General features: G+C 65.4%; 59 protein-coding genes and 1 rRNA gene. 34 read left to right on the plus strand and 26 right to left on the minus strand.

The features are described 5' to 3' along the window. Positions 1-173 precede the first annotated feature (173 nt). From KQ297_RS01295 to KQ297_RS12780, 3 genes are all read right to left on the minus strand, one after another. Positions 174-1,187 carry an acetylserotonin O-methyltransferase gene (locus KQ297_RS01295; RefSeq protein ID WP_259737831.1) on the minus strand — a complete coding sequence of 338 codons (1,014 nt, stop codon included), beginning with the start codon at positions 1,185-1,187 and terminating at the stop codon, positions 174-176. Between the two features lie 131 nt (positions 1,188-1,318). Continuing rightward, positions 1,319-2,161, minus strand: coding sequence for a class I SAM-dependent methyltransferase (locus KQ297_RS01300; RefSeq protein WP_259737832.1), 843 nt, complete (start codon positions 2,159-2,161; stop codon positions 1,319-1,321). Then, positions 2,109-2,354, minus strand: a complete 246-nt coding sequence (locus tag KQ297_RS12780; protein WP_399250969.1) for a type II toxin-antitoxin system PemK/MazF family toxin — start codon at positions 2,352-2,354, stop codon at positions 2,109-2,111. Before KQ297_RS12780 ends, KQ297_RS01300 begins: the two co-directional genes overlap by 53 nt. An 86-nt stretch (positions 2,355-2,440) precedes the next feature. On the opposite strand from KQ297_RS12780, the gene KQ297_RS01305 reads away from it, so the two are divergent. Continuing rightward, a complete protein-coding gene (locus tag KQ297_RS01305; protein ID WP_259737833.1) occupies positions 2,441-3,154 on the plus strand; it encodes a trans-aconitate 2-methyltransferase in 714 nt (237 codons plus the stop codon). Between the two features lie 6 nt (positions 3,155-3,160). Here KQ297_RS01305 and KQ297_RS01310 read toward each other — a convergent pair whose 3' ends face one another. The 7 genes from KQ297_RS01310 to KQ297_RS01340 form a co-directional block, all read right to left on the minus strand. Beyond that, on the minus strand, positions 3,161-3,487 hold the full coding sequence (locus tag KQ297_RS01310; protein WP_259737834.1) for a hypothetical protein: 327 nt from the start codon (positions 3,485-3,487) through the stop codon (positions 3,161-3,163). Positions 3,488-3,634: 147 nt separating this feature from the next. Next, entirely contained in the window at positions 3,635-4,030 is a 396-nt protein-coding gene (locus tag KQ297_RS01315; protein WP_185466761.1) for a L,D-transpeptidase, read from the minus strand. A 15-nt stretch (positions 4,031-4,045) separates the two neighbouring features. After that, entirely contained in the window at positions 4,046-5,377 is a 1,332-nt protein-coding gene (locus KQ297_RS01320) for a SufS family cysteine desulfurase (RefSeq protein WP_259737835.1), read from the minus strand. A gap of 5 nt (positions 5,378-5,382) precedes the next feature. Continuing rightward, on the minus strand, positions 5,383-6,642 hold the full coding sequence (locus KQ297_RS01325; RefSeq protein ID WP_259737836.1) for a SufD family Fe-S cluster assembly protein: 1,260 nt from the start codon (positions 6,640-6,642) through the stop codon (positions 5,383-5,385). Further along, positions 6,642-7,430: a Fe-S cluster assembly ATPase SufC gene (gene sufC / locus KQ297_RS01330; protein WP_185466759.1), complete on the minus strand. Its 789-nt coding sequence runs from the start codon at positions 7,428-7,430 to the stop codon at positions 6,642-6,644. The genes KQ297_RS01325 and sufC overlap by 1 nt, the downstream gene beginning before the upstream one ends. An 81-nt stretch (positions 7,431-7,511) precedes the next feature. Next, complete coding sequence (gene sufB, locus KQ297_RS01335; protein WP_259737837.1) at positions 7,512-8,954, minus strand: Fe-S cluster assembly protein SufB; 1,443 nt, start codon at positions 8,952-8,954, stop codon at positions 7,512-7,514. A 5-nt stretch (positions 8,955-8,959) separates the two neighbouring features. Further along, on the minus strand, positions 8,960-9,331 hold the full coding sequence (locus KQ297_RS01340) for a ferredoxin-thioredoxin reductase catalytic domain-containing protein (protein ID WP_259737838.1): 372 nt from the start codon (positions 9,329-9,331) through the stop codon (positions 8,960-8,962). Between the two features lie 303 nt (positions 9,332-9,634). On the opposite strand from KQ297_RS01340, the gene sufR reads away from it, so the two are divergent. Then, positions 9,635-10,303 (plus strand): iron-sulfur cluster biosynthesis transcriptional regulator SufR, encoded by a 669-nt coding sequence (gene sufR / locus KQ297_RS01345; protein ID WP_259737839.1) that lies wholly within the window; start codon positions 9,635-9,637, stop codon positions 10,301-10,303. Then, positions 10,296-10,685, plus strand: coding sequence for a hypothetical protein (locus KQ297_RS01350; protein WP_259737840.1), 390 nt, complete (start codon positions 10,296-10,298; stop codon positions 10,683-10,685). The genes sufR and KQ297_RS01350 overlap by 8 nt, the downstream gene beginning before the upstream one ends. Here the strand turns inward: KQ297_RS01350 and KQ297_RS01355 are convergent. Further along, the gene (locus KQ297_RS01355) at positions 10,651-11,550 is read right to left on the minus strand and encodes a DMT family transporter (RefSeq protein ID WP_259737841.1); all 900 of its coding nucleotides are present in this window, start codon (positions 11,548-11,550) and stop codon (positions 10,651-10,653) included. The genes KQ297_RS01350 and KQ297_RS01355 overlap by 35 nt on opposite strands. A gap of 55 nt (positions 11,551-11,605) precedes the next feature. Here KQ297_RS01355 and KQ297_RS01360 point away from each other — a divergent pair, with 55 nt between their 5' ends. From KQ297_RS01360 to KQ297_RS01390, 7 genes are all read left to right on the plus strand, one after another. Further along, on the plus strand, positions 11,606-12,205 hold the full coding sequence (locus tag KQ297_RS01360; RefSeq protein WP_259737842.1) for a phycobiliprotein lyase: 600 nt from the start codon (positions 11,606-11,608) through the stop codon (positions 12,203-12,205). A 116-nt stretch (positions 12,206-12,321) separates the two neighbouring features. After that, complete coding sequence (locus KQ297_RS01365) at positions 12,322-13,083, plus strand: phycobilisome rod-core linker polypeptide (RefSeq protein ID WP_259737843.1); 762 nt, start codon at positions 12,322-12,324, stop codon at positions 13,081-13,083. A gap of 202 nt (positions 13,084-13,285) precedes the next feature. Next, positions 13,286-14,392 carry a DUF4912 domain-containing protein gene (locus tag KQ297_RS01370; protein ID WP_259737844.1) on the plus strand — a complete coding sequence of 369 codons (1,107 nt, stop codon included), beginning with the start codon at positions 13,286-13,288 and terminating at the stop codon, positions 14,390-14,392. Further along, positions 14,392-14,565, plus strand: coding sequence for a hypothetical protein (locus KQ297_RS01375; protein ID WP_185466752.1), 174 nt, complete (start codon positions 14,392-14,394; stop codon positions 14,563-14,565). The genes KQ297_RS01370 and KQ297_RS01375 overlap by 1 nt, the downstream gene beginning before the upstream one ends. 128 nt (positions 14,566-14,693) lie before the next feature. Next, positions 14,694-16,121, plus strand: a complete 1,428-nt coding sequence (locus KQ297_RS01380) for a phospholipase D-like domain-containing protein (RefSeq protein WP_259737845.1) — start codon at positions 14,694-14,696, stop codon at positions 16,119-16,121. Continuing rightward, the gene (locus tag KQ297_RS01385; RefSeq protein ID WP_259737846.1) at positions 16,118-17,329 is read left to right on the plus strand and encodes an FAD-dependent oxidoreductase; all 1,212 of its coding nucleotides are present in this window, start codon (positions 16,118-16,120) and stop codon (positions 17,327-17,329) included. Before KQ297_RS01380 ends, KQ297_RS01385 begins: the two co-directional genes overlap by 4 nt. 39 nt (positions 17,330-17,368) lie before the next feature. Then, complete coding sequence (locus KQ297_RS01390) at positions 17,369-17,848, plus strand: hypothetical protein (RefSeq protein ID WP_259737847.1); 480 nt, start codon at positions 17,369-17,371, stop codon at positions 17,846-17,848. A gap of 40 nt (positions 17,849-17,888) precedes the next feature. Here KQ297_RS01390 and KQ297_RS01395 read toward each other — a convergent pair whose 3' ends face one another. Further along, the gene (locus tag KQ297_RS01395; protein WP_259737848.1) at positions 17,889-18,263 is read right to left on the minus strand and encodes a hypothetical protein; all 375 of its coding nucleotides are present in this window, start codon (positions 18,261-18,263) and stop codon (positions 17,889-17,891) included. 144 nt (positions 18,264-18,407) lie between these two features. On the opposite strand from KQ297_RS01395, the gene KQ297_RS01400 reads away from it, so the two are divergent. Continuing rightward, the gene (locus tag KQ297_RS01400) at positions 18,408-20,072 is read left to right on the plus strand and encodes an alpha-D-glucose phosphate-specific phosphoglucomutase (RefSeq protein WP_259737877.1); all 1,665 of its coding nucleotides are present in this window, start codon (positions 18,408-18,410) and stop codon (positions 20,070-20,072) included. 35 nt (positions 20,073-20,107) lie between these two features. Here KQ297_RS01400 and KQ297_RS01405 read toward each other — a convergent pair whose 3' ends face one another. Genes KQ297_RS01405 through KQ297_RS01415 form a run of 3 tightly spaced genes read right to left on the minus strand, consistent with a single transcriptional unit; the run spans position 20,108 to position 24,913 of the window. Then, positions 20,108-20,395: a hypothetical protein gene (locus KQ297_RS01405; RefSeq protein WP_259737849.1), complete on the minus strand. Its 288-nt coding sequence runs from the start codon at positions 20,393-20,395 to the stop codon at positions 20,108-20,110. Next, complete coding sequence (locus tag KQ297_RS01410) at positions 20,395-23,808, minus strand: efflux RND transporter permease subunit (RefSeq protein ID WP_259737850.1); 3,414 nt, start codon at positions 23,806-23,808, stop codon at positions 20,395-20,397. The genes KQ297_RS01405 and KQ297_RS01410 overlap by 1 nt, the downstream gene beginning before the upstream one ends. Before the next feature lie 13 nt (positions 23,809-23,821). Next, the gene (locus KQ297_RS01415; RefSeq protein ID WP_259737851.1) at positions 23,822-24,913 is read right to left on the minus strand and encodes an efflux RND transporter periplasmic adaptor subunit; all 1,092 of its coding nucleotides are present in this window, start codon (positions 24,911-24,913) and stop codon (positions 23,822-23,824) included. A gap of 98 nt (positions 24,914-25,011) precedes the next feature. Here KQ297_RS01415 and KQ297_RS01420 point away from each other — a divergent pair, with 98 nt between their 5' ends. Further along, positions 25,012-27,294, plus strand: coding sequence for an AAA family ATPase (locus tag KQ297_RS01420; RefSeq protein WP_259737852.1), 2,283 nt, complete (start codon positions 25,012-25,014; stop codon positions 27,292-27,294). Between the two features lie 67 nt (positions 27,295-27,361). Here the strand turns inward: KQ297_RS01420 and KQ297_RS01425 are convergent, their stop codons facing one another. Both KQ297_RS01425 and KQ297_RS01430 read right to left on the minus strand, forming a co-directional pair. Then, positions 27,362-28,033: an alpha/beta hydrolase gene (locus KQ297_RS01425; RefSeq protein ID WP_259737853.1), complete on the minus strand. Its 672-nt coding sequence runs from the start codon at positions 28,031-28,033 to the stop codon at positions 27,362-27,364. Positions 28,034-28,143: 110 nt separating this feature from the next. After that, a complete protein-coding gene (locus KQ297_RS01430) occupies positions 28,144-28,650 on the minus strand; it encodes a hypothetical protein (protein WP_259737854.1) in 507 nt (168 codons plus the stop codon). Positions 28,651-28,714: 64 nt separating this feature from the next. Here KQ297_RS01430 and bcp point away from each other — a divergent pair, with 64 nt between their 5' ends. Continuing rightward, positions 28,715-29,182, plus strand: a complete 468-nt coding sequence (gene bcp, locus KQ297_RS01435) for a thioredoxin-dependent thiol peroxidase (RefSeq protein ID WP_259737855.1) — start codon at positions 28,715-28,717, stop codon at positions 29,180-29,182. On the opposite strand, the gene KQ297_RS01440 is transcribed toward bcp, so the two are convergent. Next, positions 29,160-29,930 (minus strand): type III pantothenate kinase, encoded by a 771-nt coding sequence (locus KQ297_RS01440; protein ID WP_259737856.1) that lies wholly within the window; start codon positions 29,928-29,930, stop codon positions 29,160-29,162. The two genes, bcp and KQ297_RS01440, sit on opposite strands and share 23 nt — an antisense overlap. 3 nt (positions 29,931-29,933) lie before the next feature. Continuing rightward, positions 29,934-30,683: a phosphoadenylyl-sulfate reductase gene (locus tag KQ297_RS01445; RefSeq protein WP_259737857.1), complete on the minus strand. Its 750-nt coding sequence runs from the start codon at positions 30,681-30,683 to the stop codon at positions 29,934-29,936. A gap of 75 nt (positions 30,684-30,758) precedes the next feature. Between KQ297_RS01445 and KQ297_RS01450 the strand changes: the two genes are divergently transcribed. The 7 genes from KQ297_RS01450 to KQ297_RS01480 all read left to right on the plus strand — a co-directional run bounded on the left by KQ297_RS01450 (position 30,759) and on the right by KQ297_RS01480 (position 38,802). After that, on the plus strand, positions 30,759-31,976 hold the full coding sequence (locus KQ297_RS01450; protein WP_259737858.1) for an NAD(P)/FAD-dependent oxidoreductase: 1,218 nt from the start codon (positions 30,759-30,761) through the stop codon (positions 31,974-31,976). Continuing rightward, positions 31,964-32,635 (plus strand): HAD-IA family hydrolase, encoded by a 672-nt coding sequence (locus tag KQ297_RS01455; protein ID WP_259737859.1) that lies wholly within the window; start codon positions 31,964-31,966, stop codon positions 32,633-32,635. Before KQ297_RS01450 ends, KQ297_RS01455 begins: the two co-directional genes overlap by 13 nt. Next, complete coding sequence (gene hflX, locus KQ297_RS01460; protein ID WP_259737860.1) at positions 32,632-34,278, plus strand: GTPase HflX; 1,647 nt, start codon at positions 32,632-32,634, stop codon at positions 34,276-34,278. Before KQ297_RS01455 ends, hflX begins: the two co-directional genes overlap by 4 nt. Before the next feature lie 11 nt (positions 34,279-34,289). Then, positions 34,290-36,101 carry an SLC13 family permease gene (locus tag KQ297_RS01465; protein WP_259737861.1) on the plus strand — a complete coding sequence of 604 codons (1,812 nt, stop codon included), beginning with the start codon at positions 34,290-34,292 and terminating at the stop codon, positions 36,099-36,101. A 102-nt stretch (positions 36,102-36,203) separates the two neighbouring features. Beyond that, complete coding sequence (locus tag KQ297_RS01470) at positions 36,204-36,839, plus strand: peroxiredoxin (RefSeq protein WP_185466737.1); 636 nt, start codon at positions 36,204-36,206, stop codon at positions 36,837-36,839. 89 nt (positions 36,840-36,928) lie between these two features. Further along, entirely contained in the window at positions 36,929-37,633 is a 705-nt protein-coding gene (locus tag KQ297_RS01475; RefSeq protein ID WP_185466736.1) for a TrkA family potassium uptake protein, read from the plus strand. Beyond that, positions 37,633-38,802 (plus strand): anhydro-N-acetylmuramic acid kinase, encoded by a 1,170-nt coding sequence (locus KQ297_RS01480; protein ID WP_259737862.1) that lies wholly within the window; start codon positions 37,633-37,635, stop codon positions 38,800-38,802. The genes KQ297_RS01475 and KQ297_RS01480 overlap by 1 nt, the downstream gene beginning before the upstream one ends. A gap of 16 nt (positions 38,803-38,818) precedes the next feature. Here KQ297_RS01480 and KQ297_RS01485 read toward each other — a convergent pair whose 3' ends face one another. Next, on the minus strand, positions 38,819-39,148 hold the full coding sequence (locus tag KQ297_RS01485) for a ribbon-helix-helix domain-containing protein (protein ID WP_259737863.1): 330 nt from the start codon (positions 39,146-39,148) through the stop codon (positions 38,819-38,821). Positions 39,149-39,240: 92 nt separating this feature from the next. Between KQ297_RS01485 and KQ297_RS01490 the strand changes: the two genes are divergently transcribed. The 3 genes from KQ297_RS01490 (at position 39,241) to KQ297_RS01500 (ending at position 41,380) form a co-directional block, all read left to right on the plus strand. Next, positions 39,241-39,570, plus strand: a complete 330-nt coding sequence (locus KQ297_RS01490; protein WP_259737864.1) for a hypothetical protein — start codon at positions 39,241-39,243, stop codon at positions 39,568-39,570. A gap of 58 nt (positions 39,571-39,628) precedes the next feature. Then, entirely contained in the window at positions 39,629-41,011 is a 1,383-nt protein-coding gene (locus KQ297_RS01495; RefSeq protein ID WP_259737865.1) for a glycosyltransferase family 2 protein, read from the plus strand. Between the two features lie 111 nt (positions 41,012-41,122). Beyond that, entirely contained in the window at positions 41,123-41,380 is a 258-nt protein-coding gene (locus KQ297_RS01500) for a hypothetical protein (RefSeq protein ID WP_259737866.1), read from the plus strand. A 39-nt stretch (positions 41,381-41,419) separates the two neighbouring features. Here KQ297_RS01500 and KQ297_RS01505 read toward each other — a convergent pair whose 3' ends face one another. Then, complete coding sequence (locus tag KQ297_RS01505) at positions 41,420-41,596, minus strand: hypothetical protein (protein WP_185466730.1); 177 nt, start codon at positions 41,594-41,596, stop codon at positions 41,420-41,422. 85 nt (positions 41,597-41,681) lie between these two features. Here KQ297_RS01505 and KQ297_RS01510 point away from each other — a divergent pair, with 85 nt between their 5' ends. The 3 genes from KQ297_RS01510 (at position 41,682) to KQ297_RS01520 (ending at position 44,231) form a co-directional block, all read left to right on the plus strand. After that, positions 41,682-43,451 (plus strand): ABC-F family ATP-binding cassette domain-containing protein, encoded by a 1,770-nt coding sequence (locus tag KQ297_RS01510; RefSeq protein WP_259737878.1) that lies wholly within the window; start codon positions 41,682-41,684, stop codon positions 43,449-43,451. Positions 43,452-43,603: 152 nt separating this feature from the next. Further along, positions 43,604-43,819: a hypothetical protein gene (locus KQ297_RS01515; RefSeq protein WP_185466804.1), complete on the plus strand. Its 216-nt coding sequence runs from the start codon at positions 43,604-43,606 to the stop codon at positions 43,817-43,819. A gap of 130 nt (positions 43,820-43,949) precedes the next feature. After that, positions 43,950-44,231, plus strand: a complete 282-nt coding sequence (locus KQ297_RS01520; RefSeq protein ID WP_259737867.1) for a hypothetical protein — start codon at positions 43,950-43,952, stop codon at positions 44,229-44,231. A gap of 83 nt (positions 44,232-44,314) precedes the next feature. On the opposite strand, the gene KQ297_RS01525 is transcribed toward KQ297_RS01520, so the two are convergent. Next, a complete protein-coding gene (locus tag KQ297_RS01525; protein WP_399250983.1) occupies positions 44,315-45,454 on the minus strand; it encodes a trypsin-like peptidase domain-containing protein in 1,140 nt (379 codons plus the stop codon). Positions 45,455-45,751: 297 nt separating this feature from the next. On the opposite strand from KQ297_RS01525, the gene KQ297_RS01530 reads away from it, so the two are divergent. The 8 genes from KQ297_RS01530 (at position 45,752) to KQ297_RS01565 (ending at position 51,912) form a co-directional block, all read left to right on the plus strand. After that, positions 45,752-46,066: a DUF2973 domain-containing protein gene (locus KQ297_RS01530; protein WP_259737868.1), complete on the plus strand. Its 315-nt coding sequence runs from the start codon at positions 45,752-45,754 to the stop codon at positions 46,064-46,066. Between the two features lie 80 nt (positions 46,067-46,146). Then, positions 46,147-46,530: a hypothetical protein gene (locus KQ297_RS01535; RefSeq protein ID WP_037979909.1), complete on the plus strand. Its 384-nt coding sequence runs from the start codon at positions 46,147-46,149 to the stop codon at positions 46,528-46,530. A 285-nt stretch (positions 46,531-46,815) separates the two neighbouring features. After that, a complete protein-coding gene (gene hrpB / locus KQ297_RS01540) occupies positions 46,816-49,404 on the plus strand; it encodes an ATP-dependent helicase HrpB (protein ID WP_259737869.1) in 2,589 nt (862 codons plus the stop codon). A 146-nt stretch (positions 49,405-49,550) separates the two neighbouring features. Further along, on the plus strand, positions 49,551-49,697 hold the full coding sequence (locus tag KQ297_RS01545) for a chlorophyll a/b-binding protein (protein WP_006172180.1): 147 nt from the start codon (positions 49,551-49,553) through the stop codon (positions 49,695-49,697). 124 nt (positions 49,698-49,821) lie between these two features. Then, on the plus strand, positions 49,822-49,998 hold the full coding sequence (locus tag KQ297_RS01550; protein ID WP_259737870.1) for a hypothetical protein: 177 nt from the start codon (positions 49,822-49,824) through the stop codon (positions 49,996-49,998). A gap of 5 nt (positions 49,999-50,003) precedes the next feature. Continuing rightward, on the plus strand, positions 50,004-51,197 hold the full coding sequence (gene xseA, locus KQ297_RS01555; protein ID WP_259737871.1) for an exodeoxyribonuclease VII large subunit: 1,194 nt from the start codon (positions 50,004-50,006) through the stop codon (positions 51,195-51,197). Beyond that, positions 51,194-51,496 (plus strand): exodeoxyribonuclease VII small subunit, encoded by a 303-nt coding sequence (gene xseB, locus KQ297_RS01560; RefSeq protein ID WP_259737872.1) that lies wholly within the window; start codon positions 51,194-51,196, stop codon positions 51,494-51,496. Before xseA ends, xseB begins: the two co-directional genes overlap by 4 nt. Next, positions 51,493-51,912: a DUF2834 domain-containing protein gene (locus KQ297_RS01565; protein WP_259737873.1), complete on the plus strand. Its 420-nt coding sequence runs from the start codon at positions 51,493-51,495 to the stop codon at positions 51,910-51,912. Before xseB ends, KQ297_RS01565 begins: the two co-directional genes overlap by 4 nt. A gap of 51 nt (positions 51,913-51,963) precedes the next feature. Here KQ297_RS01565 and KQ297_RS01570 read toward each other — a convergent pair whose 3' ends face one another. From KQ297_RS01570 to rrf, 4 genes are all read right to left on the minus strand, one after another. Next, positions 51,964-52,359, minus strand: coding sequence for a hypothetical protein (locus KQ297_RS01570; RefSeq protein ID WP_259737874.1), 396 nt, complete (start codon positions 52,357-52,359; stop codon positions 51,964-51,966). 44 nt (positions 52,360-52,403) lie between these two features. After that, the gene (locus tag KQ297_RS01575; protein WP_259737875.1) at positions 52,404-52,646 is read right to left on the minus strand and encodes a glypican; all 243 of its coding nucleotides are present in this window, start codon (positions 52,644-52,646) and stop codon (positions 52,404-52,406) included. Positions 52,647-52,728: 82 nt separating this feature from the next. Continuing rightward, a complete protein-coding gene (locus tag KQ297_RS01580) occupies positions 52,729-53,763 on the minus strand; it encodes a YihY/virulence factor BrkB family protein (RefSeq protein WP_259737876.1) in 1,035 nt (344 codons plus the stop codon). 167 nt (positions 53,764-53,930) lie between these two features. Beyond that, positions 53,931-54,040: ribosomal RNA gene (rrf, locus tag KQ297_RS01585) — 5S ribosomal RNA — on the minus strand; the annotation flags it as partial.

Consider the following 54,040-nt stretch of genomic DNA (forward strand, 5'->3'; position numbering starts at 1 on the left):
ATGAACCTGCTGCGGCGCGGCGGCTACCGCTCGATCCGACGGGGGCTCCGGGAACTGGCTTACGACATCAGAGGGATGCTGGCGTTGGGCGGGGTTCAGCTCGCGGGAGCGAGGTTGGAGTGACTTTCAGGCAACCCTGGCTCAGAACAGAAGGCGAGTGGATCAACGCTTGGCTACTTGATGCCAACCACCATCGAGTCAGGACCGACCAGTGGCTCGACCCAGGTTGAAGAAAACCCAGCTTCGCGCATCCATCCAATGCAGTCAGCCCCTGTGTAGTCGAAGCCACCTGACGTCTCGATCAGCATGTTCAGACTCATCATCAAGCCAAACGCATTTTCTGAGCGGTCATCATCAATAATTGCCTCATACACGACAAGGGAGCCACCAGCAGGCAGGGCGTCGAATGCTTTTCTGATCAGCATCTTCTTGGTTGGCAGATCCCAGTCATGAAGGATGTGTCCCATCAGGATCACCTCAGCCGGAGGAATGTCGTGGGTGAAGAAGCTGCCCGACACGAAAGTCAGGCGGTCTTTGACCCCGAGGACCTCGATGTACTCCTCCAAGATCGGCGCCACTTCGGGCAGGTCGAAGCCCTCTCCCCGAAGATGAGGATTCGCCAGCACGATCTGCACCGCAAGATCACCCTGCGCAGTGCCCACATCAACAAATGTATGGTAATTCTTCCAGGGAAAAGTCTTTGCGATCTTCATGTTCGCGCCGTGACTGATCCCTGACATTGCGGCGAGGAATTCTTTGAGACGCGACGGATCTGCATACAGGATTTCGAAGAGTCCGGGACCGCCAAACTTGGATTCATTCTGCGGTTGCCCGGTTCGAAGCGCTTCCGTGAGATTGCTCCAGAACGGATAGAGGCGGTGGTTGGCCATCTCGAGGATTCCCCCCAGATACGAGGGCTTGTTTCGGTCGAGGAAGAGGTCCGTTTCAGGGGTGTTGGAGTACCCGTCGTCTGTGCGGGTCAAGAAGCCCAACGCCACCAGTGCATCGAGGAAGTCACGGGCTGAGCGTGGATGCAGGCCAAGGCGGCCGACCAGTCTGTCGAGGCTCTCTGGGCCGCGGGAGAGTTCGCTGAACAGACCGATTTCAACGGCGCTCAACAACGTTTTTGATGCCCAGAACGCGAGGCCAGTCTGGAGGATTTTATCTGGAGTCAACTGCTCATTCATGCTTGGCACCCGCCTGTCAGATCCAATGAGATCCAAGTCTGCCAGAAACAGCTAGCCGCATCGCCATCAGCCATGGGCTCGGGCGCGTCGGCGGCAAAGGAGGGTCATGCGGCACCGGATTCCTACATGCATCATGGCCTTGTGGCGGAGGCGAGCACCACGGGCATGGGCACTTCGTAGAGTCTTTCCCGCTTGTACTCGCCTAGTCTTTCGGAAATCGTCGCGCGTATCCTGGGTAGTAGTTCGGACGCCTGCGCTTTGAGCGTCGCTGCCGCACGCACCGACCCTTGCAGAACGGCCTCAATCGCGTCGTCGGGAGAAGTAAGCCGCCAAATCTGAGGTTGGACAATGATCTTGATGGACCCGAATCCAGCGGCAGCGAGTCTATTGGTGGACTCGACGGGATCACTGAAAAGAAAGAAATTAGGACCTTGCGGGAGCCCGACGTTCATTGTTCCATGTTCCTTCACCGCCTGATACACCGCTCCGAAGCCCACGGACCGCTCGGGGGCGTCATAGACAGTGAAAGCGAACTTTCCTCCTTTTCTCAAAACCCGAAATGCTTCGCCGATCGCCGCATCGGGATCGGAGAAGTGAGGCATCCCAATGCTGTTGATCACGCTGTCGAAAGTTTCGCCCGGAAAAGGGAGAGACGTTCCATCTCCTTCCTGGAAAGTCGCTGCTGGATAATGCGCTCGCGCCAATTCAACTTGAGCTGCGGAAAAATCAATGCCGGTGGCTAACGCTCCGCGTTCTGCAGCCAACCCGGCGCCATAACCGGCACCGGTGCAGACGTCCAGAATCCGAGTGCCTTTGCTTACAGCGGCAGCATCCAGCAACGCTTCGATCGATTGCCGCGTAACGGCCCCGAAGTGGTGATCGTATGTTTCGCAGATGCTTTGGTTGCTCCAACCGGCGTACTCAAAGTCGCGAAAAGTTGGTGTTGGGATTGGTGTTGGTGATGGTGTTTTCATGGCGATGGCTCCCCGTAACCCAATAAGCTCTCAGCGCCCGTTCACGATCAACCGCGCGCAGATGCTCAGAGACGATAGGACCATCCTTCCCTTGAAACATACAAGCGACGCGAAATTGATCGGGATGTCCTCCAGTTGTCAGTGGAGCAACGATGAACGTTCCCCAATGGGCCTTGAGCTCATCTGGGGACACGGCCAGCCAGCCTGGGGTTCCCCAGCCAAGCGGCCTACGCTCACCGCAGGATCAGCGGCAGACCGCACCTGAGGCCTGAGTCCGGCATGGACCTCTTCGAACACCAATGGAGCACCTACCGCCGGGTAGTGGATGCCGATCTGATGGAGCACCAGGCGCTCTCAGCGGCAACCTCGACGGCCATCGAGGGCTGGCTGGCTGAGCGACCGGAAGGTCAGCCACCACCACGCATGGTCGATCTCGGCTGTGGCGATCTCGCCCTGCTGGCGTCTCTGCTGCGCCGTTTACCCCTGGGCTCCTACCTGGGGCTTGATTGTTGCGCGCCCGTGCTGCCCCGCGCCGCTGCCCGGTTGAAGGACGTGCCCTACCCCTGCAGCTGGCGCGCGCAGGACCTGCTCTCCTGGGCGCTCGAGCCAGGCGCCAACGAGAGCGGCCCGGTGGATCTGCTCCACAGCTCCTTTGCCGTGCATCACCTCAGCGACGAGCAGAAAGGCCAGTTTCTCTCGGGGGCGCACTCTCAGCTGGCCCCCGGCGGGATGCTGCTCTGGGCCGACGTGTTCCGGGAATCCGGCGAAAGTCGCGACAGCTATCTGCAGCGCTATGTGAAACGCATCCGCCGGGGCTGGCATGCCCTCCCCGCCGAAGAAAGTCAGCAGGTGATCGATCACCTCAGCAGCTTCGATCACCCCGCCGATGCGGCAGCCATCCAGCGCACGGCAGAGGCCTGCGGCTGGGACTGGCAGTGGCTCTGGCGCGGACAGCACCGGGCCGAAGCCCTCGCCAGGCTCACACCCCGCTGAATCAACTCAGGCCTGATCAGATTCCAGGATGATGATCGCCAACACTCCCACCACCATTCCCACATACTGCTGCTTGCTGATATTCTCGCCGTAGATCAGCCTTGTCGCCAGAATCAGCGTGATCACATTGAAAACCACACAGATGATTGATGCTGTAGCGATATTTCTATAGCGAAAGGTATGGGCAAGGACGGCCATGCCCACCGCATAGATCATCATGCCCAGCCAGAAAGCCGGTCGATTCTCCTTGATAATCCAGGTCTTGATGGCGAGATCACCGAGAGTGAGAATTACTCCTCCAATCAGGAGCATCACTGTTGGATGAAAACCCATGCGCCTTAATTCAGTGACCGAAGACTGCCAAGGCAATGATCATGCTGCGCACAAAATCCAAGCCGCACTCCATTGAACCAGTCACCGTCGAGAGACTGAGGCTCTCAAGCTTGATGCCAACATTCCGCAAACTCGGTGCGTTGGCCCTCAGGGGCGAATCTCGACCGGCGTGCCCACAGCCGTGCGCGAAAACAGCCAGCGGGCCGTGGCGCTCGTGGTGCGGATGCAACCGTGGCTGCGGGCCACGCCGAAGCACTGACCGGCCCTCTCCTGCCAGGGGGCTGGATGCAGGCAGAGGCGATCCGGAACCAGGCCGCCGCCACTGAGACACATCACGTTCGGCACGGCGGGGATGCGGTAGTCGGGCCCCACCAGCGGCGTTTCGCTGTACTTGCTGCCGATCTGAAACCGCCCCGTGGGGGTTGGCGTTACAGGGCTGCCCGTGGAGACCAGGGCGGCGTAGAGCAACCGTTGCTGGTCGTCGTAGGCATAGAGCTTCTGCTCGGAGAGATCGATCAGCAGCGCCGCCACGAGCTCCAGCATCAAAGGGGCTGCCGCTCAGCTGTGCTCCCGCAGGAAGGCCACGCTGCTCTCCAGCTCCTCAGCAAAGCGGTCGATCTCTGCGAATGTTGTGGTGAAGCTGAGGCTGGCGCGCGCCGAACCGCTGATTCCGTAGTGGCGATGGAGAGGCTGGGTGCAGTGATGGCCACTGCGGATGCAGATGCCGCTGGCATCCAGCAAGGCGGCGAGATCGTTGGCATGGAGACCTTCCACCACGAAGGCGGCCAGGGCGCCACGGTCGGGCTGTTGCTGGGGAGTGGGGCCCAGCACTCTGAGCCCGTCGATCGCCTGCAGCCGCTGGAACAGATGGGCGGTGAGCCGCTGTTCCCAGGCATGGATGCGATCAAGACCAAGTGCACTCAGATAGTCGAGCGCCGCACCCATGCCCACGGCTTCACCGATGGCCGGGGTTCCCGCTTCGAACTTGTGGGGCAGCTCCGCCCAGGTGCTGTGGTCGAGGTACACATCCTGGATCATTTCGCCACCACCCAGGAACGGCGGCATCGCCTCGAGCAGCGCCTCACGCGCCCAGAGGAAGCCCATGCCCGTGGGGCCACAGAGCTTGTGGGAGGAGCCCACCAGGAAATCAGCCCTGAGGTTCTGAACGTTCACCGGCAGGTGCGGCAAGCTCTGGCAGGCATCCACCAGCAAAAGGGCGCCGGCGGCGTGGGTGAGCTCGGCAATCGCGCTGATCGGGTTGTGGCAGCCCAGGGTGTTGCTGATCTGCACCACGCTCACCAGCCGGGTGCGCTCGCTGATCTGACTGCGCAGATCCTCGAGATCCAGTTCACCGCTGGCGGTGAGGCCGGCATGGCGCAACCGGGCACCCGTGCGCTCAGCCAGCTGCTGCCAGGGCACCAGGTTGCTGTGGTGCTCCATCACCGTGAGCAGGATCTCATCGCCAGGGCGCAGAAAGGCGTCACCCCAGCTGCGGGCCACCAGGTTGATCGCCTCGCTGGCATTGCGGGTGAACACGATCTCCCGGGGTGTGGCAGCACCAACGAAGCGGGCGGTCTTGTCGCGGGCGCCTTCGAAGGCATCGGTGGCCCGGGCGCTGAGCTGGTGGGCCCCCCTGTGCACGTTGGCGTTGTCGTGGGTGTAGTAGCGCTGCAGGGCATCGAGCACCGCGCGGGGTTTCTGGCTGGTGGCGGCGTGATCGAGATAGATCAGGGGCTGCCCCAGGCAGGCCTGATCCGCCAGCAGCGGAAAATCAGCGCGGGTGAGGGCCGCCAGATCATCAGGGCCGGCCTGGGCAGAAACAGAAGAATGGTCAGCGGCCTTGATCAGGTCGGCGGGCTTGGAGAGGGGGGCGGAGGCGATGTACGGCATTGTGATCAGCCCTCCCCCAGCAGACGCTGCAACGGGCTCCAGGCGGCGGCCGCACCAGGCAGCGCGCCCAGCACTTCCTCGCAGAAGCCACGCTTGAGCAGCCCGGCGGCCACGGCTGCCGAGAGCCCCCGGCTCTGCAGGTAGAAGAGCTCATCGGTCTGGAGCCGGCTCACCGTGGCGCCATGGGCGCAGCGCACGTCGTCAGCCACGATTTCGAGCTCCGGCTTGGTGTCGATGCGGGCCTGGCTGGAGAGCAGCAGGTTGCGGCTGAGCTGGGCAGCCTTGGTGCGCTGGGCGGCCCGGGGCACCTTCACGGCCCCGTTGAACACGCTGTGGCCTCGGTCGTCGGCGATCGCCTTGTGCAGCTGATCAAGCTGCCCCTCCGGACCGCGGAATTCCACACGGCTGTGAGTATCCACCAGCTGCTGGCCTTCGGCCAGTTGCAGGGCCTTGAGGTTGGTGGTGGCCTCGCCGTCCACCTGAACCACCCGCGGCTCGAAGCGAGAGAGCGCCCAGCCGTGGCTGGCCCAAACCGACTCCAGCCGGCTGCGGGGCTCCTGCTCCACCGCCAGGTGAGCCAGGAAGCAGGCCGGGCCCTCACCCAGGGCCAGCAGACCATGGCGCAGCTGTGATTCCCGGCCCAGATGGGCTTCCAGCACAAGGCTCGAGAGGCTGGCACCGGCTCCGAGCTGCACCTGAAGCACATCGAGGCTGGCTTTCTCCTCCAGCAGCAGCAGCACTCTCACGGGGCGCAGCACTCCATCGCCGGTGGCCTCGCTCACCAGCTCGAGGGTGGTGGCCACCGCACCACTCACCCGCAGGGCCAGCACCCAGGTGGCCGTGGCCTGGTTGAGCTCCACCGGCCAGTGTTGCTCGCAATTGCAGGTGGCAAGGGTGTGGCCCAGAGCCTGCTGCACCTCCTCACTGCTCAGAAGCGAGATACCGGCAGGCAGGCTCTGGCCGGCCAGCGGATCCCCGGGGGCATCAAGCCGAAGACGCAGCACATCAGCTGCTGGCTCAGGCCATGACGAGGGGGAAGAGCTGGTGGTCGGCTCGGGGGCCGGGGCAAGGGCCGTGAGCGGCGCCAGGTCGGTGAAACGCCAGTCTTCCTGGCGGCGCGAGGGCAACGGCTGGCGGGAGAGGGCCTCGCGGCCACGCCACTGAACCGCTTCCATCTCACCGGCCGGAGCGGGCAGATGCTGGAGAAAGGAGGTCACCCATGTAGTGGAGGCCACGGCACCAGTGCTGGGGATCGAGGCCACCATCAGGCCACCTCCAGCACGGCCAGCTCCTGGTCCACCCAGTCGTAGCCGCGATCTTCAAGCTCCAGCGCCAGCTCCTTGCCGCCGGTTCGCAGGATGCGGCCACCGGCCATCACATGCACATAGTCGGGAGTGATCACATCCAGCAGGCGCTGGTAGTGGGTGATCAGGAGGGTGGCGTTCTCGGGGCTGGCGAGATGATTCACACCACCGGCCACAATGCGCAGGGCGTCGATGTCGAGGCCGGAATCGGTTTCATCGAGGATCGCCACCACGGGATCCAGCAGAGCCATCTGCAGAATCTCGTTGCGCTTCTTCTCTCCGCCGGAGAAGCCCTCATTCACGCTGCGATCCAGGAAGGCCGGATCCATCTGCACCACCTCCAGACGCTCACGCACCAGATCTTCGAAGGCGAAGGTGTCGAGCTCTTCCTCTCCTTTCTCGAGCCGACGGGCATTGGTGGACACCCGCAGGAACTCGAGGTTGCTCACCCCAGGGATCTCCACGGGGTACTGGAACCCCAGGAACAGCCCCAGCCGGGCCCTCTGCTCAGGTTCGAGATCGAGCAGGTCAGCGCCGCGGTAACGCACGCTGCCGCCGGTGACGGTGTAAGCGGGATGCCCCGCCAGCACCTTGGAGAGGGTGCTCTTGCCGCTGCCGTTGCGGCCCATCACGGCGTGGATCTCTCCAGCCTTGATCGTGAGGTTCACACCCTTGAGGATCGGCTTGTCCTCCACGCGGGCCTGAAGGTCAACGATCTCGAGGAGGGTATCGGCGTCGGGGCGAATCACAGCTGACGGAACAAGGGAAAGAACAAAGAAAGGAGCCAAGCTCCAGGGGGACAAAACCTTTGGCCAATGGCCGGGACTGTTTCAGCCCACCGAGCCCTCCAGCTTCAGGGCCAGGAGCTTGTCGGCCTCAGCAGCGAATTCCATCGGCAGCTGATTGAACACATCCCGGCAGAAACCGCTCACCATCATCGACACCGCCTCCTCAAAGCCGATGCCTCGGCTCTGCAGGTAAAAGAGCTGATCTGCGGAGATGCGGCAGGTGCTGGCCTCATGCTCCACATTGGCCTCCGGTTGCTGAGAGCGGATGTAGGGGTAGGTGTTGGCGGCCGCCTGATCGCCGATCAGCATCGAATCGCACTGGCTGTAATTGCGAGCTCCCTGGGCCTTGGGGCCGATCTGAACCAGCCCCCTGTAGCTGTTGGATGAACGGCCGGCACTGATGCCCTTGCTCACGATCGTGGATCGGGTGTTGGGACCCACGTGCACCATCTTGGTGCCCGTATCGGCCTGCTGACAGTTGTTGGTGAGCGCCACGGAATAGAACTCACCGACCGAATGGGCCCCCTGGAGCACGCAACTGGGATACTTCCAGGTGATCGCTGAACCGGTTTCCACCTGGGTCCAGCTGATGTGGCTGCGGTCGCCTCGGCACTGGCCACGCTTGGTCACGAAGTTGTAGATGCCGCCCACACCGTTCTCATCACCCGCATACCAGTTCTGGACAGTGGAGTATTTGATGGTGGCATCATCGAGAGCCACCAGCTCCACCACAGCAGCATGCAGCTGGTTGGTGTCGAACATCGGGGCGGTGCAACCCTCCAGGTAGCTGACCGAGGCACCTTCTTCAGCAACGATCAAGGTGCGCTCGAACTGACCCGTATCGCCGGAGTTGATGCGAAAATAAGTGGAAAGCTCCATGGGGCATTCCACGCCCTTCGGGATGAACACGAAGGATCCGTCACTGAAGACAGCGGAATTGAGCGCCGCGAAGAAGTTGTCGTTACAGGGAACGACAGTGCCGAGATAGCGCTCGATCAACTCGGGATGATCCTTGACGGCCTCGCTGATCGAGCAGAAGATCACACCGTGCTCGGCGAGCTTCTCGCGGTAGGTGGTGGCAATCGAGACGCTGTCGAAGACTGCATCAACAGCAACATTGCTGAGCCGCTTCTGCTCGCTGAGGGGGATGCCGAGCTTGTCGAAGGTTTCCAGCAACTTCGGATCCACCTCATCCAGGCTGGCCTTCTTCTCCTGCTGACGGGGAGCGGCGTAGTAAATGATTTCCTGATAGTCGATGGCCGGGTGTCCGATGGACGCCCAGTCGGGCTCCTCCATGCGCAGCCACTGCTGATAAGCCCGAAGGCGAAAATCAAGCAGAAACTGAGGCTCGTGGTTCTTCGAGGAAATCAGCCGGACGACATCTTCACTCAGACCCTTGTCGATCTTGTCGGTTTCGATGTCGGTGACGAAACCATATTTGTATGGCTGACTGACCAGATCATCGACGCTGGTGGAGCTGCTCATGGTGGTCAGGCGGCAGGAGGTGCAGTGTGGGCCTTGATCTCATCGAGGCCGATTGTATGACCCTCTCCACGGAAGGGATTGTCTTCGGTGAGGAACAGCATGCAGTGGCACTCCTTTCGCTCCCGCATGGGCACGCAGGGGCAGTTCCAGAACGCCTGCTCCGCTTCGGCCTGCTTGTCTTCGTAGTGGCGGCAGGGACAGAGGGCCGCGCCCAGTTGCTCCTTGTGGCGGGCCAGCCCTTCGAGCACCACCGCAGTCACCCCGGGATCGCTGCAGAAATAGGTGTCGGTCCGCTTGGCGTAGGCCTCGGCGAAACGCCGGATCAACTCCAGGCTTTCACTGCTGGGGGCGGCCGTGGCGGAGGGGGCGTCGGACATGAATTCAGAAAAACGAGGGAGTCACCGAGGCGTGGACGTGTCCCGCGGGCGGAGGCAAGGCGCCGACGGAACCCAGCGGCGGAAGAGCGGCGGGGCGCTGACGGGATGCCGGGCGGAAATCAATGACCGAACAGGCCGTGCCACTGAATTACGAAACTCAATGGTTTCGTTACCAACAACCTTAGGACAGCGGAGCTGGGGATGGGTCTGAGGCCATTGTGAACGGCCTCAACCCCAACACCCGGAGGAGCGTGGCAAGGTGTGGAGAAGGTTCGCGACCGGACGAACCGGGCTGAGTGTCCGATGAGCGCCTCCACCCAGGCCCCAACCCGAGAAGCAGCACTCGCCCTTCTTCTGCGCCAGGGCGAGGCCACAGCCGCTCAGCTGGCTGAGCTGCTCGGGGTGTCCGTCCAGATCATGCGCCGCCACCTTCGCAGCCTTGAAGATGATGGCCTTGTGGCCAGCAGCCCCAGCAGCGAAGGGCCAGGCCGACCCAGCAACCACTGGCATCTGACGGCCGAAGGGCACGACCAGTTTCCCAACGGCAGCGAGCATTTCGCCCTCGGACTGCTCACCTCCATGGCCGACAGCCTCCCGGCCGACACCGTTCAGACCCTCCTGCGCCAGCAGGCCATCGCCAAAGCCCACGATTACCGGCGTCAGATCGGCAGCGGCTCCCTGCTCGAGCGCTTGGAGCGGTTGGTGAAGCTCCGCTGCAGCGAGGGCTACGTCAGCGACTGTCACCCGGAGTCCGATGGGCTCTCCTGGTGCATGAGCGAATTTCACTGTTCCGTCTCCCGCCTGGCCGAACAGTTCCCAGTGCTCTGTGACCAGGAGTTGCAACAGATGCGCCACACCTTCCCCGACTGCAGCGTCGAGCGGGTGCACTGGCGGCTCGAAGCCGGCCACTCCTGCGGATTCCGCATCACCCCTCGCCTGGATGGTGCTCCCCTGCGCTCCCACGATGGCTGAGGCCGAGACCGGTCCGTTGGATGCCAGCGACCTGGCCGCCCTCGAAGCCACCCTTCTCCCCAGCCTGGAACGCCACCACCTGCGCCTGCTCGCCCACTGCCTTCGAACCCTCCAGCAGGTGGCCGGCAGCCGCACGGGGCCCCTGCCCTCCAGCTCCGCTCTGGCCGCCTGGAGCGCCAGGCACAGTTCCCTGGCACATGATCCGGAATTTCAGCAGGTGTTCCTCACCCAGCTGGAACGTGGGGCCGGCCAGTTGCAGGAGCTGGCGGCCCAGCGGGGCTGCGAGCTTCTCGCCCTCGAGATCCATGACCTGATCGCCTGGGCCGAGGCGGAAGCCAGGGCCCGGCTCAGCCTCTCCAGCCAAGCCCCACCACCAGGCTGACCCCAGCCAGGGCTAGCAGCGCCGCCACCAAACCGCCGAAGCCCGGCCGGTCCCCCTCCAGCCCCGCCAGCGGCAGGGCCAGCACCGGAGCGGTGGCCAGCAGGGCCACGGCCAGTCCGGCAGGAAGGTGCTGCAGGGCGGTCTGCTGCAGCACGATGCCGCCGCTGGTGCCCAGCAGGGTGGCCAGCAGCACCAGGGGCCAGCGCCGCCGCAGGGGGCGCGGACGCAGGCCAGGGGGAGGCAGCCGCCACAGCAAAGGCAGCATCACGACAGCCGCGGCCGCCAGGCGCAGGGTGGCCGACTGCAGCGGTGGTAACGCCGAGTCCCGCAGAGCCGCTCGCGAGAGCAGAGCACCGGCACTGCCGCAGACCAACGCGGCCAGGGCCAGCATCAGCCCCAGCCGCTGGCCCTCCAGGGGCAGGGGCAGCCCGGCCGATCCCCCTGCCGGAGGCTGCTGGCGGGCCACCAGGGCCACCGAGAGGCAGATCAGCACCACCCCCAGCCCCTGAGGCCAGCGGGGCCACTCAGACAGGAAAAGGGCCCCGCCCAGCAGCGAGAGGGCCGGGCCACCGGCTTCGAGGGTGAGGGCGCGACGGGTTCCAAGCCGGCGCAGGGCGGCGAAGTAGAGGCTGTCCCCCAGGGCGATGCCGATCACACCGCTGGCCAGCAGGAACGCCAGGGCCAGCGGTGACACCAGCCAACCACCCATCAGCAGGACCGGCAGTTGCAGCCCCACCGCCAGCAGATTCTTGACCAGGTTGAGCTGGGTAGCGCTCAGGGAGGTGGCCAATCGACGCCAGAGGCTGCTGGAGACCGCCCAGCAGAGGGCCGCGGCCAGGGCCGCCACGACTCCTGTTGTGGCCACAGGGCAACAGCTGGGGCAAGGGAGTTGCGATCATCGCTGCAGCCGTGCTGCTTCCGTGAGCGTCCCGATCACCGATGCCCTCAGTTTCTTCAGGCTCAGCTGCGGGCGCTGGCGCTCCCAGCGCACCAGCCACCACCTGTTGCACCGGCGTGCCGAGGCCGGCGGATCCCTGATCGAGGTCAACGAAGTGGCGGCTGGCGATCCGCGCCTGCGGGCAATCGCCGAGCTGCACGGCCAGGACCCCACGGGCCTGGTGGGGGGCTGCCAGGTGCGCTGGAGCGGCTCGATGGCCTGGGACAAGGCCGGCGAAGCCCACCAGGGGGAGTCGGTGTTCGGCCTGATTCCCACCGACACCCACGGACGCGCGGGGCTGCTGCTGCGCGACCGGGGCTACGCCGAGACCGCCCCGGTGGCAGGCCACTTCCGCATGGATGAGCGCGACGGCCTGCTGCTCACCACCGCCTACGAAACCATGAGCAGCCTCGAGCGTTTCTGGTTCCCCAATCCCAACCTGCGCCTGCGCACCAGCACCGTGGAGGGGCTCTCCAACACCGCCTCGTTCTGCATGGAGAGCCGCTGCCTGGAGGCCAGCACGGCCGGAGATGGCCGTGCTGAGGCCAGCCGTGGCCCCCTTGTCTCCGCCTTCGGCTGGTAGTGCGCCACGCCAGCGCCGGTGGCCGCAAACGTTACGGACTGTGAGCCCTGTCGCCCCTGGCGGGGATCGATCGGGGCTGACTTCTACGATCCACAGCGACGGATGACGATGTTCGCGTGGCGATCCCGCTTCTGAAGTACGCACCCACCAGCCAGAACTCTCGAGTGAAGGCGTTCCGTGTGGGCTCCGACGAGGATCCGAAAGGCGTCTCGCTTGACAAGGCCTTCGACCGCAACGCCCAGAACGTGGTGATCGAAGCGGCCTACCGTCAGATCTTTTTTCACGCCTTCAAGGTCGACCGCGACACGATCCTTGAGTCTCAGCTGCGCGATGGCCAGATCACCGTGCGTGATTTCATCCGGGCGCTCTGCCTCTCGGACACCTTCACCCGCAGCTTCTACAACCTCAACAGCAACTATCGGGTGGCCCGCCACCTGGTGGAGAAACTTCTGGGCCGCCAGGTGTACGGCAAGGCTGAGGAAATCGCCTGGTCGGCCGTGATCATGACCAAGGGCGTCGCAGGCGCCGTGGATCAGATCCTCGACAGCGACGAGTATCTCGATAATTTCGGCTACGACATGGTGCCCTATCACCGCAACCGGGTGGTGGGCTCCAGGGAAGTGGGCGAAACCCCGTTCAACATCACCTCACCGCGCTACGAGGCCTACCACCGGGGCATTCTGGGCTTCCCCCAGATCGTCTACACCGGCACTGCCAAGACCCTGCCCAAGTGGGCGAGTCAGCGGCGCGGCGGCTTCCCCGAGGATTACCTCCCCTGGGTGCGTTCCCTGCCAGCCCTGCGCACCGGAGCCGCCTCATCAGGCAACACCGGCATGGACTACCTCTCCAAGGTCCCTTACCGCAGCGTCGGCCGCTGAGCCAACCGCTCCATCGACCCTCCGATACCCCTGGAGAACGGCGGCTCACACCGCCGTTTTTTGATGGGCAGCCAGCAAGCTGCCAGTCAGGTGTTGCTGACGGAGGGAGGCAGGGTCACCGAGATCGGGGCAGTTGACCCCAGACTGATCCCAAACGAAATCCGGAGAAACGGTGACTCAGGCTCTCTCGTCCTTGGCTCGCATGACCCTGCGTCAGTTGCGCCAGATCGCCAGTGACCTCGGCGTGAGTCTGTACAGCCGCAAGTCGAAGGACGAGCTTCTCAACGAGATCAGCAGCGTTCACGGCGAAGGGGATCCCTCCGCCCTCAAACCCTCAAAGGCAACGGCTCAGGCCTCTGAGAGCCTCTCGGCCATGGAGGCAGGCTTCACTCCGGCTCCCCGCCCCGACGCTGAGACCAGGGTCGTGTTCCTTCCCCGCGATCCCCAGTGGGCCTATGTGTTCTGGGAGATCGCTGAGGCTGAGCGCAGCAAAGCCCAGGAGGCCGGCGCCGGCCAGCTCTGCCTGCGGGTCGCCGATGTGACCGGGCTGGCCCAGGGCGACTCTCACCCCCACACCCTCCAGGAAGTGCCCGTCGACAGCCATGCCACGGAGTGGTATCTGCCGGTACCCCTGAGCGATCGCGATTACCGCGTCGAACTGGGCTACAGGAAGCACGGTGGCGGCTGGCTGTCCCTGGGCTTCTCCTCCGTGGCTCGGGTGCCGGCTCTCCATCCGAGCGAGCAGATTCTCGATCAGTTCGTTCCTTTCTCGCTTGAAGCGGCCCCCAGCGACACCGCTTTAGCCAGCCATCCCCCAGGCAGCCCCCAAGCAGCCGTGGCCGACAGCGGCCTGCACGAGCGCCTCTACCAGACCGCAACGCTGCGCTGGAAGCATTTCGGACGTGGTTCCGAGGCTTTTCACGAACTCGAGGATTCCTCGACGAGTTCCGGCCTGCGAGGCCTGCACGATTCAGGTATCGGCCTCTGGGCCAGCGGCCGCAACGAATCGGGCATCGGTGGCGTCGCGCCCCGTCAACGCTCCTTCTGGCTCGTGGCCGATGCTGAGCTGATTGTGTACGGAGCCACTGATCCGGCCGCGAAGCTCACGATTGGCGATGAGGAAGTTCCCCTCTCCTCCGATGGCACCTTCCGGGTGCAGGTGCCCTTCCGCGATGGCAAGCAGCTTTATCCGATCCAGGCGGTGGCAGCCGATGGCGAGCAGAAGCGCAACATCACCCTGAGCTTCGAGCGCACCACCCCTGAAGACAACAGCAATCCCTCCAGCCAGGCCGTGGCCGAGTGGTTCTGATGCGAACCCTCGTCGCCTTCACCCCTCTGGCCGGCAGCCTCGCCCTGCCCTTCCTGGTCCCCGTGCTGATGGTCAAAGTGGGCATCGGCACGGCCGTGGGAATGGCGGTGCTGGTGAGCACCCTCTGGTTTGTGCTGATGCTGCGGACCGCCCAGATGCCCGGCCACCACTGAGATCCGCCCGGCTCGGCTCCTGTGGCCTGGGTCCTGAGGGATTCAAGAGCTGAGCGGCTGGGAATTCTTGGGGAGCAGCAGCGCCTCAGTTGATGGGTCCCCCGCCATCCTCCAGATCTCTCCATGGCGTGAGCGCTTGGCCAGCCCTGCTGGCCGGAGCGATCGGCCTCGCTCTGAGTGCCTGTTCCGCCCCTGCCCGAATCCTGGGGTCAGCTCCGGCGGATCTGCCCCTGCCGGCTGGGGTGGAGGTGGCCTTCAACCATCGCGCCGACCGTCACTACATCAGTCCGATCAGCGGCGAACGCCGCAACGGCGACGACCTGGAGCATTTCATGCTCGAGACGATTGAGCGGGCTGAGAGCGACATCCAGGTGGCCGTCCAGGAACTCTCCCTGCCAAAGGTGGCCGAAGCTCTGGTGCGACGGCAACGCCAGGGCGTGCGGGTCCGGGTGGTTCTGGAGAACACCTACAGCACTCCCTTCAGCGACCAGGTGCCCACCGGCCTGAGCTCCCACCAGCTCGGGCGTTACCGCCAGTTGCTGGCACTCGCTGATTCCGACCGCGACGGTCGTCTCAGCATCAGTGAGCGCGATCGGGGCGACGCCCTCCGCATCCTGCGGCAGGGCCGCGTTCCGATCATCGATGACACCGCCGATGGCAGCGCCGGCAGCGGCCTGATGCACCACAAATTCATGGTGGTGGACCAGCGCTGGGTGCTCACCGGCTCCGCCAACTTCACCGCTTCGGGAATCCACGGGGATCCTGGCGCTTCCCGCACCCGTGGCAACGTCAACCATCTGCTGCGCTTCGAGAGCAAGGAGCTGGCCGCACTCTTCAGCCAGGAATTCAGCCGGATGTGGGGGGATGGGCCCGGCGGCCTGGCCGACAGCCGCTTCGGCATCACCAAGGAGCAGGGGGGTGTGCAGGCCGTGATGGTGGGCCCCACCCGGGTCGAGGTGCTGTTCGCTCCTCACCGCCGCAAGGATCCCAACCACGGCCTGGCACTGCTCGATCAGCGCCTGGCGGCGGCCCGGCGACGGCTCGATCTGAGCCTGTTCGTGTTCTCGGCCCAGGAACTGGCCAACCGCCTGGGCGAGCAGCAGCAGCGGGGGGTGGCGATGCGGGTGCTGGCCGATCCAGGCTTCGCCAGCCGTAGCTTTTCGGAAGTTCTGGATCTGCTGGGGCTTTCGATGCCGGATCGCTTCTGCAAGCTGGAGCAGGACAACAACCCCTGGAAGCAACCGATCCAAGGGGTGGGAACACCCCGCCTGGCACGGGGCGACAAGCTGCATCACAAGTTCGCCGTGATCGACGGGCGAACGGTGATCACCGGCTCGTTCAACTGGAGCCCCTCCGCCGCCCACGGCAATGACGAAACGCTGCTGATCGTGGAGTCATCCCAACTGGCGGGGCACTTCACCCGGGAGCAGGATCGGATGTGGCAAGGAGCGGAACTGGGAATCACGGCCCGCCTGCAGCGGAAGCTGGAGCGCATCCACCGAACCTGCGGCCGAGGCACGCCGCGGCCGCAGGCCAGCGCAAGCCAGCAGCCATGACGCCAGCCACCCCTGCCGTGGTGATCGTGGGTGCCGGCCCCGCCGGGGCCTCCCTGGCCATGCTGCTGGCTGAGCGGGGGGTCCCGGTGACCCTGGTGGAAGCGGCGCGGGATGCTCAGCGCCGGTTTCGCGGTGAGGGGCTGATGCCCTCTGGCCTGGCCGCCCTGGAGGCCATGGGGTGCGGCCCCCTGCTGACCCGCCTGCCCCACCGGTCCCTGAGCGGCTGGTCGTTCCAGCTGCATGGCCGACAGCTGTTCCGGGTGGAGGAACCGCTGGGGAACGGACCTCCCTGCACGCTCGTCTCCCAGCCAGCACTGCTGGATGCCCTGGTGGAGCGGGCCAGCCAGGCGAGCAACTTCCACTGGAAGCCGGGGCTCGCGGTGGTGGACCTGATGCATGCCCGGGAGCGCATCACGGGAGTTGTACTCAGCGATGGCAGCCGGCTCGAAGCCTCCCTGGTGGTTGGCGCCGACGGCCGCTCCTCCCTGGTGCGGCAGCGGGCGGGGCTGGAGCTGCAGAGCCAGAGCAGCCCGATCGACCTGCTCTGGTTCCGCCTTCCCAGCCACCCCCGCTTTGAAGCCGACAACGTCTTCACCATGCTGCTGGGGGAGGACGGCAGCGCCTGCAGCGTCTTCCATGGCGCCCTGCCGGGTGAACTCCAGCTGGGATGGGTGCTCAGCCCTGGCGAGCGGATCGAGCGCAGTCCTCAGGACTGGGGCGAGGCCTTCGCGGCCATGGCGCCCAGCTGGCTGGCCGATCACCTGCGACGGGTGGGTCCGGCCATCAGCGCCCCGCTGAAACTCTCGGTCCAGGTGGGCTGCTGCCCCCGCTGGCAGCGCCCGGGTCTGCTGTTGCTCGGCGACGCCGCTCACCCGATGAGCCCGATCCGGGCGCAGGGGATCAACATGGCCCTCCGCGATGCGCTCGTGGCCACCAATCACCTGCTGGCCCCGCTGATCCGCGGCGATCTCGCAGGGATCGACACCAGCCTGGAGCGCATCCAGGCGGAGCGATTCCCGGAGATCCTGCGTGCCCAGGAGCTGCAGCAGCAGGAGGCACGCCAGGCCCAGCTGCTGCGTCGATCCCCCCTGCTGCGCAGCATCCTGGTGCAGCTGGCTCCATGGCTGGGGGAGCGGATCGGGAGTTCCTGGAGGCAGCGGCAGATTCCCCTGCGGCAGGGCCTGGCCCCGGTTCGGCTGACGGTCTGAAGCGTCGGCATGATGGAGGCTGTTGTGCGCAGCGCTTCGATGGCCCGATCACGCCTTGCCGTCACGCTGCTGAGTGCCGCGCTGTTTGCTGCCCCCGGGCTGGGCCGGAGCCCAGCCCGGGCCGACGACAGCTTCGCCCTCTATCCGAGCAACGAAACGCTGCGGCAGGTGCAATTGGCCGCCCTCGACTGCGGCCGGGAGAACACCGCCCCCACCTGCGAGCGGGCCCGCAATCTGGCGGATCACCTGATGGATCACCCCATGCTCTCGGGCTTCTGCAAGGACGCCCTCTGGGGAGTGGTCCAGATCGCCGTGTCCGGGCCGGACAACAGCCTGAGCCGGCGCGATGGGATCGACACCGCCGCTGATCGGGTGGTCAGCAGCTGCCTGAAGGTGAGCAGGCCCGTGGCCAAGGACGGCCCCGCCGGGCCTGGATCCTCAGCCGGTGGGCCCGGGGGAGGATCCGGAGGTGGGCGACCATCCGGTTCGGGCTTCGGCTTCGGATCGAGTGGCCCCTGAGCTGATCGGGGCCACAGCCAAGGCGGTGGTTCCGATCAGCTCAGGGGGCTGAGGCCACGGGGGTTTCCGAGAGCCTCAGCAGCTCCTTGGCGGTGCGCTCCATGAAATCCATCGACCAGCCAGTGGTGACCACCGCCTGATCGGCCAGCTGACAGAGGGGGGAGCGATCACCCTGGGCCTCACAGCTGGAGGAGAGGCCGAGCAGGGCATTGGTGAGCTTGCCGGTGAGGCAGCTCGGGGTGCCCGACTTCGCCAGAACGGCCGTGGCCGCCTTCCGGGTCACGCTGATGGCCTGGGGCATGGGCGATGCGGGTGCCGCCCCCATCACGCCGGCCTGGGCAGGGGCGATGGCCAGGGCCACAAGGGGCAGGATCAGCCCGTAGACCCGTCTCGGCTTGGCTGAAGGGATGGCCATTGACCCTGTTGATCACAACGTGGTCGCAGGCTAGCCAGTTGGCCGCAGCGTGCCAGTTGGGGCCTGGCTGCAGGGCTAGCGTGGGGCTTCCTCAGGTTGGCCCCCATGACCAGCAGCGCCTCCTCCGATGCCTCAGCCGCTGCAATGGCCGCCACTCCCTCCCCATCGCCATCCCCATCGGTTCGCCAGGTGTCCCTGAGCACCCCCTTCACCGACCAGAAACCAGGCACCTCCGGCCTGCGCAAGAGCAGCCGCCAGTTCGAGCAGCCCCACTACCTGGAAAGCTTCGTGGAAGCGGTGTTCCGGGTGGTTCCCGGTGTGGCGGGCGGAACCCTGATCCTCGGCGGCGACGGCCGCTACGGCAATCGGCGGGCGATCGGCGTGATCGCCCGCATGGCCGCTGCCCATGGCGTGGCCCGCCTGATCACCACCACCGGCGGCATTCTCTCCACCCCCGCCGCCTCCCACCTGATCCGGAAGCACCAGGCGATCGGCGGCATCATCCTCTCGGCCAGTCACAATCCCGGTGGCCCCGAGGGAGACTTCGGCGTCAAGGTGAACGGCGCCAACGGTGGGCCGGCCCCCGAATCGATCACCGATGCCATCTTCGCCGCCACCACCGCGTTGGACGGCTACAGGATCGTTGACGCCGAGACGCCATCGCTGGACGTGCCAGGAGTCCATGCCCTGGGCGACCTGCGCATCGAAGTGATCGACGGGGTCGATGACTACGTCACCCTGCTGCAGGGCCTGTTCGATTTCGGCGCGATCGGAGAGCTGCTACGAGGCGACTTTCCGATCGCCTTTGATGCCATGCATGCCGTCACCGGCCCCTACGCCAGCCGGCTGCTGGAGGGGCTGCTCGGCGCGCCGGCCGGCACGGTGCGCAACGGCACACCTCTGGAGGATTTCGGCGGCGGTCACCCCGACCCCAACCTCACCTATGCCCATGAGCTGGCCGAGCTGCTGCTCGATGGCGACGCCTACCGCTTCGGGGCCGCCTGTGATGGTGATGGCGATCGCAACATGATCCTGGGCCACCGCTGCTTCGTGAACCCCAGCGACAGCCTGGCGGTGCTGACCGCCAACGCCACCCTGGCCCCCGGCTATTCCTCCGGGCTGGCGGGGGTGGCCCGCTCGATGCCCACCAGCGCGGCGGTGGATGTGGTGGCACGTGATCTGAACCTCCCCTGCTACGAAACCCCCACGGGCTGGAAATTCTTCGGCAACCTGCTCGATGCCGGCCGCATCACCCTCTGCGGTGAGGAGAGCTTCGGCACCGGCAGCGACCACATCCGCGAGAAGGATGGGCTCTGGGCCGTGCTGTTCTGGTTGCAGATCCTGGCCACGCGCCGCTGCACGGTGGCCGAGGTGATGACTGACCACTGGAGCCGCTTTGGCCGCCACTACTACTCCCGCCACGACTACGAAGCCATCGCCAGCGACAGGGCCCATGGTCTCTACGACCGCCTGAAGGGCCTGCTGCCCTCCCTGGTGGGGACAAGTTTCGCCGGCCGCAGCATCGCCACCGCCGACGACTTCAGCTACACCGACCCCGTGGATGGCTCCCTCACCAGCGGCCAGGGCCTGCGCCTGCTGCTGGATGACGGCAGCCGCGTGGTGGTACGCCTTTCCGGCACCGGCACCCAGGGGGCCACCCTGCGCCTCTACCTGGAGAGCTATGTGGCTGCCGGCGGCAACCTCGATCAGGATCCCCAGCAGGCCCTCGCCGATCTGATCACCGCCGCCGACCAGCTTGCCGAGATCCGCAGCCGCACCGGCATGGAGCGGCCCACGGTGATCACCTGAACCCTGAATCCGTAGGCCCTCACCTCCACAGGCCGTCAGGGACGCCCTTTGGAGCGGCCTCCCCCTCGCAAGACGGGTTGGCGGTACGCCGGATCCGGATTGGTGACCTGCAGCTGACGCACGGTTTCGATCGCCATGCCCGCCAGGGTGCCAAAGGCACCCAGCAGCAGCCGGAACCAGAACATGGCGTAAGAGCTCACCGTGACAGGCGTGTTGGCCACGATCGCCTGCAGAAAAAAGCTCACAGCCAAGCCGAACAAACCACCCACCAGGCCGACCAGAACGATGCGGCGTCCTTTGAGGGGCTCCGGCGAACTGGACATCAGGACAACGGCGATGGAACAGCTGGGGGAGGTGTCTTGTCGTCACCGGAGACAACCAGCCCCTTCATCACGACATAGAAGACTGGAACAACGAACAGCGAGAGCACGGTGGCCACCATCAGGCCACCGAACACCACCGTGCCGAGGGAGGCCTGACTGCGTGCACCAGCACCACTGGCCAGCACCAGGGGCAGGAAACCGAACAAGGAGGAAATGGCCGTCATCAGGATCGGCCGAAGGCGGGATTCGGCCGCCTCACGTGCGGCCTGGATCGCCGAGGAACCTTCGGCCATGCGCTGATTGGCCAGATCCACGATCAGGATTCCATTCTTGGCCGCCAGGCCGATCAGCATCACCAAGCCCACCTGGGCGTAGATGTTGAGCACTTCACCCCTTGCGGCCAGGAAAGCGAGGGCTCCCAGCATCGCGGTGGGCACTGTCATCAGGATGATCAGTGGATCACTGTAACTTTCATATTGCGCGGCAAGCACGAGATACACAACCAGTATGCCGAATCCGAAGATCACGATGGCAAGGGCGCCTGCCTTGACTTCCTCTCTTGAAAGTCCTGTCCAGTCGAAACTGAGACCATTGGTCCCCAGCTGTTCAAAGGCATCGGTCATACCTTTGATGGCCTGACCGGAGCTGCGGCCAGGAGCTGGTGAGCCTTCAACCTTGATTGAACGGTACAGGTTGAAATGGGGGATCACCGACGGACCAGTGGCAGGCTCCACCGTGAACACCTCTGCAAGCGGGACAGGCTCGCCGATGCGGTTGTTCACGAACAGCGATTTGAGCTGTTGCGGGGTGGCCCGAAATGGAGCATCCGATTGCACATAGACGCGTCGGATCTTGCCCTCCTGGAACGTGTCGTTAATATATGCTCCTCCGAAGTAGAAGGTGAAAGCCTGCATCGCCTGGCCATAATCCACGTTCAAGGCCGCCAGCTGATCTCGATTCACACTCACCTTGAGCTGGGGGGACTCTGGCGTGAACTGCGTGAACACCCTGCTAAAAATCCCCGTGGGCATTGCTTTGGCGATCAGCTGATTGGCATTCGCAAAGAATTCTGGAAGGCTTAAGGCTCCGCTGCTTTGATCCAGCATTTGAAACTCGAAGCCACCAGAGGTTCCGTAGCCTGGAATGGCTGGTGGCTCGACCACGAAGATCCTGCCCCCATCAATCGCCGCCATCTTGCGGTTCAACCGTTCCACGATGGCGTCCATGAATTGATCGGGATCAGGACGATCAGACCAGTTCCTGGTGCCGAAGAAAAACAGTCCCTTGTTGGGAGCATTGCCATCCAGGCTGAAGCCACTGATGATCACCGCCGTACTGATGTCCTTCTCAGTACGCAAGATCTCGGCAACCTGCTTGTTGATGACCCGGGTATTTTGTTCCGAGGCGCCGTCGGGGGCCTGCACAAAGCCGATCGCATACCCCTGATCCTCGATCGGCACGAAACCAGAGGGGATCGATGTGAAGGCCACGCCCGTGAGGGCGATACCACCCACCAGGAACCCCAGGATCAGGACACGATGGCTGAGCACCCATCCCAAACCCTTCTTATAACCTCCTTCGCCGGCTGCGTAGAGCTTGTTGAAACGCGTGAAGATCGGCTCGAGAAAGAAACCAAGCGCAAGTCCGATCAGCGCAAAGATCAGAACGGAGAACGGCTGGGTCACACCACCCAGCACCAGACCGATCATCGCCGCCCCGACGGTGAAAGGAAGCCGCAGGGGCAGTTGGGTGATCAACCCCAGCAGGTAACCCAGCAAGAGGCCCACAACCACGGCCCCCAGCACCTGCAGGGCTCCTTCGCCACTCACCAACAGCCCATAGATGAAGCCAATGGAGGTTCCTGCGATGGCGTAGGTGCGCCGCCCGGGGGGGGTTCCATCGCGGGCGAGCAGCAGGGCCGAGAGCATCGGCGAGAACGTCAGGGCATTAAAGGTAGAGATCGCCACCGAAAAGATGATCGTGGCGGCAAACTGCTTGTAGATTGTTCCAGTAGCCCCTGGGAAGAAAAGAACAGGAAGGAAAACCGCGAAGAGCACCAGCGAGGTGGCGATCACAGCACCGAAGAGTTCATTCATCGTGCTCATCGCTGCCTGAACAGCCGTCATCCCCTGGCCCTTCTTGGTAGAGGTGTCCTCAATCACTGTGATCGCATCATCCACCACAAGGCCGGTGGCCAGCACCAGGCCGAAGAGAGTGAGCTGGTTGAGTGAAAAGCCAGCCACCTTCACGAACATGAATGTGCCCACCAGTGCCACAGGGATGGCAATCCCAGGCACCAGGGTGGCCTTCCAGTTCTGCAGGAACAGAAAAAGGATCAGAACAACGAGCACCACAGCATCGCGCAGGGAATTGGTGACCCCCTTGATCGAGGCATTGATGAAGTCGGTGGTGTCGTAGATCTTCTCGATCTTGATTCCAGGCGGAATCTCGCGGCTGAAATCATCCAGCACATCCTTGACACCCTGAGACACCTCAAGAGCGTTGCTGCCACTCAACTGGTAGACGAGCAGACCCACGGAGGGGACCGCTTCCAGATCGGTGGCGTTGGCATCGTAGGTTTCAGCCCCCAGATCCACACGACCCACATCCCGCAGCCGTACCAGACCACCTTCTCCGGTACTTCGCAGAATCAGATTGGAAAACTCCTCAGCGCTGCGCAGCCGCCCCTGCAGCTGCACCGTGAACGTGAACTCCTGCCCTTCTGGAGCCGGCTCCCCCCCCACCTGGCCCGCAGGCACCAGCCGACTCTGGCTGCGCAGGGCATCGACGACATCAGCGGAACTGAGCTTGTTGGCGGCGAGACGATCTGGATCGAGCCAGAGCCGAAAGGCCAGCTTACGATTGCCGGCGAAAGCGACATTGCCCACCCCTTTGACACGCTTGATCCGGTCAGTGAGTCTCTGGTCGAGCAGGCCGCTGATGAACTCCGTGCTGTAAGGATTTTTCGCATCCTCACTTCCAAAGTTATAAACAAGAAGAATGGAGTTTGAGGCCTTGTTAACTACAACACCAGACTGCCTGACCTCTTCGGGAAGCTGGGGCTGGGCCAACGCCACCCGGTTCTGAACATTGACTTGATTGATGTCACCGTCAGTTCCGCTCGCAAACGACACGGTGATGGCGCTGGTCCCAGAGGCGGCGCTGGAGGAAGTGATGAAGTCCATGTTCTCCACCCCGTTGATCTGTTGCTCCAGCACATTGGTGACACCTTCCTCAACGGAGATCGCGTCGGCGCCGTTATAGGTGGCATTCACCGTCACGGTGGGAGGTGCGATGTCGGGAAGATTTTCAACCGGCAGCAACGGAATCGAGATCAGACCACCGATCACAATCAGCAGACTGCAGACGACGGTGAGAACCGGCCGCGTGATGAAATTGTCGGAAGCGGACATCTGGCTTCTGCTCCTACTGTGCCGTCACGGGTGTGCCGTGACGCAGGGTGAGCAGATTCGTGGTGATCACCCGTTCACCGGGTGTCACACCGCGCAGGACCGGATAACGATTGTTCTGCAGCGGCCCGAGCTGCACCGGGCGCTGCAGGGCGAATCTGCTGCCCGGGGGCAACTCTCGCAACTGGTCCAGAGAGGCCTTTCCGGGGTTCTTCTCCAGATCCTGGAGGCTGCCGAGGGCGAACACGAAGCTCTGGCCTGCCGTCTGGGTGACAGCCGCGAAGGGAACCGAGGGCAGATCGGCCGCAGCGAGCTGGACCCTGGTGCGCAGCCGCAGACCGGTGCGCAAGGCGCCGGTGGGATTGGCGAATTCGGCCTTCAGCAGCAGGGCCTGGTCGCCGGCGTTCACGGCCGGATCAACGGAACTGACCACCCCACGGGCCAGCACCTTTGAGGACTGAGGCTCTTGCAGAATCACCGGTAGTCCGGGCCTGACCCGGGCGGTGAGCACACCGGGCACGTCGATGCGGGCCATGAGGCGGTCGTTTCGCACCACCTTGGTGAAGGGATCGCCGGCACTGATCACATCACCCACCTTCACCTGCAGATCGCTGATCACCCCATCGGTGGGGGAGCGCAGATCCCGGAAGGCCAGATCGGCCTCGCGGGCCCGCAGGGCCTCCCTCGACTGCACGAACTGGGCGCGGAACTGATCGCGCTGCAGGGCACTGGCCGCTCCCTGGCGCACCAGGAACTCGAAGCGCTTGTAGTTCAGTTCATCCCTCTCGAGCTGAGCGCGCAGACTGGCCACATCAGCACGCACCTGCACCTGATCGAGCACCATCAGCAGCTGCCCCTGACGCACCACATCGCCCTGTCGCACCAGCAGGCGCTCGATGCGTCCCCCGGCCTGGGCCGCCAGCTCCACCACACTGAGGGCTTCAAGCGTGCTGATCGTGTCCACGTCGTCGCTGAAACGGGCCTGGGTCACGGGCTCCGTCTTGACCTGAACCTGACGAGGGGGTGGCTTGGGGGGATCCCCACAGCCGCTGAGACCAGCCGCCAGCAGCCCCAGAGCGGCCGGAATCACCAGACAGGAACGCTTCACGCAAGGTGACAAGAGTTGCCCGATTCTGCAGCCCGATGACGCCGGCTGCAGACCCCGGGGGTTGATCCCAGGATTGTCCTCTCATCGCCATGCAGCCCTTGAGCGACCTGTTCAGCCATCAGGGGGACATCACCCGCCAGGCCCTGGCACCACTGGCGGACCGCCTGCGCCCCCGCAACCTGGAAGAGTTCGTGGGGCAGCAGGAGATCCTCGGTCCAGGGCGGCTGCTGCGGCGGGCGATCCAGGCCGATCGGGTGGGCAACCTGATCCTTCATGGGCCGCCAGGGGTGGGCAAGACCACCCTGGCGCGAATCATCGCCAGCACCACCCGGGCCCATTTCACCAACCTCAACGCCGTGCTCGCCGGGGTCAAGGACCTGCGCGTCGAGGTGGAGGCCGCACGCCAGCGGCTGGAGCGGCACGGCCTGCGCACCCTGCTGTTCATCGATGAGGTGCATCGCTTCAACGTGGCCCAGCAGGACGCCCTGCTGCCCTGGGTGGAGAACGGCACCGTGACCCTGATCGGCGCCACCACCGAAAACCCCTACTTCGAGGTCAACAAGGCCCTGGTGAGCCGCTCCCGGCTGTTCCGCCTGCAGCCGCTGGAGCCCCGTGATCTGCGGGTGCTGCTGGAGCGGGCCCTGGCCGACGGGGAGCGGGGCTATGGGGGCCGGGCGGTGGAGCTGAGCCCAGAGGCGGCCGATCACCTCCTCGATGTGGCGGGGGGTGACGCCCGCAGCCTGCTCAACGCCCTGGAGCTGGCGGTGGAGAGCAGCCCCGCCGATGCCACCGGGGTGATCCGGATCGACCTGGGGATCGCCGAGCAGTCGATCCAGCAAAGGGCCGTGCTCTACGACAAGCAGGGGGATGCCCACTTCGACACGATCAGCGCCTTCATCAAGTCGCTGCGGGGGTCCGACCCGGATGCGGCCCTGTTCTGGCTGGCGCGCATGGTGGAAGCCGGAGAGAATCCCCGCTTCATCTTCCGGCGCATGCTGATCTCCGCCGGGGAAGATATCGGTCTGGCCGATCCCCAGGCGATGGTGGTGGTGGAAGCCTGTGCGGCGGCCTTCGAGCGGGTGGGACTGCCGGAGGGGCTTTATCCCCTGGCCCAGGCCGCCCTCTACCTGGCGGGTGCCGAGAAGAGCAACAGTGTGCTGGGTTTCTTTGACGCCCTCAAGAGTGTGCGGGCCACCAACCGCCAGGACGTGCCCTCCCACCTGCGTGACGCCAACCGGGATGGGGCTGCCTTCGGTGATGGGGTCGGCTACCGGTATCCCCACGCCTACGCCGAGCACTGGGTGGCCCAGACCTACCTGCCCGCAGCCCTTCAGGGCGAGGTGTTCTGGTTGCCGGGACGCCTCGGCTGGGAGGGGACACTCCAGGAGCGGCTGCAGCGGCGACGTGCCGCCCAGCTCTCGGCCGCGGCTGAGAGCTCCGCCGACTCGGGCCTTCTGCTCAGCAGCGGGCCGGATGACGCTGGACTGGAGCGCTGGCTGCAACGCCAGGCCGGAGCAGAGGGTGAGCGGCTTGACCAGCTGCGCCAACGCTTCTGGGACGGAGCCCGCTGGCAACGGCAGGACCGGACTTTGATCTTCGCAGCCCGCTCCCTGCTCTGGGCCCTGGATCCCCTGGAGGCCAGTCCAGAAGGGGGCGTGCTGATCGGCGTGAATGCGGCGGCGGATCTGGAGCGGCTGCAGGCCCAGAGCCAGCTGCTCGACAGCCTTCGCAGCCCGCGGCTGCTCCTGCTGGAGCCCTCCAGCCCCCGGAAGCTGGCCGCCGCGATCGAGCCAGGGGAAAGGTTCGAGTGGCTGGTGGCCCGCTCGCCGTTCCAGGGGCTGGCGCCAGCGCTCTGGCTCCAGTGGTTGCAGCAGCTGAATCAGCTGAGCAGCGCCAGGGCGCAATGGCGCCTGCTGCTGAGTGAGCCCCTGCTGGGGCCGGCCGGCGCGCTCACTGAGCTGCTGGAGAAGCCTGGGGACCCTTCCAACGTCTCCAAGGACCCGTCACTGATGAACCTGTTGCAGCGCCTCAGCCTCCAGGAAGAGGGCTGGCTGGCGCCTCATCCCGGCGCCACTGAACTCTCCGCAGCGCTGGAGGAGCTGGGATGGGCGGTGGAGCTGGAAAGCTGGCAGGAGTTCCTGACTCTGGAGCTGAGCGAAACCGCCCTTCAGCGCTGGTTCGGCCCGGAGGCGCCCTACCGCGGTCGGCTGGAAGCTGCGATGAGCGCTGGGGAGGTCAATCGGCTGGAAGCAGGATTTCGCGATCGGATCGGAGCGCGTCTGCCCCAGCGGCTGCGCCACAATCGCCTCATCGCCCGCCGCCCGGCACAGTCGCCGTCGCCGTCGCCGCAGGCAGGGGGGGCGAACCGTAAGCAGCCATAAAAAAACCCCGGCAATGCCGGGGTGAGGAAAACGATTGGGGCACCTGGACGGAGCCAGGAGGTGAGAATCACCAGAGGCCGCGGATGGGCTCGGACTCGAACACAGGAGCAGGGGCAGGGGCCGTGCGCACCTGGGCCACAGGATCGGTCATCTGATTGGCCTGGATGCAGGCCGGCAGGAAGACGTACCAGGAGAGCAGGGAGGTGCACTGGGCTTCACCCTGGCACTTGCCTTCGGCGCAGATGTTCTGCTTGCCGTCGTAGGTGCCGCAGGTGTCAGCCAGGCGGAAGTCGGTGGGAAGGGCGGCCATGATGCCGGCCGAGGAGATGGAACCATCGGCGGCGTCAGCGATGATCGCGCCCCGCAGGCCCTGCACCGCATAGGTGGACATCGACCAGTAAGGGAAGTAGCTGCGGGTCTGGTTCTTGAGGAACTTGACGCCGGCGTCGGAGTAGAGGAAGCGGGACACACCCACCACATCGACGCTGTAGCTCTTGGCCAGACCGGTGCGCAGCTCGTCGGCGGTCCAGCCGGAGCGGGAGATCCCGCCAGCAAGACCGCGGTCGGTCACGTCACCGTCTTCGATGAAGGTTTTGAAGGCATCCAGATCGGTGGACCACACGGCACCGCCGGTGTTCCAACGAACGGGGAGATCATTGTCCACAGCAGCCGAGGCGGGCAGAGCTGTGACAGAAAAAGCTGCTCCTGCAAGGAGACCAGCGGCAAGACGCTTCAGCACGGGATGGCGAAGGAACACCACTTTCAACCTAACCAAGTGAGTTGCACTTGCCAACAACTTCCTGCGGGAACGCAGACAGAGCTCCGGCTGGACCCCACCACAGCTCCGACTCAGGGGGTGGGCCGAAGACGCCGAAGACTCCCCAGTGAACGCCATCCCAGGGGGCAACCGAGGCGATCGGCCTGGAAGGGAAATGCTCCCGGGTCGCCCTCACCACGGCAGACCACACCCCGGGGGACACTCTCGATGGCCTCCACCCGGGCCACATAGGTTTCTTTCCCGGTGCGGGGGGTGACGGTGAGCTGGGCGCTCTGGTCATCAACCTCCAGCTGGGGCTGCATGTCCTGGGGGACCTCGATCCCGAGCACATCGAGGTAGGCACTGAAACCACCCCAGAAATAACGTGTGATCTGGGCCCCCACGAAACGGTTGAGCAGCAGGGCCGCCTGCTGCCGCTGGTCCAGCAGGGCCTCCTGAGCCTCGAGATCGGCCAGCACCACGGCTGCCGATGTCCCTGTGCGGCTCGCCAGAGGAGGCTGCAGGGTCAACTGGACCAGACCCGCGACACCGATCAGGGCCAACAGGGTGGAGAGACCGAGGCGAAGAGCGAGGGCCATCGGGCTTGGGGAGATCCACTGACCCTACCGGCCACCTAGGGTCGAACCAGGCGAACGTTGAACCATGCCGCTGCAGATCGGAGATCCGGCCCCTTCGTTCAGCCTCCCCGACCAGAACGGCAGTCCCGTGGCCCTGGCGGAGCTGCGCGGTCAGCGGGTGGTCATCTATTTCTATCCAAAGGACGACACCCCTGGCTGCACCAAGGAAGCCTGCGGATTCCGTGACCAGTGGGCAAGCTTCGAGAAGCACGGCATCAAGGTGCTCGGCATCAGCAAGGACCCAGCCGGCAGCCACACGAAATTCATCGACAAGCATCAGCTGCCCTTCACCCTGCTCAGCGATCCGGAGCCCTGCGAGGTGGCCACGGCCTACGAGAGCTACGGAATGAAGAAGTTCATGGGCCGCGACTACATTGGAATGATGCGCCACACCTTCGTTGTGGACCCCGAAGGCAACCTGGAGCGCATCTACTGGAAGGTCAAGGCGGAGGAGATGGCCCAGCAGATCCTCACTGATCTGGGCCTGAGCTGAGATCCACCAGCGCTTCCAGCGCCAGGTTCGGGGCCAGCTGAAGAGGCACCTCCGCCTGCTGCAACAGCGGGACCAGTCCAGGGGCATCACCACCGGTGAGCCAGAGCGCCGTGGGCTCCAGCCGTTCCAGCTCACGCCAGGCCTGCGCAACGGCAGCGGCCAGGCCCAGCAGACACCCCACCCGCATGGCCGGCTCCGTCTGGGCCGGCCAGAGGTCTTCGGGTTGGTGGAGCCGATCGAACCATGGGTCCGAGGGCGCCAGCTGCGGCAGAAACTCCGTGGCCAGCCCAAGGGAGCTCAGCTGGGTGCTCAGCCCGGGCTGCAACCGCCCCCCCAGAAATGTGGCATTGCCCCCCACCCGGGTAAGGCTCAGGGCCGTGCCCGCGTCGGCCACCAGCACCGCTCCTCCCCCATGGCAACCCTGGTTCCGCCAGGCCTGCCAGCCCACCAGAGCACGATCGATCCCCAGCCATGGGGGCAACCGATGCAGGGGAACGCTCGCAGGCTGAAGGCGCCGCAACTCCACCCCCTCCGGAGTCCTGGAATCCCCCTTGCCCTGAAAGGGAAGTGGGCCAACAGCGGCCCAGGCACGCAGCCGCTGCCAGGGCAGGGACGCTGGATCAGCCGGAGGCAGGCTGTGGCTGAATCGCAACCCCTGGGGCCCGGATCGAGCAGAAGCCCTGCCGGAGGCTTCGGCCCAGTGCCAGCGGCTGTTGCCGATCAGCAACCAGAGGTCGCCGTCAGGCACTGTTCAGATGCCCTCGCCCATCACACCCGGCAGGTGGATGCCGCACTCCTGCTTGAGCCCCCCGAAGCGACTGGCCCGACCATCACCGCTGTCGGGGCGGCTGGAATGCCAGTCGCCCACACTGGAGTAACCCTGATCAAACAGGGGATGCTGGGGCAAGGCGTGGTTGTTCATATAATAGAACACGTCCCGGGGGCCCCAGGAGAGCAGGGGACGCAGCGACCAGCGCCCTCTCACAGCATCCAGGGGTGTCATGGCACCGCGGTGGTCGGTCTGGCTGCCGCGAACTCCACTGGCCCAGCAGTGCACCCCCAGCTCACGGAAGAGGCGATCGAGGGGCTCCACCTTGCGCAGGCGGTGGTAGGTCTGCAGGTCGTCCACCCGCCCGGTTTCCCAGAGGCGGCCGTAGAGGGCTTCCATCCTGGCCGGGGAGAGCTCCGCCTGGGCCACCTTCAAGTTGAGATTGAGGGCCGTGCAAAGCCTGTCGGCGTAGTGGTAGGTCTCGCTGGGCAGGTAACCGGTGTCCACCCAGATCACGGGGATCCGTTCATCGAGTCGGCTGACCATGTGCAGCAGCACCGCCGACTGAATCCCGAAACTGGTGGTAAGCGCAAAACCCTCCCCGAAGGTCTCATACCCCCAGGCCAGCTGCCGAGGGGCATCCAGAGGCTCCAGCGCACGGCGGGCCTGTTCCGGATCGACGGCCCGGCCCAGCCGATCCGTCGGCAGCGGAGTCATGGTGAGGCTGGTCATGTTGACCATCATCTCCTCTGGGGCAACACCCCTGGTTAGGGTTTGATCAACAGCAGAGGGCAAGGCCTTTCGCCCATGGAGGAGTCCAGCAGCCGCCCTGCCACGCGGCCGGTTCTGATCGCCGGCGGCGGCTTCGGTGGCCTCTACACCGCCCTGGCCCTGGCCTCCCATCGGCACCATCCGCCGATCCTGCTGGTTGAACCTCAGGAGCGGTTTCTGTTCCTCCCCCTCCTCTACGAGCTGCTCTCGGAGGAATTGCGCAGCTGGGAAGTGGCCCCCCGCTACGACACCCTGCTGGCCAGCCGTGGCATTGCCTGGCTGAAGGATCGGGTCAGCCGGGTCGATGCGAGCGCTGGCTGCGTCCACACCGAGCAGGGCCGCCAGCTCCCCTATTCCCGGCTGGTGATCGCCACCGGCAGCCGCGGCACCAGCTACGGCATACCCGGAGTGGAGGACCTGGCCATTCCCTTCCGCAGCCTGGCGGATGTGGAACGGTTGCAGGAGCTGGTGCAGCATCTGCGCAGCCACCCCAGGCCCCTGCAGCGGCTGGCACTTGTCGGAGCCGGACCAAGCGGTGTGGAACTGGCCTGCAAGCTGGCCGACCTGCTCCGGGGCAGCACCGTGATCGAGCTGATCGAGCAGGGGGCCGATCTGCTGCCCCAGGCCAAGGCGTTCAACCGCGAGCAGGCCCGCTCAGCCCTGCTGCGTCGCGATGTGCGCCTGCGCACCCAGACCAGGGTGCTGGCCCTCGAGCCAGGCCGCCTCCTGCTCTCTCTGACGGCAGACAACGACGCCGGCAGCGACGAGTCACTGCCGGTGGATGGAGTGATCTGGACCGCAGGCGTGACGGTGGCACCCCCTCCGATCGAGCCCGTCGCCAGCCTCGACGCCCGGGGCCGCCTGCACTGTGAACCGACCCTGCAGTTGCGCGACCACCCCGGTGTGTTCGCGCTGGGTGATGTGGCTGACGTCGCTGATGCCGATGGAGCGCCCCTGGCGGCCACGGCCCAGGTGGCCTTTCAGCAGGCCGACTGCCTGGCGGAGAACCTGCTGCGCTCGCTTGAGGGCGAGCCACTGCAGCCCTTCCGCTGGAAGGATCTGGGCGAGATGATCAGCCTGGGCATCGGCGAAGCCAGCCTCACCGGCCTGGGGGTGACCCTGGCTGGGCCCGCGGCCTACAGGATCCGCCAGCTGGCCTACCTCTCCAGGTTGCCCGGCCTGCCGCATCAGTTGAGGGTGGCTGCAGGCTGGTTGAGCGATCTTGGCCGGCCCCTGCTGCCATGGCCACGATGATCCCGCCTGGGGCAACGGGTGCGCCGGCCGGACTGTTGCTGGATGCCGTGGGAACGCTGATCGGTCTGCGCCGGTCGGTGGGCCACACCTATGCGGCCCTGGCCGGCCAACATGGCCTGATGGTGGAGCCGGCGGCGATCGATCGGGTCTTCCCAGGGGTTTTGCGCGCGGCACCGCCCCTGGCCTTCCCCGGACTGGAGGGCCAGGAGCTGCTGGCGGCCGAGCGGCAGTGGTGGGGACAGCGGATCGAAGACACCTTTCGCTCCACAAGCGAGGAGAACAGCGAGCTGGAGCTGCCATCGCAGCTGGCCCAGGAGCTGTTCGATCGCTTTGCCGAGGCTGATCTCTGGCAGGTCTACCCCGATGTGATCGCGCCTCTGAACCGCTGGCGCGGGGCCGACCTGCGGCTGGCGGTGGTGAGCAACTTCGACCAGCGCCTGCATGGGCTGCTGCAGGCCCTCGGCCTGGCGGAACTGCTGGAGCTGGTGGTGGTCTCGAGCGCGGCAGGCGCCGCCAAACCCAGTGCGCGACCCTTTGAACTGGCGCTCGACGGCCTGGGACTCAGCGCCGGGCAGGCCTGGCATGTGGGCGACAGCCCCGAGGATGTGGCCGGAGCCCGGGCGGCCGGCATCGTCTGCCTGCTGATCCGGCGCCCTTGAAACAGACGGTCCTCGCCGGGCGTGTCTCAGGCCTTCGGCCTGCCCAGAAACGGCGGCTGGAGCGTCTCGCCCATCGCCGCCACCCAGAGCAGGGGGGAGCCGACCTGCTGGGGCTGCAGCGGCTGGCGGCCGAGGCCCGGGAGCTGGCGTTGCCCCTCAGCCTGGTGGTGGATGGCCGGGGCCTCTGCCGCTTGCTGTGGGTGGGTCCCCTGGAGCAATCGGGTCGGTTGATCGAACGCCTGCCTGGCTCCGAACGGCGCCAGGGCCATGATCTGCGCCTGCTCAGCTGCATCGGCCGGGGCCAGTCGCTGGAGCCCCTGGGCAGTGAGGCCCTGGTGGGAATGGATCTCCAGCCGATGTTCTGGCTCCGCTACGGCGACCGGGCCCGCTCCGGCGGGCGCTGGCCCGCCGCCGTCTATGGGCTCAGCTGCGACGAAGCGCAGCCCTGGAGCTGCCGGATGGAGGGAGAGCTCGCCGACCTCTGTGATCCCGGAATCAACCCCGCCGACTCCGGCGACCTGGGGGTGGCCGATGGAGGCAACCAGACCCGTCAGGGTCCGGAGCGGGTGATGCTGCTGGCGCTGGTGAGCGGCGAGGAGAGCGACAGCCAGCGTGACATCGCCGAGCTGGAAGGGCTGGTGCGGAGCGCCGGTGGCCTTCCTGTGGGGGTGGTGCGCCAGAAGCGCCAGCAGGCCGCCCCCCAGACGCTCTGGGGCGAAGGCAAGCTGCGCGAAGCGGCCCTGGAGGCCCGGCGACTCGAGGCCAGCCTGGTGGTGACCGACCGGGAGCTGACGCCGGTGCAGGCACGCAACCTGGAGCGCCTGCTGGACCTGCCTGTGAGTGATCGCAGCGAGCTGATCCTCGATATTTTTGCCCAGCGGGCCGCCAGCAGCGCCGGGCGCCTTCAGGTGGAACTGGCCCAGCTGCGCTATCGCCTGCCCCGGCTGAGCGGACGCGGCCTGAGCCTCTCCCGCCAGGGCGGCGGCATCGGCACCCGGGGGCCGGGCGAAACCCAGCTGGAGAAAGACCGCCGCGCCATTGCCCGCCGGATCGAGCGATTGCAGCGCGACGTGGAGCGCCTGGGGGAGCACCGGGCTCGTTTGCGCGGAGGCCGGACTGGCCTGAAACGGCTGGCGCTGGTGGGATACACCAATGCGGGCAAGAGCTCCCTGCTCAACGCCCTGACCAGGCCCTTGCCCGGAGAGGAGCTGCTGGCGGAGAACAAGCTGTTCGCCACCCTGGATCCCACCACCCGCCGGCTGGAGCTGCCCGATGCCGGCGGAACGGTGCATCGCCTTCTGCTCACCGACACGGTGGGGTTCATCAGGGAATTGCCGCCCCCGCTGGTGGAGGCCTTCCGCTCCACCCTGGAAGAAACCCTCGAGTCCGACGGGCTGCTGATCGTGGTGGATCTGGCCGACCCGGCCTGGGCCACGCAGCTCAGGACAGTCCACACCATCCTCGATTCCCTGGGCAGCCACGTGCCCAGGCGGCTGGTGGCCAACCAGATCGATCGCTGCCCCGCCTCCGCCCTGGAGGAGGCCCGGGCTCTGGACGCGGATTCGGTGTTCGTTTCCGCAACGGGGGGCCTCGGGTTGCAGCACCTGCGCGAGATCCTGCAAAATTGGCCGCAATCCACATAGGAAATGCGTCCATGGAGGCACTGCTCCTGGTCGCCCTCCAGCCCCAGGCTCTGATCACCCTGCTGGTGCTGACCCTGGCGGTGGGGCTGTTCATCACCGGCTGGCTCGCCCCAGAGCTCACCGGCCTGCTGGCGGCGGGCCTGCTGATGGCCAGCGGGGTGCTCGAACCCGCCGAAGCCGTGCAGGGCTTCGGCAGCACGGCCCTGGTGACCCTGATGGGCCTGTTCGCCCTCTCCGCCGGTCTGTTCCGCTCCGGCGCCATGGATCGCCTGCGGGCCCTGATCGGCTCGAATGCGGTGCGCAGCCCCAGGCGGATGATCACCCTGATGGTGGCGGTGGTGGGCCCTGTCTCGGGCTTCATCCCCAACACCCCGATCGTGGCCACCCTGCTGCCTGTGATCGAGGGCTGGTGCCACCGTCACCGGATCGCCCCCTCGAAGGTGCTGCTGCCGCTCTCCTTCGCCACCGTGCTGGGGGGCACGCTCACGTTGCTGGGCAGCTCCGTGAACCTGCTGGCCAGTGAGGTCAGCAACAAGCTCGGCTACGGAGAGTTCGGCCTGTTCAGCTTCACCGGCATCGGACTGGGGGTGTGGCTGGTGGGGGGAACGATGATGGTGCTCCTCGCTGATCGCCTCCTTCCCAACCGGGGGGTCGACGACAACGACCTGATGGGAGGGATGGCCCGCAGCGGTTACCTCACCGAGGTGCTGATTCCCAGGCGCTCGGAGCTGCTGGGCTGCTCGCTGCACGACAGCCGCCTGCAACGGCGCTTCGACCTCGACGTGCTGGAGCTGCACCGCGGCAAGGAGCGATTCCTGCCGCCCCTGGCGGACCTGTCCCTGGCTGAAGGCGACCGCTTGCTGCTCCGCTGCAGCCGTGAAGATCTGCTGCGACTGCAGCAGGAACGCACGGTCAGCCTGGCGCCGGCGAAGCTCGAAGATGGGGACCTGGAGGCGGTTGATCCGGCCAGCCAGCTCACTGTGGAGGTGCTGCTGCCCTCGGGATCCACCTTGCCCGGGGAAACCCTGCGGGATCTGCGCTTCCGCCAGCGCTACAACGCCACCGTGCTCGCCCTGCGGCGAGGCAACGCGGTGCTGCGGGAACGCCTGGGTCGGGTGGTCTTGCGCGATGGCGACGTGCTCCTGCTTCAGGCTCCCCGTGACGCGATCCGGGGCCTTCAGGCCAGCAACGACCTGGTGGTGCTGGAGCAGCTGGAGAAGGACCTGCCCTACGCCGGCCGCAAGGGGATCGCCCTGGTGATCGCCTTGCTGACCATCCTGCTCCCCACCCTGCAAGTGATGCCGCTGGTGGCGTCGGTGCTGCTGGGGACCGTGGCGATGGTGGCCAGCGGCTGCCTGAGGCCAGGGGATCTGCAGCGCTCGATCCGCCTGGATGTGATCCTGCTGCTGGGCTCCCTGGCCAGTTTCAGCGTGGCCATGGAGAAAACCGGACTGGCGGCGGCCATCGCCCAGGCGATGCTGCTGTTGTTGAAAGGATGGCCCGTGTTCTGGGCGCTGGCCGTGGTGTTCCTGTTCACCACCCTGCTCACCGAGGTGATGAGCAATGCCGCCACGGTGGTGCTGCTGATCCCGATCGCCGCCCAACTGGCTCAGGGGCTGGGCCAGGAGCCGATGGGTTTCATCTACGCCGTGCTGTTCGGGGCCAGCCAGAGCTTCCTCAGCCCGGTGGGCTACCAGACCAACCTGATGGTCTTCGGGCCAGGTCGCTATCGCTTCCTCGATGTGGCCCGCTACGGCATGCCCCTGACCCTCACCATGACCCTGCTGGTCCCCTGGCTGATCTGCGGCCAGTTCGGAATTTAGGGACGCGGGTGCCTAACCTGAACTCCGGTCATGGTTACGGCGGCGGAAGGCGCCCTTTCACACCACGATCCACACCTCTCCCTCGCACCAGACGTTTTCCCCATGACGCTTCAACTCGGTGACACCGTTCCCGATTTCACCCAGGAGTCCCAGCTGGGACCCATCAACCTCTACGACTTCGCCGGCGACAGCTGGGTCGTCCTCTTCTCCCATCCTGCCGATTACACCCCGGTTTGCACCACCGAACTCGGCGAGGTCGCCCGACTGAGGCCCGAGTGGGAAAAGCGCAACGTCAAGACCATCGCCCTGAGCGTGGATTCCGCCGAAAGCCACAAGGGCTGGATCTCCGACATCAACGAGACCCAGTGCACCGTCGTCGACTACCCGATCCTGGCGGATTCCGACAAGACGGTCAGTGACCTCTACGGAATGATTCATCCGAACGCTCTCAACAACCTGACGGTGCGCTCGGTCTTCATCATCGATCCCAACAAGAAGCTGCGTCTGCAGATCACCTACCCGGCCAGCACCGGCCGCAACTTCACAGAGATCCTGCGGGTGATCGATTCCCTGCAACTCACCGACTACCACCAGGTGGCCACGCCGGTGAACTGGAAGGACGGTGAGGACTGCGTGGTGGTTCCTTCGATCGCCACAGAGGACGCGCGCACCAAATTCCCCAAGGGTGTCACCGAGATCAAGCCGTATCTGCGCATGACTCCTCAGCCCAACAAGTGAGTGTCGAGCCCGCCGGAGGGGCGACGGCCCTTCCGGCGGCGCCCGATGGGGGTTGGTCACAGAATGGCGCCGCACGCTGATGAAACTCGATGACCAACTGGTGGCGCTGGCAGGGAGCCGGAACGGCCGCGCCGGGGAGTTTCGCGGTGATCGGGGTGGGTCGTTTCGGGACGGCCGTCTGCAAGGAGCTGGTGCGCTGCGGGGCCGAGGTGCTGGCGATCGACAAGGAACAGCGGGCGATCGACGCCCTGCGTCAGGTGGATCCGGCCATCGAGGCCCGCGCCCTTGACTGCACCGATGAGGAGGCCCTGAGGGAGGCGGGCGTTCTTGATCTCAGCACCGTGGTCGTGGGCATCAGCGAACCCATCGCCGCCAGCATCACGGCCACCTTGATCGTCAAGGACAGCGAAGGCAGCAAGGTGACGCAGGTGATCGCCCGGGCCACCAACGACCTGCACGAGAAGATGCTGCGCCGGGTGGGGGCCGACAAGGTGGTGTTTCCCTCTCGCATGCAGGGGGAGCAGCTGGCCCGGCAACTGGTGAGGCCCAACCTGCTGGAGCGGCTCAGACTCGACGACCGCAACAGCATCGAAGAGATCAAGGTGCCCCAGGCTTTCATCGGCCGTTCCCTGCGCGATCTGAACCTGCGCAAGAACTATGAGGTGAGCGTTCTGGCCGCGGGCCCGGAGAACAGGCTTTCGGTGAACCCCCCGGCCTCCCACGTGCTCAGCGAAGGGGATCTGCTGGTGGTGATGGGAACCGTCCAGGCCCTCGAAGGCTTGCCGCAGCTGTGATGGCCCCAGGGCAGCCCAGCCTGGTGCTGGGTCTGATGAGCGGCACCAGCGCCGATGGCGTGGATGCGGTGCTGGCCAGTTTTCAGCCTCCCCTGAGGCGTCCCCGCTGGCGCCTGCTTCACCACTGCTTCTGCCCTTACCCCAGGGATCTGCGCGATCGGCTGATCGCGGCCGGTCAGGGCCAGCCCCTGACGGCAGCCAGCCTGCTGGATCTGGCCGAAGCCGTGAGCGAAACTCAGGCCGACTGTGCCCGCCGCTGTGATCCGGAGGGCCGGGCCGAACTGGTGGGCTGCCATGGTCAGACCATCTGGCACAGGGCCCCGATGGGGGATCGGCGCGGCAGCAGCTGGCAGCTGCTGCAGGGTCCGCTGCTGGCCCAGCTGCTGGAGCGGCCGGTGGTGTTCGATCTGCGTGCCCACGACCTGGCCCTGGGCGGCCATGGCGCCCCGCTGGTGCCGGCGGCCGATGCGGCCCTGCTGCCTTCGATCGGGGGTTGGCGGGCGGTGCTCAACCTAGGGGGCATCGCCAACCTCACGCTGCTGCCTCCCGCCGGGGGACCGGAACGCCAGCAGCCGGTGCGCGGCTGGGACTGCGGCCCGGCCAACACCCTGATCGATCTGGCGGTGAGTCGCTTCAGCCAGGGAACTCTCAGCTACGACGAGAACGGGGCCTGGGCCAGCCGCGGTGTCGTGCAGGAGGAGCTGATCCAGTCCTGGCTACAGGAATCCTACTTCCAGCTCCCGCCCCCGAAATCCACCGGTCGGGAGGATTTCGGTCTGCCGGATCTGGAGCGGCGGCTGCTGGCACTGGAGAACCAGGCGGCAGAGGCTGGAGCTCCCCTGAAGCCCGAGGATGCCCTGGCCACTCTCACCGCCTTCAGCGCGGCGGTGGTGGCGGCGGATCTCCGCCATGGGCCGCGGCCACTGGAGCTGGTGGTGGCTGGAGGAGGAGCCCGCAACAGGATGCTGATCGAGCAGCTCAGGCGGCGCTGCCGGGGGCTCTGGTTGCGCCCGCTTTCAGACCTGGGCCTCGATGAAGCCGCCCGCGAAGCCCTGGGCTTCGCCCTCCTGGCCTGGTGGCACCGCCACGGTCATGCCGGCTCCCTGCCCTCGGTCACCGGCGCCCGACGGGCGGCGGTGCTGGGGGTCAGGGCCGATCCCACCCCCTGATCGTTCAGAGGGGATCTCAGGAGCTGGACCGTGGCAGGCGCAGCCGGCGCGGCAGCCCCCGCAAGCGGCGGGGCTGGTTGCGCTCGCGGCGCTCCAGCTCCTGCCGGAAGCGCTCGGTGGGCCTGCCGGCAGGGCTGGAGCGCTCGCCCATCACAGAGGGGAGGGGCGCCACCACCTGCTCGAGGCTGTCGAGCCCGCGCTGGATCAGCACTTTGGCCATGTTGCTGACCGTTCGCGACTCGGCTTCTGCCGCTGCAGTGAGGCGGTCGCAGAGCTCTTCAGGCAGAACCACCTGGATGCGGGGGGACTTGGGGCGGCCGCTCGTGGAGGTCTGGCGAGTGGCCACAGCGGCAGGGATCCCACGTGTTACACACCAGTGTACAGAGATCCGATCGGATAGTATCCGGCACTAAGATCAAAGCGCTCCGAGCACGAGCCATGCCCAACAGCGCGGTCACGTCAGCGGCGGGACAGCCTCCCAAACCCCGTCGCACCAAGGAGCGTCAAACCTCCCCACGCCAGGCCCCGACCCGAGGGGCCAGCTCCAGCGACGTGCAGGTTTCCGCGGTGATCAGCACCTACCTGCTCACCCACCTGCATCACGTGCTGCAGCGCGCCGAGTTCACCGCCCTCCAGGAGGGCCGCCAGCCCCTGGCCGCCAACTACGCCCAGCTGCGCCAACAGCTCTGCCTGGAGGCCCGCAGTCTGGAGAGAGCTCCCAGCGGCGGCGAACCAGGAGAATCGGTGGAGCCGCCCCAGGCCGCCTGAAGGCTCCTCTAGCTTTGACCCCGGCTTTGCCTCACCAGGCCTCCCGTTCAGCGGCAGCATGCCAAGACAAGAACGAGGGGCCATCCGCCCAGGCCGGCCGGCGGGGCTCTTTCTCGCCCTGCTCTCCATCTCCTGGCTGATCCCGGCAGGAATCCTCGCGGCCGGTCTGATGAGGCAGCTGGAGGTCTTCCTGGTGCTGTCGCTGGCCGTGGTGATCTACGACACCCTCCAGGCGCTGTTCATCCTTGTGCTGGCCCGACAGGCCTGGCTCCAGTACAGAGCCATCCCGGAGGTGGCGCCCGAGCCACCTCCCCGCGCAGCTCCGACGATCGCCGTGATCATCCCGGCCTGGAACGAAGCCGCCTCCCTGCCCGCCACCCTGGCGAGCGTGCTGAAACAGGTTCCCCAGCCCCAGCAGGTGATCGTCTGCGACGACGGCTCCACCGATGACACCCTGGTGAGCCTCGCCCAACGCTTCGACCTTGAGGGAGAGGGGCGACTGCACCGTTCGCGGCGCCATCCCAGTGTCTGGCTGCTGGCCAAGGAGCACCGCGGCAAAGGGGATTCGATCAACCAGGGGGTGGCCCTCAGCGAAGCCGAGGTGGTGCTGATCCTCGATGCCGACACTGAGCTGCTGCCCGGAGCCCTGGCGGCCCTGGGGAACAGCTTCGCCCGGGAACCCGGCTTGGACGCGGTGAGCGGCACGCTGCTGCCACGCTGCCCCGCCACTCCACAGGGCCGCCTCTTCGCCGGCTTCCAGCGCTACGAATACGCCCGCAACCACCTCTGGCGCCTTGCCTGGAGCCAGCTGGGGGCCAGCCTGATCATCTCCGGGGCCTGCTCAGCCTTCCGCCGCACGACTCTGGTGGAGATCGGTGGTTTCGATCCCTCCAGCTGGGCCGAGGACTACGAAATCATGTACCGCCTGCAGCGCCACCGCCGCGACCAGGGAGAGCCCTGCAGGGTCAGGGTCCAGCCGGCCCTGGCGGTGCGCACCGAAGCCCCGGGCCGCGTGGGGGTGTTCCTGCGCCAGCGGCGGCGCTGGGCCGGTGGATTCCTTGAAACCCTGATTCGCTACCGCTCGATGGTGGGAAATCGCCAGTATGGATTTCTGGGGTTGCTGTACCTCGCCCACAACACCTTCAGCGTGGCCAACTTCCTCTACCCCCTCGCCTGGTTTCTCGCCGGTCTGGCGCTGCTGGCTGACCCTCCCGCCGGATTCGAGGCCCTCGGCCTGCTGGCCCTGGTCTCGGGGCTGGTGGGGCTGCTGCTCACGGGGCTCTCGACGCGCCTCTACAGGCTGGCCTTCGGCCGTAGGGAGGTTTCAGTGCAGGGTGCACTGATCGAGCTGATCCTCAGGCCCTTCTTCTATCTGCCCCTGAACGCCCTCAGCCATCTCTGGGGCTACACCAGCACCATGACCCGACGCCGGTCGTGGTGAGAGAGCGCTTCGGCCTTCGATCCAACAACAGCCAACAAATGCTGGCCACCCAGCGGAGGCCCGCCATAGGGTGCTTTTGAGAACGCTCAGGACGCGAGCAGGCCCCTGACCATGACCGAGCATCCCCCGGAACCAGCCCTCGCCGCCAACACCGCCGCGCTCTACGAGCGGATCCGGGGGGATGAGGCCCTGACCCAGGCGCTGTTCCGCCAGGCCTTGCAGGATCCCAAAGGCACGCTCGAACGCATCATCGCCATGGGAACCCAGTTTGATCTCCCTGTCACCGAAGCCTCAGTTCGGCAGCATCTGGCCTCCCTCGACGATCTGGACAGCAAGCAGTGGCTGATCAAAGCCCGTGGCGGGCTCTGAGCCCAGGCCAGCGGGCACCCTCCTCCGTCATCTCCTCTGTCAGAGCAGTTTCCGTCCCCCAGGGGGCGACGGCTCAGCGGGAGCGGGCTGACTCTGGCGGGGGGCCTGGCGCAGCTCACGCCCCCCCTGGGCCCAGCTGAAGAACAGCCAGTAGCTCACGATCGCCAGTCCGGCGGCCACCACGAGCGCCGCCAGCTGCTCCAGACGTTTCACCATCGCAGGCGGTCCCTGGGGGATGGCCGTCAGTCTGGCCCGCAGCCGATCAGGGCCGGTTCCGGGCCATTGGCCGGTCCGAGCGGAGATGATGACGTTTCACTGCCGATCCGCCCAACCCGTGCTTCGTCTGGAACGTGTCTCGAAGATCTATCCCACCGGCGAGGTGCTGCGCGATGTCACCTGGGAGGTGAAGGGGGGAGATCGGGTCGGTCTGGTGGGGGTCAACGGCGCGGGGAAATCCACCCAGCTGCGGCTGATCGCCGGCCTGGAGGAACCCAGTGCGGGCCAGGTGGTCCGCCAGGGGAATCCGCGCATCGTCTACCTGCGGCAGGAGTTTGAGGTCGATCTCAGTCGCAGCGTGCGCGAGGAGCTGTTCCAGGCCTTCGGCGAGGCGGCCGAGGTGCTGATCCGCCAGCACCGGGTGGAAGAGGAGATGGCCAGTGATCAGGCGGCCACCGATCCGGCACACCTCGATGAACTGATCCATGAACTGGGCCGGCTGCAGAGCCGCTTCGAAGCCCTGCATGGGTATGAGCTCGACGCCCGCATCGACAAACTTCTTCCCACCCTCGGCTTCACCCCGGAGGGGGCCGAGGAGCCGGTGGGCGCTTATTCAGGCGGCTGGCAGATGCGCATCGCCCTGGGCAAGATCCTTCTTCAGGACCCGGATCTGCTTCTGCTGGATGAGCCCACCAACCATCTCGACGTGGAGACGATCCAGTGGCTTGAGGGGTATCTGCTCAAGCAGGAGGTTCCGCTGGTGGTGGTCAGCCACGACCGGGCCTTCCTCGATCGGGTCTGCAACCTGATCGTCGAGACGGAGCGGGGGGTGTCCCGCACCTACCTGGGCAACTACAGCCAGCATCTCGAGCAGAAGGCCCTGGAACGGGAAGCCAGCCAGGCCGCCTTCGAGCGGCAGCAGAAGGAACTGGCCGGCCAACAGGCCTACATCGACCGCTTCCGGGCCAGTGCCACCCGCAGCACCCAGGCCAAGAGCCGCGAGAAGCTGCTGGAGAAGGTGGAGCGGATCGAGGCCCCGCTTGAGGGGATCTCCGGCCCCCGCTTCCAGTTCCCGCCGGCTCCCCGCTCCGGACGCCAGGTGGCCGTGATCGAGGACCTCACCCACAGCTATGGCGACAAGATCCTTTTTCTCGGCGCCGAACTGGAGGTGGAGCGGGGTGATCGCCTGGCCTTCGTCGGTCCGAACGGGGCCGGTAAATCCACCTTGCTGCGCCTGGTGATGGGGCTGGAAGCCAGTGACGGGGGCAGGGCCCGGCTGGGGGAACACAACGTGGTGGCGGGCTATTTCGAGCAGAACCAGGCCGAAGCTCTCGATCTGAAGCGCAGCGTGGTCGACACCCTCTTCGAGGCCGTCCCCGACTGGACCCAGACTCAGGTTCGCTCCCTCCTGGGCAATTTCGGCTTCAGCAACGAGGACGTGTTCAAGGAGGTGGGCCAGCTCAGCGGCGGCGAAAAAGCCCGGCTGGCCCTGGCCCTGATGCTGCTGACCCCCTGCAACCTGCTGGTGCTGGATGAGCCGACCAACCACCTCGACATCCCCGCCAAGCAGATGCTGGAATCGGCCCTGAAGGCCTACGAAGGGGCCGCCCTGATCGTCTCGCACGACCGCTTCTTCATCTCCCAGGTGGCCAACCGCATCGTGGAGTTACGCGACGGGGAACTGGTGCTGTACAGGGGCGACTATGCCTATTACCTGGAGAAGAAAGAAGAAGAAGCCGAAGCCGAACGCCTGGCCCGGGACTCGCAGGCCACCAAGGCCCGCCAGGAGACCAATCGGAGGAAGCAGAAAGAGAAGAGCCGGGCACGCCGCACCCGAGGCGGGGGCGGAGCCTGAAAACGCGAGCCAGCCGGGCGATGCCGATCTGCAGAATTTCTCAACTAAGCACAGACAACTTCATCTTTCAGTAGGCAAGAAGACTCATTCTTCTGGACCCGCCTGAATGATCTCCATATCCTGACCTTACCCCCATTCACCAGGTCCGGCGCATGACCCATTCCTACAGCCATCCCCCCTCCAAGCACAGCGGAGCCGGATCGTTCCCGACCTCCACAGGCGTGGCCATGATCGCCAACGGCTCCACCCTTGCCGCAGACGACGGAGGCGATTCGGTGGAGAGCTACTTCGAGTGCATCACCACCTGCTCGCTCGATGACGGCGAGTGCATCACCCGGTGCGTGGAGACACTCCGGGAACACCACTGAGCCTCTCCAGGCACCAGCCGCCCCGGCAGGATGGGCAGACCCTGACAGAAAATCGGTAACTCTGTACCGGTCGCTACGCGAGCACTCGAAACACTTCGTAGCATTGGCGTGGCTTCACTGCCCCGTCGCGATGCCTCGTATGTCCGAACCGCTCGCCCTCAGCCTCGGCCAGCAATTTGAGCTGGAGCGCATGACCCGAATGATTGATTCCACCGGGGATCCCCAGTCATTGCGTGGTCTGGCCAAGCAGCTGCTGCAGGCCTGGCACACCCAGAAAGCGGCCACTGAATGGATCATGCGCCAGCAACTGGGAACCCCCAGCCAGTTCGGAGGGCTGGGCAAATCTGGAGCAGGCTCATCCCGTGATCTCCCCACCCCGCCGAAGACCAACGGCTCGATGGATGTGCTCTGATCCCCTGTTCAGCCCGGAGGATTGAGGGGAGCCAGCAGCCGTCCGGGAGCTCCCCGTTCCTGCTCTCCCCGCTCCTATCACCTTCAGGGGAGACGACCGGTCTGCATCCCCGTGGGCACCACCTCGAGTTGAACCGGAGTGCCCGCTCGCAACACCCTGATCGACATCGGCCGTCCCACCCCATTGGCCTCAACGGCCTGAACCATCTGAGTCGGACCTGCCACCGGCTTGCCTGAGGCAGCAACGATCACATCGCCAGTGCGCAGACCCGCCCTGGAGGCGGGACCACCAGGCATCACCGAACGCACAAGGGCTCCTTGCTGCAACGTGCGCCTCATCTCCGGCGGGAGGTTGTCGAGCCCCACGCCGATCATGGGGTGACTGACCCGTCCCGTGGCCAGAAGTTGCTTGGCGATGTCCCTGGCCCTGTTGATCGGGATGGCGAACCCAAGGCCCGCTCCGGGACCTGAGCGCACCAGGGTGTTGATCCCAATCACTTCGCCATCGGCATTGAGGAGGGGGCCACCGGAATTGCCGGGGTTGATCGCGGCATCGGTCTGAATCAGATCCAGGCGCTTGTCGGTGATCCCGAGCTTGGCCACGTTGCGGTTGAGATTGCTGACGATGCCCATCGTCACCGTGTTGTCGAGACCGAAGGGGTTACCCACCGCAATGGCCCAGTCCCCCACCTGGACAGCATCGGAATTGCCCAGCGGGGCCACCGGCCATGGTCCCGGCTCCACCAGCCTCACCAGGGCCAGATCGGTGAGGGTGTCGAGGCCGATCACCTTTCCCTCCGTGCGCCGTCCGTCCTTGAGACCGACAAAGACACGGTCGGTTTTCTCGACCACATGGGCATTGGTGAGGATCAACCCATCCGACTGAAAAATCACCCCGCTGCCCTGACCCCGCTCCGTGCGCTGACTGGGTGGCCGGGCCTGGGGAAAGAAGCGGCGGAAGAAGGGATCGAGCATCATTCCCGGGGGTAGTCCGCCGCTTCCGGGCCGAATCACCGTGCGCTCGGTGTCGATCGTGACCACGGCCGGGCCGGAGCGGCGGACCGCGTCGGCCACGAACGACTGGCGGGAGAGGGACGCCCCAGCCGCCGAAGGGCGGGACTGGGCCAGCAGGGGGGTAACCGGCAGCAGCGGGGCAGTCAGCAGCAGGCTCAGGGGCAGAACAGAGTTCAGAGACCGCCGCCAGACGGAAGTCGTGGTCGTCACGTCAGGGGATCACACGGGCTTGTCGGACCGTAACGGCGGTGGCGGGCCTGGCGGAAGGCCGGTCACCCGCCAAGGTGTGACGAAGTGCTCAGAGGACGAGCGACCCAGGGCGGCGGCCTACCCCCTAGGCTTAACGAAGATTTGTAAAAATTCATGGATACAAGTTCCGTCCTGCTGGTTTTTCTCGCCTTCGGTGCCGCCTGCAGCAGTCTTTGGGCCTGGAAGGTCGCCCAGGGAGCCTCTTCCAGGCAATGATGGGGGCGTGAGCGGGGTTTCCCCAGCACCTCCGAGCCGCCAATGGCACCGCTGATCTCTCAGATCTTTCCGATCCTCTACGGCGCCTGCATGCTGGTGCTGATCTGGCAGGCCTTCAAGGTGATGGCCCGGGGCTTCTCGGCCATTCCTCGCCCTAGCGATCCACGAATCCCAGCGTCCAACCCTGAGGCCTCCACCCCCCCCGACGACATCGGCCCCCAGGCTGATCGCACCGGCCGGCTCACGATCCACCCGGAACTGCTGGACGCGGATGGGCAGATCACCTCTGAGGATCTGCTCACCGTGAGGTTCGGAAGCGACAACGATCCCCCCAGGCTCCCAACCGAATCAGACTGATTCCGACCCTGCATGGCTTGGGGCGATCGGTCGGGCTGGTACAACCGTGGGTGAACCAGAGTTCTGGCGGAGGCCGAGAATTGGATCAGAAAACCCGCATCGTGGCTGCAGTGCTTCGCGGCCTGAAGCTGCCACCCCGCTTCCGTCTCCACCTGATCAAGGATGACCCCATACGGCTGGAGCTGAGCCTTACTCCCGCTTACGGCAAGGACCCCATCCTCGTGGGCCTCGTGGAATCCCAGGATCTCGTGGCCCGACGCGATCGGGAAGGCCGCATCCCCCGAGACCTGCAGGGCACCTGGGACTGGACCGTGCGCCACGGCAAGGTGAGCACGGGCGGCTGGAACCCTTACCTCAAGGAAGCCCTGCAGACCATGTTCGAAACTGGGCTTCCGGCCATTGTCTACGAGGAGACCACCGGAGAGGCGTACCACCCGGTGGACGGGGCGAGACACGTGCGCTGATCGATTGTTCCTCGCCTCCGTGGTCATTCCAACGTGAGGCTACGAAACGTGGCCATCAACACCGTCTACCCCTGCAGGGGGCGTTAAAACAGTGAGATCCACTTCTTCAGATTTTCTTCATGTCATCTCTGGGCCTGTCCGTCGGGCCGCTGGTGCGCTTGCTGGCTTCCCTGGGATTGCTCAGCACCGCCCTGCTGGCTCTCGCCCTGCGGCTTCTGGGTTGAGCGGTCGTCAGCCGCTGCAGCCGCTTTCGCCTGTGGGGCCCATCACCCCCCGCTGACATCCATGGGCTTCCCTTCCAGCCACTTCGGGGAAGCCTTGCCGATCGATCCCCTCCTCCCGGAGATCCTGCTCCGACTGCCCCCCGGGGGCACCCTTCTTCTCCAGGCCCCGCCTGGGGCCGGCAAAACCACACGCGTCCCTCTGGCCCTGCTGCATCACCTGGGCGTCCAGGAAGGCGGCGCCGAAACCATCCTGATGCTGGAGCCGCGTCGGCTGGCCGCCAAAGCCGCCGCCACACGACTGGCCGAAGCGCTTGGAGAACCGGTGGGGGCACAGGTCGGCTACCGGGTGAGGCTTGAGCAGCGCTGCTCCCGGGCCACCCGCCTGGAGGTTCTCACCGATGGCCTGTTTCTGCGCCGCCTCCAGGACGATCCCGGCCTCTCCGGTGTGGCTGCGGTGATCTTCGATGAATTCCACGAGCGCGGCGCCGAAGCCGATCTGGCTCTGACCCTGCTGCGGGAGGCCCGCCCTCTGCTTAACCCGCGGTTGCGTCTGGTGGTGATGTCAGCCACCCTCAACCTCCAACCCCTGAGCCAGCAACTGCCCGAGGCGGTGGTGCTCAGCAGCGAGGGACGCAGCCATCCGGTGGACCTGCACTACCAACCGCCTCGGGAGCGGGAACACCTGGGCTCCCAGGTGGTGCGAGCGCTGGAGAGCCACTGGTTGCACCAGCCAGCCGAGCCCGGAACGGTCCTGGTGTTCCTGCCGGGCCAACGGGAGATCCAGCAGGTCCAGCGGGCGATCGAGGCCACCGGCTGGGGAGCTTGCACAGAAATCCATCCCCTGCACGGTGGCCTGTCGCTGGCGGCTCAGGGTCGCGCCATCGCGGCCGGGCGGCGTCCAGACGGCAAGGTGGTGCTGGCCACCACCATCGCTGAGAGTTCTCTCACGATCGAGGGGGTTCACCTGGTGGTCGACAGCGGCCTGAGCCGGCGCAACCGCTTCGATCCGCGCACAGGCATGGACAGCCTGGTCACGCTGCCCGCCAGCCGGGCCAGTGCCGAGCAGCGCCAGGGCCGGGCTGGTCGCCTGGGGCCCGGCTGCTGCGTCCGGCTCTGGTCGGAGGCGGAGCAGCATCGTCGTGCGCCCCACGACCCTCCCGAGCTTCTGGAGACCGACCCCCTGCCCCTGGTGCTGCAGCTCGCCCGCTGGGGGGCCGGTCTCGGTGAAGCATTGCCGTGGCTGGATCCGCCCCCCCAGGCGGCCCTGCACCAGGGTCTGGAGCTGCTCACGCAACTGGGCGGTGTTGACCGGAAGGGGGTACTCACCAACCATGGCCGGGCCATGGCCCGGCTGGGGGTTCATCCCCGCCTGGCCCACATGCTGCTGGAGGGTCAGCGTCTTGGCTTGGCCTCGCTGGCCTGCGAGCTGGCGGCCCTCCTGAGCGAGCGGGATCCCCTGGCAGGCCAGGAGGTGGGCAGTGATCTGATGGCACGCCTCGACTGGTTGCGCCAACCCAGACGAGACCCCCGGCGAGAAGCGATGAGACAGCTCTGCAGGCAGCTTGGGCAGCACCTCGGGGGCCACCCCCAGTCACCAGCTGCTCCCCGCAGGATTGAAGCCGCGGCCGCAGACCAGTCGCTGACGGAGCGCGAGGCGGCAGCGTGGCTGCTGAGCTGCGCCTATCCCGAGCGGGTCGCCCTGGCACGCCCGGAGGGAGACGGACGTTATCTGATGCGCAGTGGCCGCGGGGCCCAGATGCCCCGGCAGGATCCCCTGGCCGGCCAAGCGGTGCTGGCGGTGGCCACGGCGGACAGCAGCGGTAGCGATGTGCGCATCCTTCAGGCCATCCCACTGGGGCGCCAGAGCCTGGAGGTGCTTCAGGAAAGGCAGGGGGAGGTGCGGTCGCTGGTGAGCTGGGAGCCTGCCGAGCGGCGGGTGCGGGCGGTGATCGAGCGGCGGCTGGGAGCTCTGGTCCTGGAACGCCGCCCCTGGGACAGCCCACCAGAGGCAGCCGTGCTGGCGGCGCTGCTGGAAGGCATCCGCTCGCTGGGCCTGGGGGTCCTTCCCTGGAGCCGCGACACCAGAGCCTTGCAGCATCGCCTCAGCCTGATCCACGTCCGCCGGGGCCTGCCCTGGCCCGATCGCCGCGATGCAGCGCTGGAGCGGCAGCTGCAGGTGTGGCTGGGGGATCAGCTGCTGGGCCTGCGCTCCCTGGATGATCTCCGCCAGCTGGACCTCAGGGAAGCGCTCTGGAGCGGCCTGAGCTGGGAGCGTCGCCAGGAACTGGAGCACTTGCTTCCCACGCAGGTCACCCTTCCCACCAGGCGCCAGGCCCGCGTGGACTACGCCAGTGGCGAGCCTGTCCTGGCGGTGAAGTTGCAGGAACTGTTCGGGATCAGCGACGGTCCCCGGGTCCTCGATGGTGAGCTGCCCGTGAGCCTGCATTTGCTGTCCCCTGCAGGCCGCCCAGTGCAGATCACCCAGGACCTCGGTGGGTTCTGGCGGGGAAGCTATGCCCAGGTGCGCCGGGAACTGCGTGGGCGCTACCCGAAACATCCCTGGCCCGAGGATCCAGCCCAGGCGGTGGCCACCGCCGCCACCAACCGCACCCTGATGCGCAGCCTGCGGCACCCGCCCACAGGCCCGTGACGCAGCCTGCGATGGAGCCGCGGGTCATCGCCCGCCACTGGGATGCCAGGGCCGAAGTCGGCAATCCGTACAGCCCAATCCCCAGCGCCCCATCGTCAAGACAGCTCCAACATTCGTTACAGTTTATTGGCCTATTGGATTCATCCATGTCTGACGCCACCCAACCCCGCTTCGGTTTCGTCAACTTCGCTGAAACCTGGAACGGCCGCCTCGCCATGCTCGGTTTCGTCATCGGTCTGGCCACCGAACTGCTCACCGGCCAGGGCATCCTCTCCCAGATCGGTCTGGGTTGAGCAAGCCGAGCTCCATTCCAGCCACCCATCGTCTCCTTCAGCCGGAGGCGGTGGGTTTTTCATAGGGGGACAGCCAGCCTGAGCGGTCAGCCAGACTTGTCACTTCCCTTGGGGGTTCGCGCCCTTGGCTCCATTCTTCGTCAAGAATCGGCGTGACGGATCCCGTCTGCTGAGCACGGCTCTGGTGGTCTGCGCAGCGGGCCTGATTCGCTTCGACCACCCGATCGGACGACTCCTCTTTCTCGCGGCCTCCGCGATCAGTCTCTACTGGGGATACTGCTACGGGCGGCTACAGCATTGACGCGCGTGGATTCGACCAGGATCAGCGATCCGGCGGCATATGGCACCGGCCAGGCTCTCCCCCGCTACAGCGTCAGCGACCTGAATCGCTCGATCGGCACCTTGCTGGAGCGCGGCTTCGCCCCCCGTTTTCTCCTGGAGGCCACGGTCTCGCGGCCACAGCTCAAGAAAGGCCACCTCTGGATGACCCTTGTCGATGAGGCTGCCTCGATTTCCGCCGTGGTGTGGGCCTCACAACGGCCTCGCCTGAGCTTCACTCCAGCCGATGGCGACGGAGTCATCGTTGTCGGAAAGCTCAACTTCTGGGGCGCACGCGCCAGCCTCTGCGTGCAGGCTCTCGACATCCGCCCCAGCCTCAGCAGCGTTCTGCGCCAGTTCGAGCGAGTCAGAGAGCAGCTCGAGGCTACGGGCCTGTTCGAGCCCTCCCGTAAACAGCCCCTGCCGGATTGCCCCGCTGTGATCGCGCTGCTCACCAGCAGCCCCAGCTCCGCCCTGGCCGACATGCTGCGTACGGCTGCTGAACGCTGGCCCGCCACCAGGATTCTTGTGGTTCCGATTCCTGTCCAGGGCGCTGCTGAGAACACCATCTGCGCGGCTCTCAACGCGGTGGGCCAGGCGGCTGAACGGCTTGGCATTGAAGCGGTGGTCCTGGCCCGCGGCGGCGGCAACCGCGAGGATCTGGCTGTGTTCGACAGTGAGGAGCTGGCCCTGACCCTGGCGGCCCTGCCTTTACCGGTGGTCACCGGACTCGGCCACGAAGACGACACCACGATCGCTGACCTCGTGGCTGATTATCGTGCGGCCACACCAACTGCGGCCATCGTGGCCCTGCTGCCTGACCAGCGCACACTCCGCCAGGAGCTGCGACAACGCCAGCAGCAACTGCATCAGATCCTGCGCTGGAAGCTGGATCGGGAGCAGCAACGGTTGGCCCTGCTGGGCCAGCGCCTGCAGCAGCTCCAGCCCCGTGCCCTGCTGCAACGGCAGCTGGCCCTGCTGCAGCAGCGGCGTCAGCTGCTGGATGCCCTCTCTCCCAAGCAGCTGCTGAAGCGGGGGTTTTGCCTGGTGCGTGCTGAATCCGGCGAACTCGTGCGCTCGATCGAGCAGGTCGACGTCGACCAGATGCTGGTGGTGCAGTGGTTGGATGGAGCGGTCGCAGCCCGCGTCACCGAGCGCCGCCATGAGCCCCCAGCCCCATGAGCACCCACAAGCGTCAACCCAGCACCCAGACCCCCGAGGATGTCGCCCAAGCGACGGGCGGATCGACAGCTGACGACGCAGCCTGGCTGGAAGAGACCCGGCAGCTGAGTTTTGCCCAGAGCCGCACAGCGCTCGAACTCACGCTAGCCGCGCTGCAGTCGGAGGATCTGGAGGTGGAAGCCATGGCAGGCCTCTACAAGCGAGCGGTTGCCTATGCCGATCGCTGCGAACAGGTGCTTCTACAGGTGCAGCAGCAGGTGGAGGAACTTGATTTCAATTCCCTGGAAGCACAACCATGACTCCTGCCAGCAACCCAGCCAGCGAAACAAGCAACACAGGGATCAGAACTCCCCTGGTGCCGTCCCCCTGGTTGCAGTGGCTTTATCTGGCCCTGGCCGTGGGCGGAGCTGTCTTCCCCTGGTTGGCCAACGCCGACTACATCCGTGAATACGGCCAGGCGTTCGATCTGACGCAGTTCATCGAGTTGGCCAACGTCAATCCGGCAGCACGTTCCCTGTCCAGGGATCTGCTAATCGGGGCATCGGCCATCACGATCTGGATCATCGTGGAGGCCCGCCGGCTGAAGATGCGAGGACTGTGGATCGTGCTGCTTGGCAGTGTGACGATCGCCTTCGCCTTCGCAGCGCCATTCTTTCTGTTTCTGAGGGAACGTCGCCTGCTGGAGATCAGCCGTGGAGCATCCACGCAGCCTTGAGTGATCAGGTGATGGGTTGAGATCGATGAACAGACTCACCCGCCTCAGCACTCAGTGGGCATCGACATCATGCGATTCAACATCGATGGTGACATCACTGACGTCGAGATTGGCATTGCTGACTGGTTCAGATTGTCTGCCTCCACCAGACCGCCGCAAGAAGCTGGCAAGATCCGAAGGCGGTCGCTCGACCAAAGGATCACTCTGGACAAAAGGATTTGACTCAGCACCGTTGTTCTCTGACAGCGGAGCGCCGCACCCCGGGCATTGGCTGGTCGCCAGGCTGGTCAGACCGCAGACGGTGCAGGTGCGAACCCGGCGCCTGAGGATCTGAAAGGCAACAGCCCCGGCGCCAGCCAGAAGCAGAGGCAGCAGGAGAACCGCCAGGGTGAGGCCTCCGAGCAGGTCGAGAAGGAGCCGCCCCAGGGGAGTGGGAGCGGCCAGCACCAGGAGAGCAAGCAGGATCCAGAACCAGGGCAGCTGACGGGACATCAGCGCTGGAAGCGGGAATCACGCTCCAGCCAGCGCTCAAGAGCGGCGAGGGCCTCCACCCCAGCCCAGGCGCATGCCAGTGCCGCCACAAGGAAGGTGGCGACGAAGCCCACCATCACCAGTACAGGAACCAGGGTCAAGGTGAAGAAGGCACCCAGCACACAGGCGCCAATGCCGGCACATAGCAGCACCACGGCTGTGGGTAGGGGGCGCAGCATCAAGCTTGTTTTGGCCACATCCATCTGCTCAGCTTGAGTGATCGTCGCGCACATCCGCCAATTTTCCTAGCGAAGGGCGGTGCGGATCCCCGAAGCCGAAGGAGGATCAGCGTTCGTCGGAGGGAAGATCACGGCGGCTCGGTTGATCACGCTCGAGGCCGGAGCGAAGTTCAAACCATTCGGCTGTTGGGGCCCCAGGGGTACTCAACACAACGCTGTAAGCTACCCCAAAATAATAGATCAATCCCAACAACCAGACCCAAAGCGTCAGCACAAGCACCCCACCGATCAATCCATAGGCTTGAAATCTCGCCCCAAGCGAAACGATGCTTCGGCCAACAGCAAAGTTCAGCAAAGTGTAAGCAGCACCTACCAGGAAGGAACCGGGCAACAGAAGCTGCCAGCTGATTCGCCACGACGGCAAGAGGCGGAGCAGCCCAAGAGAGACCAAGGAAGCCACAAACAATGAGACAAAGAAATCAGCCAGCGGCGAGACGGGTAAAAGGTACTGGGAAGCCCAGTCAACAGGCGCAGCTGTCAATCCTCGCCAAGTCTGAAACCCTGTGAAGCGCAGGTTGACCGTGAGTTGATCCATCACAAAGAGGGCGCCCACTGCCAGCAGGAACATCGTGGCCTTGAGGCGCAAGATCAGAAAGCGCCTTACCGCCTGTAGGACATTCTGAAACAGAGGCCTCTCCTCCACTGCATCCTTGTCCTGGTGGGGCCGCTTAAAGCGGATGGACCATAGGTGATCGGTTCCACGCTGGAGGCTCAGATAGGCATTACTCGCCGTGATCAACAACACGGCCAGGCCTAGAGCACCAGCACCGCCCCGCTGCCTGTAGAGCTGCTCCAGCGTGGTTCGAACAATCTTCTGAGCCGAGCTAGGCAATACTTGCGAAGTTAGATCGAGAATCTGACCTGTCAAACCATCATCACGGCCAAGAATCCAGCTCGCCAAAGACAGAATAATCAGCAGAATGGGGAAGAAAGATTGAAGGGTGTGGTAAGCAAAAGCCGCACTCAGATCGACACAGTCAAAATGATCCCAGAGTCGGCACGACCACCAAAGCCGCCGAACGAATCGCCTCAACCGTTTTGTGGCACGATCAACTTGATGATCGAACTCCGAAGAATCCACAAGGCGTCAGCAGCTGTCATCCGGCCAGCCTAAACGATCTGACGCAAACAACAATTCGAGCCTCCTGCTTCTTGCTGCTACCCGCCCATTCCACAGTGGCACCATCGGAATCCAAGACACAAAGAAAGCCGCCCGAGGGCGGCTTTCTTGAGCAATCAGATTTTTTATCCTGGCATTGAGCTATTTTTGCAGGAAGCTACCCTCCAACTATCTTCGCCGCTACTGCGTTTCACATCCGAGTTCGAGATGGATCGGAGTGGGTCCACAGTGCCATGAA

This window comes from Synechococcus sp. CS-205, from assembly GCF_025128255.1.
GTDB lineage: Bacteria > Cyanobacteriota > Cyanobacteriia > PCC-6307 > Cyanobiaceae > Regnicoccus_A.

Excerpts from the sequence above, each read along its gene's own strand:
- KQ297_RS01295 (WP_259737831.1), bottom strand. The coding sequence starts at position 1,187 with ATGAATGAGCAGTTGACTCCAGATAAAATCCTCCAGACTGGCCTCGCG.
- KQ297_RS01300 (WP_259737832.1), bottom strand. The coding sequence starts at position 2,161 with ATGAAAACACCATCACCAACACCAATCCCAACACCAACTTTTCGCGAC.
- KQ297_RS01305 (WP_259737833.1), top strand. The coding sequence starts at position 2,441 with ATGGACCTCTTCGAACACCAATGGAGCACCTACCGCCGGGTAGTGGAT.
- KQ297_RS01310 (WP_259737834.1), bottom strand. The coding sequence starts at position 3,487 with ATGGGTTTTCATCCAACAGTGATGCTCCTGATTGGAGGAGTAATTCTC.
- KQ297_RS01315 (WP_185466761.1), bottom strand. The coding sequence starts at position 4,030 with ATGCTGGAGCTCGTGGCGGCGCTGCTGATCGATCTCTCCGAGCAGAAG.
- KQ297_RS01320 (WP_259737835.1), bottom strand. The coding sequence starts at position 5,377 with ATGCCGTACATCGCCTCCGCCCCCCTCTCCAAGCCCGCCGACCTGATC.
- KQ297_RS01325 (WP_259737836.1), bottom strand. The coding sequence starts at position 6,642 with ATGGTGGCCTCGATCCCCAGCACTGGTGCCGTGGCCTCCACTACATGG.
- sufB (WP_259737837.1), bottom strand. The coding sequence starts at position 8,954 with ATGAGCAGCTCCACCAGCGTCGATGATCTGGTCAGTCAGCCATACAAA.
- KQ297_RS01340 (WP_259737838.1), bottom strand. The coding sequence starts at position 9,331 with ATGTCCGACGCCCCCTCCGCCACGGCCGCCCCCAGCAGTGAAAGCCTG.
- sufR (WP_259737839.1), top strand. The coding sequence starts at position 9,635 with ATGAGCGCCTCCACCCAGGCCCCAACCCGAGAAGCAGCACTCGCCCTT.
- KQ297_RS01350 (WP_259737840.1), top strand. The coding sequence starts at position 10,296 with ATGGCTGAGGCCGAGACCGGTCCGTTGGATGCCAGCGACCTGGCCGCC.
- KQ297_RS01370 (WP_259737844.1), top strand. The coding sequence starts at position 13,286 with ATGACCCTGCGTCAGTTGCGCCAGATCGCCAGTGACCTCGGCGTGAGT.
- KQ297_RS01375 (WP_185466752.1), top strand. The coding sequence starts at position 14,392 with ATGCGAACCCTCGTCGCCTTCACCCCTCTGGCCGGCAGCCTCGCCCTG.
- KQ297_RS01385 (WP_259737846.1), top strand. The coding sequence starts at position 16,118 with ATGACGCCAGCCACCCCTGCCGTGGTGATCGTGGGTGCCGGCCCCGCC.
- KQ297_RS01390 (WP_259737847.1), top strand. The coding sequence starts at position 17,369 with ATGGCCCGATCACGCCTTGCCGTCACGCTGCTGAGTGCCGCGCTGTTT.
- KQ297_RS01395 (WP_259737848.1), bottom strand. The coding sequence starts at position 18,263 with ATGGCCATCCCTTCAGCCAAGCCGAGACGGGTCTACGGGCTGATCCTG.
- KQ297_RS01400 (WP_259737877.1), top strand. The coding sequence starts at position 18,408 with ATGGCCGCCACTCCCTCCCCATCGCCATCCCCATCGGTTCGCCAGGTG.
- KQ297_RS01405 (WP_259737849.1), bottom strand. The coding sequence starts at position 20,395 with ATGTCCAGTTCGCCGGAGCCCCTCAAAGGACGCCGCATCGTTCTGGTC.
- KQ297_RS01410 (WP_259737850.1), bottom strand. The coding sequence starts at position 23,808 with ATGTCCGCTTCCGACAATTTCATCACGCGGCCGGTTCTCACCGTCGTC.
- KQ297_RS01430 (WP_259737854.1), bottom strand. The coding sequence starts at position 28,650 with ATGGCCCTCGCTCTTCGCCTCGGTCTCTCCACCCTGTTGGCCCTGATC.
- bcp (WP_259737855.1), top strand. The coding sequence starts at position 28,715 with ATGCCGCTGCAGATCGGAGATCCGGCCCCTTCGTTCAGCCTCCCCGAC.
- KQ297_RS01445 (WP_259737857.1), bottom strand. The coding sequence starts at position 30,683 with ATGACCAGCCTCACCATGACTCCGCTGCCGACGGATCGGCTGGGCCGG.
- KQ297_RS01450 (WP_259737858.1), top strand. The coding sequence starts at position 30,759 with ATGGAGGAGTCCAGCAGCCGCCCTGCCACGCGGCCGGTTCTGATCGCC.
- KQ297_RS01455 (WP_259737859.1), top strand. The coding sequence starts at position 31,964 with ATGGCCACGATGATCCCGCCTGGGGCAACGGGTGCGCCGGCCGGACTG.
- KQ297_RS01465 (WP_259737861.1), top strand. The coding sequence starts at position 34,290 with ATGGAGGCACTGCTCCTGGTCGCCCTCCAGCCCCAGGCTCTGATCACC.
- KQ297_RS01470 (WP_185466737.1), top strand. The coding sequence starts at position 36,204 with ATGACGCTTCAACTCGGTGACACCGTTCCCGATTTCACCCAGGAGTCC.
- KQ297_RS01475 (WP_185466736.1), top strand. The coding sequence starts at position 36,929 with ATGACCAACTGGTGGCGCTGGCAGGGAGCCGGAACGGCCGCGCCGGGG.
- KQ297_RS01480 (WP_259737862.1), top strand. The coding sequence starts at position 37,633 with ATGGCCCCAGGGCAGCCCAGCCTGGTGCTGGGTCTGATGAGCGGCACC.
- KQ297_RS01490 (WP_259737864.1), top strand. The coding sequence starts at position 39,241 with ATGCCCAACAGCGCGGTCACGTCAGCGGCGGGACAGCCTCCCAAACCC.
- KQ297_RS01495 (WP_259737865.1), top strand. The coding sequence starts at position 39,629 with ATGCCAAGACAAGAACGAGGGGCCATCCGCCCAGGCCGGCCGGCGGGG.
- KQ297_RS01500 (WP_259737866.1), top strand. The coding sequence starts at position 41,123 with ATGACCGAGCATCCCCCGGAACCAGCCCTCGCCGCCAACACCGCCGCG.
- KQ297_RS01505 (WP_185466730.1), bottom strand. The coding sequence starts at position 41,596 with ATGGTGAAACGTCTGGAGCAGCTGGCGGCGCTCGTGGTGGCCGCCGGA.
- KQ297_RS01510 (WP_259737878.1), top strand. The coding sequence starts at position 41,682 with ATGATGACGTTTCACTGCCGATCCGCCCAACCCGTGCTTCGTCTGGAA.
- KQ297_RS01515 (WP_185466804.1), top strand. The coding sequence starts at position 43,604 with ATGACCCATTCCTACAGCCATCCCCCCTCCAAGCACAGCGGAGCCGGA.
- KQ297_RS01520 (WP_259737867.1), top strand. The coding sequence starts at position 43,950 with ATGCCTCGTATGTCCGAACCGCTCGCCCTCAGCCTCGGCCAGCAATTT.
- KQ297_RS01530 (WP_259737868.1), top strand. The coding sequence starts at position 45,752 with ATGGCACCGCTGATCTCTCAGATCTTTCCGATCCTCTACGGCGCCTGC.
- hrpB (WP_259737869.1), top strand. The coding sequence starts at position 46,816 with ATGGGCTTCCCTTCCAGCCACTTCGGGGAAGCCTTGCCGATCGATCCC.
- KQ297_RS01545 (WP_006172180.1), top strand. The coding sequence starts at position 49,551 with ATGTCTGACGCCACCCAACCCCGCTTCGGTTTCGTCAACTTCGCTGAA.
- xseB (WP_259737872.1), top strand. The coding sequence starts at position 51,194 with ATGAGCACCCACAAGCGTCAACCCAGCACCCAGACCCCCGAGGATGTC.
- KQ297_RS01565 (WP_259737873.1), top strand. The coding sequence starts at position 51,493 with ATGACTCCTGCCAGCAACCCAGCCAGCGAAACAAGCAACACAGGGATC.
- KQ297_RS01575 (WP_259737875.1), bottom strand. The coding sequence starts at position 52,646 with ATGGATGTGGCCAAAACAAGCTTGATGCTGCGCCCCCTACCCACAGCC.